Source organism: Rathayibacter sp. PhB127 (assembly GCF_003751665.1).
Taxonomy (GTDB): Bacteria; Actinomycetota; Actinomycetes; order Actinomycetales; family Microbacteriaceae; genus Rathayibacter; species Rathayibacter festucae.
This window is the reverse complement of the sequence record NZ_RKHW01000003.1, coordinates 78,043-135,713: the sequence shown is the minus strand read 5'-3', so window position 1 is coordinate 135,713 and position 57,671 is coordinate 78,043. Positions and strand designations below refer to the sequence as shown.

The window sequence follows — 57,671 nt, the reverse complement described above, 5'->3', positions numbered from 1 at the left end:
CGTGGCCAGCGGACTGGTGAAGGTCGACGGCGTGCTGATCGACGACACCGTCGCCCGGACCGTCACCCTCGCGGCCTCGGGGACCACGAACGTCGTGATCACCTCCTCCGCGCAGGACCACACGACGCTCGCGACCTACCGGCTCGCGATCGTCCGGGCCGCTCCCGCCGCCGTGATCGACCTGACGGTCTCGGCCACGACGCGCTGCGTCGCCGGCAAGGTCGTCCTGACGACGACGGCCCGTAACGACTCGAAGGCCGCGGCGTCGATCTCGATCGCCACGCCGTACGCCACGAAGTCCTACCCGGGCATCGCGGCGGGCAAGAGCGCGACGCAGGCCGACACCACCCGCGCCGCCTCGATCCCGGCCGGCACCGCGACCGTCACCGCGACGGCCACGATCGACGGCAAAGCGGTGACGACGACGAAGGCGGCCCCCTACTCCGCCCGCACCTGCGGCTGACCCCGCCCACCGACAGCGGCCGCCCGGGGACCCTCCTGGGCGGCCGCTCCGTTTCCCCTCTCTCCGCGAGATGCCACTTGTGCGCACTTTCTGCGGCGTGTCGCGCTCGTAAGTGGCATCTCGCGGAGGGGATCAGGGGGTGGGGGCGCCGGGCGTTATCTATTCGTTACACATCTCGACCAAACCGGCACCACACTGCGAACGGGCAGGTCAAGGGCGGAGCATGACTCCCATGGAACAGACAGGGAAGAACCCGCGCGTGCCGAGGCTCCGGTTCATCGCGCTCGCGGCCGTGGCCGGCATCGTCGTCGCGGGCGTGCTGCTCGCGATCGCCGAGCTCGTCGCGCTCGTGGTCGCGAAGAACGCCAGCCCGGTGCTCGCCCTCGGCGCGTTCGTGGTCGACATCGTGCCGCGCCCGCTCAAGGAGTTCGCGATCGAGACGTTCGGAGCGAACGACAAGATCTTCCTGCTCGCGAGCATCGGCGTCGCCGTGCTGGTCGCCGCCGCCCTCGCTGGCGTGCTGCAGCTGATCCGCCCGCCGCTCGGCCAGATCCTGCTCGTGATCGCCGGCGGCCTCTCGATCGCCGCGATCGTCACCCGCACCGGCGCGACCCCGCTCTCCGCGGTGCCCACCCTGGTCGGCCTCGTCGTCGCGATGATCGTGATGCACCTGACCGTCTCGCGCCTGCGCCGCTGGCGCGCCGCGTCCGCCGCCGAGAAGACCGGAGCGGCCCCCGCCGCCCGCCCGGTCGGCATCGAGCGCCGCGGCTTCTTCCGCGTCACCCTGATCGCCGCGGTCGGTGCCGCCGTGATCGGCGCCGGTGCGCGGGCCGTCAACGCCGCCACCTCGTCGCTCGCCAGCGTGCGCGACGCCCTGCGCCTGCCCAGCCCGCGCAGCACCGTCACGGTGCCCGCCGGCGCCGACCTCGGGATCGACGGCCTGACCCCGCTCTACACGCCCAACGCCGACTTCTACCGCGTCGACACCGCGCTGACCGTGCCCTCGATCGACCCCTCCACCTGGTCGCTGAAGATCTCCGGGATGGTCGACCAGGAGGTCACGCTGTCGCTGCAGGACATCTTCGACATGGGCCTGGACGAGTACGGCATCACGATGACCTGCGTCTCGTACCAGGTCGGCGGCGACCTCGTCGGCAACGCCAAGTGGCTCGGCGTCCCGCTCCGCGACGTGCTGAAGAAGGCCGGCGTGCAGAGCGGCGCCGACATGCTGCTCTCCACCAGCGTCGACGGCTACACCGCCAGCACCCCGCTCTCCGCGGTCACCGACGAGAACCTCGACGCGATCCTCGCCGTCGGGATGAACGGCGAGGCGCTGCCCTTCGAGCACGGCTTCCCGGTTCGGATGGTCGTCCCCGGCCTCTACGGCTACGTCTCCGCCACCAAGTGGCTGACCGAGCTGAAGGTCACGACCTTCGCCGCCGACGAGGCCTACTGGACCCCGCGCGGCTACGACGCCGAGGCGCCGATCAAGATGTCCTCGCGCATCGACACCCCGCGCATCGACGCCGCGATCCCCGCCGGCGCGACCAAGATCGCCGGAGTGGCCTGGGCGCAGACCACCGGCATCGCCAAGGTCGAGGTCAGCATCGACGACGGCGACTGGCAGGAGGCCACGCTCTCGACCCCGGTCAACCTCGACACCTGGGTGCAGTGGTACGTCGACTGGGAGGCCGCGAGCGGCGCCCACTACGTCGCCGTCCGCGCGACCGACGCCAACGGCATGCTCCAGATCGAGGACCGCGCGGGCGTCGCCCCCAACGGCTCCTCCGGCTGGCAGCGCACCCTCGTCCGCGTCAGCTGACGCCGTCCGGCGACCCACGCGCCTGCGGGAGACGGATCTCGATACGCGCTCTCCGAGCGCTACTCGATCAGCATGGATCGCCGCATGCTGGTCGAGGAGGCGCGCAGCGGCGTATCGGGACCCGCCGGCTCAGGGGCGGAAGCCGGCCGCGTGGTGCTCGGGGGCGAGGTGCGGGCCGGTGCCGAGCATGCGCTCGCGGAAGGTGGCGCCGGTGGGCTCGGGGTCGAGGCGGCCGCGGCGCCGCAGCTCGGGCTGGACGAGCTCGATGAAGTCGCGCATCGACGCGAGGCCGAAGACGGCCTCGAGCATGATGCCGTCGAGGTCGGTCTCGTCCATCATCCGCTCGAGCTCGTCGGCGACCTCGACGGGGTCGCCGGTGATCGCGAAGCCGCGGGTGCCCTTGCCCTTCAGCTCGTCGAGGATCTCGCGCACGGTCGGCGCGGTGCCGTCCGGGCGGGTGAGGAAGCGCTCGATGTTGCTGGTGCCCATCTGGCCGGCCTGGTCGTCGAGGACCAGCTGCTCGGCGAGGGTGCGGTCGAGGTCGTAGGCCAGCAGATCCACGCCCGTGTTGCCGGCGTAGTAGTGCGCGGCCAGCTCGTCCGTCTGCAGGGCGTCGAACTCGGCGCGCAGCTGCGCCGCCTCCGCCGAGGTCGGCGCGACGACGATCGTCACGCCGACCATCACCTTGATCGACGCGGGATCGCGGCCGTTCTCGGCGGTCCGGCGACGGATGTCCACGATGTCCGCCGCGACCTTGCCGTAGGTCGAGCCCTGCACGAACACGCACTCGGCGTTCTTCGCGGCGAAGGCGCGGCCCACCGGCGAGGTCCCGGCCTGGAAGAGCAGCGGCGAGCGCTGCGGTGACGGCGGCAGCGTGTGGTAGCCGTGCGAGCGGTAGAACTCGCCCTCGTAGGCGACCGGGCGGATCTTCTCGGGGTCGGCGAAGACGTTGCGCTCGTGGTCGAGCACGATGACGTCGTCGTCGTTGCCGCCCTCCCAGAACGAGAAGGCGACGTCGACGTACTCCTGCGCGGCGCGGTAGCGCTCGTCGTGCGGGACCATCGCGGACTGGCCGAGCATCGCGGCCATCGTGTTCTGCGAGGCGCCGGTGACGATGTTCCAGCCGATGCGCCCGCGGGTGACGTGGTCGAGGGTGGAGAACTTGCGCACCGCGTGCAGCGGATGGTCGGCGCCGGTGGTGCTGGTGACCACGAAGTTGAGGCGCTCGGTGCCGACCGCCAGTGCGGGGATGAGGTACGCGCCGTCGAGGGCGAAGGTCATGCCGGCCTCGACGAGGACGTCCGAGAGCTCGCCGCGGCGGGAGGAGTAGCCGAAGGAGCCGCCCGCGAAGAAGAGGAAGTCGAAGCCGGCGTCGTCGAGGAGGCGCGCCATCCGCTGCCAGTAGTCGATGTCGCGGAAGTCGCCGTCGCGGCTGCGCGGGTGCGACCAGCTGATGGTGCCGCCGACGTGCGGGGTGCCCGCTTCGAAGACCCCGAGGACGATCCGCTTCTGCATGCTCTCCCGCGTTCCGGCCGGCGTCCGCCGGCACTGCTCCGGGAACCCTAGCGAGCGCGCGTTTCGGGGCTGTTGCGGGGGAGTGCGTGCGGGGGCGGGTCTCGATACGCCCGCTGCGCGGGCTACTCGACCAGCATGGAGGGCCGCGGGCGGGCTGCTCGGCCAGCAGGTGCGCGCCTCATGTCGGTCGAGTAGCCGCGCAGCGGCGTATCGAGACCCGGCGTCCTCAGCAGGGCGGGTCTGCAGACTCCTGCTCTGATGCTGGTGGGTCTCGATACGCCCGCTGCGCGAGCTACTCGACCAGCATGGGAGGCGTGGGCTGCCGCCGACCCCGCACAACATCAGCTGAGACGGGGGTCCCTCCGCTGACAGGGGAGGCCCTGTGCTCTCAGCTGATGTTGTGCGCGGCGGGGTCTCGATACGCCCGCGGCGCGGGCTACTCGACCAGCATGGAGGGCCGCGGCCCGGGCTACTCGACCAGCATGGAGGGCCTCGGCGCGGGCTGCGCGACCAGCACAATGCGCGCGACCGGCAGAGGGCGCGCCAGCATGCTGGTCGAGTAGCCGCGCAGCGGCGTATCGAGACCCGGCCTCAGCCGCCGACGCCCGTCAGGCCGAAGCGGAACTCGAGGCGGCCGTCGAGCGGCCGGACCTCGTACTCGGGGTGCGGGCGCGCGCCCCAGGAGTCGTCGCCCGCGACGCCGCGGCGGCGCAGCGCCGGGCGCAGCACGGTGCGCTGCACCGGCGGCAGCTCGTTCGGGTGCTGCGCGTTCTCGATCTCGTACGGCGTCCACGGCAGGGCCGAGAACTCCATCCCGCCGGCGCAGTCGAGCCGCAGGCCGAAGCCTCCGTCGTCGGTCACCTCGGCCCAGCGCACTCCCGTGCGGCTGCCCGATTCCTGCGGCTTGAGGTACGGGGTCAGCTCCCGCGCGACGTCGCTCTCCCAGACGTCGAGGCGCGCGCCGAGCCGGCGGTCGGAGTAGCACTCGTCCGGTCCGTCGCCGTACCAGCGCAGCCGGTGCGCGTCGGCGCCGGTGGTCAGCTGCATCCCGAACTCGGGCAGATCCGGCAGTCCGTCCGGCACCGTCATCGCGACGGTCACCTCGATCCGCCCGTCGCCCGTCACGCGGTAGTCGACGTCGCAGAACGCCCGCGGCGTGGTCGGCAGCTCGTAGCGGAAGCCGACCGTCACCGCGTACTCGTCCATGGAGACCCGCGCCGTCCGCAGCGCCTCGCCCGCGGCCCGCGCATAGCGGCTCGCCAGCAGCCACTGCCCGTCCTCGAAGGGACCGCCCCAGCCGCGCTCGTTCGACGTCGGCGCGTGCCAGAAGGACGGCGTCGGGATCGACGTGAGCAGCTCGCGCCCGCCCTCGGGCCCGCCGCCCCAGCGGTACGACATCAGCCCGCCGTGCAGCCGGGAGAAGAGGACGCTGAAGTGCTCGCCGACGACGCCCACGTTGTGGGTGCCGTCGATGAGCTCGGGCCGCGTCGCGTGCTCCGGCCGCGAGAACCCCGCGACCTCGAGCACGTGCTGCCCGCGGGCGACGACGTGTCCCGCCGGCGCCCACCGCGTGTCCTCGCGCAGCCGCAGCTCGACGTCGAGCGTGTACTCGCCCGGCAGCTCGGGCAGCGGCACCGGCTGCGGGTACGTCGAGGACCCACCCGCGGCGATATCGGTCGCGAGCTCCCGCTCCGCCAGCACGCGTCCCTCCCGCCGCAGCACGACGACCGCTGCGTACGCGGAGGAGGAGGTGGCCAGCAGCCGGTTCCCGATCACGATCTCCGCCGTCGAGACCTCGACGCGGAACGGCTGGTACAGGTGCGCGACCTCCTGCAGCTTCGGCGTCGGCGTGCGGTCGGCGAAGAGGATCCCGTTGCCGCTGAAGTCGCCGTCGTGCGGCGACTCCCCGCTGTCCCCGCCGTAGCCGAGGAACGGCACCCCGTGCCGGTCGGCCATCGCGACGGCCTGGTCCGCGAAGTCCCAGATGAAGCCGCCCTGGAAGAGCGGCTCCCGCTCGGCCAGATCGAGGTAGCGGTCCACGGCGCCGAAGGAGTTGCCCATCGCGTGCGCGTACTCGCAGAGCAGGAACGGCTTGTCGCGGTGCTCCGCGAGGTACTGCTCGATCTCAGCCGCCGGCGTGTACATCTGGCTGACCACGTCGGTCGTCTCCGGGTAGCGCGAGTCCCAGTGCACCCCCTCGTAGTGCACCGGACGGTCGTCGACCGCGCGGAACCACTCGGCGAGATCGCGGAGGACGGTGCCGCCGAACGACTCGTTGCCGAGCGACCACATCACCACGCTCGGGTGGTTCTTGTCGCGCTCGAGCAGGCTCCGCGCCCGGTCGTGCAGCGCGGGCGCCCACCGGCCGTCGTCGCCGGGCACCGACTCGGCGAGCGGCGCGTCGAGGTAGCGGACGCGGTCCCACAGCCCGTGCGTCTCGAGGTTCATCTCGTCGATCACGAGGAAGCCGTACTCGTCGGCGAGGTCGTAGAAGTAGGAGTTGTTCGGGTAGTGGCTGGTACGGATCGCGTTCACGCCCACCCGCTTGAGGATCCGGAGGTCCTCCTCCGTCTGCGCCCGGTCGACGACCCGCCCCTGCAGGCCGAACTCGTGCCGGTTGACCCCGCGGAAGACGACCCGCCGGCCGTTGAGGCTGAGCACGCCGTCCTCGATCGCGAAGCGGCGGAGCCCGACGGTCTGCGGCACCACCTCCGTGAGCGCGCCGTCCGCGTCCCGCACGCGCACCGTCAGGCGGTGCAGGTGCGGGTCCTCGGGGCTCCACAGCCGCGGCTCCGCGAGCCGGAGACGGTGCACGCCGTCCGGATCGAGCCGCAGCGGGCCCACGCCGTCGAGCTCGACCGTCGCCGATCCCGCCCCGTCGAGCCGCAGCTCGACCGCGATCCCGGCACCGTCGTCGTCGACCGTCGTCCGCACGCGGAGGTCCTCGACGTGCGCGCGCGGGCGGCGCAGCAGCACGACGTCGCGGAAGATCCCGGAGAACCGGAAGAAGTCCTGGTCCTCGAGCCAGGAGCCGGCGCTCCATTTGACGACCTGCGCGGCGAGCAGGTTCTCGCCGGGCAGCAGCGCCTCGGTGAGGTCGAACTCGCCGGGCGAGAAGCTGTCGGCCGAGAAGCCGAGGTAGACGCCGTTCAGCCAGAGGGCGATCGTGCTCTCGGCGCCGCGCACGTCGAGCGCGATCCGCTCGCCGGGCGCGAGCGGCGCGTCCAGCTCGAAGGTCGTCCGGTAGGAGGCCGTCGGGTTGAACCGCTCCGGGGCCTGCCCGGGCAGGATGCTCTCGCGCCCGTCCCAGGGGTACTGCGTGTTCACGTACTGCGGGCGGTCGTGGCCGTGCAGCTGGATGTGCGCGGGCACGGGGATCAGCTCCCAGTCGCCCGCGTCGAACTCCGGCCGCTCGAAGCCCGCCGGCGCGTCGGCCGGCCGGGGCGCGCAGTGGATCCGCCACAGCCCGTTCAGCGACTGCTCGAACGAGCTGACGCCCGTCGCGGCCTCGTCCGAGGAGCGGAACCAGCGGTGATCGGAGTGCGCCGGCCGCCGGTTCTCGGCGAAGAAGCCGGGGTCGGAGAGCCGGGCGAGGTCGAACCCGGTGGCGGGCGCCGCCTCGCCCGGGAGCTCCGCGAGGCTCACTTGATCGCCCCGGTGATGCCCTCGGCGAAGGAGCGCTGCAGGACCATGAAGACGATGACGGTGGGCACCGAGGCGAGGAAGACGGCCAGCATCAGCACGCCGTAGTCGACGACGTAGCCCGCGCTGAGGTTCGAGATCAGCATCGGCATGGTCTGGAAGTCGTTGTTCACCAGGATGACCTTGGGCCAGAGGAAGTTGTTCCAGGCGGTCATGAAGGTGATGACCGCGGCCGCGGCATAGGTCGAGCGCATCGACGGCAGGTAGATCCGGGCGAAGATCCCGAGCTCGCTGACCCCGTCGATCCGCGCGGCCTCGATGATCTCGTAGGGGAACGAGCGCGAGGCCTGCCGGAACAGCAGGATCAGGAACGGGGTCGAGATCGCCGGGATGATGACCGCGCCGAGGGAGTTGATCATCCCGACCTCGGCGAAGACCTGGAAGAGCGGGATCATCGTCGCCGCGAACGGGATCATGATCGCGATCAGCAGGACCGCCATCAGGAGGTCCTTGGCCCGCGAGTGGAAGACCTCGAAGCCGTAGCCGGCGATCGAGCAGACGATCAGCGCGAGCACCGTGGTGCCCACCGCGACGGTCGCCGAGTTCCACATCGCCGAGCCGACGTCCTGCAGATCGAGCAGTCCGGCGAAGTTGTCGAAGAGCGCCAGGCCCGGGATCATCCGCGAGTCGAGGACGTCCTGGCTGGTGTTCGTCGCCGAGACGGCCATGAAGTAGAGCGGGAAGATCGAGAAGAGCGCGAAGACCGAGAGGAAGAGGTACTTCGGCAGGCCGCGCAGCCGCGAGGAGAGCGGCGCGCTGCGGACGGGGACGGACTCGCTCGGAGTGACGGACTCGACGTCCTCGATCGCGGGCAGGGTGCTGACGCGCTCAATCACGCTTGTCACCGACTTTCAGCTGAACGAACGCGAGGACCGCGACGAGGATGAGGATCACGTAGGAGAGGGCGGAGGCGTAGCCGAAGTTCGGGTTCTTCAGGAACGAGACCTCGTAGAGGTAGTGCGACATCGACATGGTCGTGTAGGCCGGGCCGCCTCTGGTCAGCGCCCACGACTCGTCGAAGAGCTGCAGCGTCCCGTTGGTCGACATGATCGCGGTGAGCAGGATGATCGGCTTCAGCTGCGGGATCGTGACATGCCAGAAGGTCTGCAGCGCGTTCGCGCCGTCCATCCGCGCGGCCTCGATGCTCGAGTAGTCGACGTTCTGCAGCGCCGCCAGATAGAAGACCATGTTGTAGCCGGTCCAGCGCCAGAGCAGTCCGAGGATGATGACGAAGCGCCCGGTGTCCGGATTGCCGAGCCAGTTGATCGGCGAGTCCATCAGGCCGATGCCCATCAGCACGTCGTTGACGAAGCCGTCGTTGGCGAAGATCGTGCGGAAGACCAGCGAGTAGGCGACGAGGGAGACGGCGCACGGCAGGAAGATCGCGGTGCGCCAGAAGGTCTTGAACTTCAGGTTCCTGGTGTTGAGCAGGTTGGCCAGCACCAGCGCCATGATCAGCATCACCGGCACCTGGATGATCAGGTAGATGAAGGTGTTCTGCAGCGTCAGCCGGAAGATCTCGTCCTGCAGCAGGCGCTCGTAGTTCAGCCAGAACGGCTGCGCGTAGCTGAGGTTCGCCCCGCGGCCGGTCTGCAGCGAGAGCAGGAAGGCCTGGATCATCGGCAGGAAGCTCACCAGGAAGATGAGCACCGCCGCCGGCAGGAGGAAGGCCCAGCCGGTGAGGCTGCGACGGCGCTCCCCGGTCATGCGGATCGGGCGGCTGCGGAGATCGCGCTGCGGCCGGGGTGGGACGCGCAGGCGCGGGCGCGGAGGGGCGGAGGTCGACACGGGCGGGCTCGCATTCTCGGAAGGAGAGGGACGGGGAGGGACGGGCCGGGGAGGAGGAGTCCTCCCCGGCCCGGGGTGCGAGCCGGCTCGCGGTGACGTCGGGTCTCGGTGACGTCGGGTCTCGGCGACGCCGGCTCGCGGCGAGCCCTAGCTCATGGCGAACTCGACGTTCTTCTGCGCCTCCTCCAGCGCCGAGGCGGGGTCCGCACCGCCGATGATCTGCGTGATCGCGGCGCTCACGGCGTCGCGGCCCTCGTAGTAGTAGGCGCCGGTGTTGTTGCTCGGCACCTCGGCGCCGAACTCGGCGACCTCGGCGAAGATCGGCTGGCCGGCGAAGAACTCGTTCGGCTGCTCGTAGGCGGTCGAGGAGCCGGCGGGCAGCCAGTTCGCGACGGCGCCGGACTTCGGCAGGATCGTGTCGTAGAGCTCGGTCGAGCCGGCGAAGGTCGAGGCGAGGAAGTCGGCCGCGAGGTCGACGTCGGCGTTCGCGCTGATCGCCCAGGACGATCCGCCGCTGGCCGTGTAGTTGGTCGCGCCGGAGATGCCGTCGAGCGAGGGGACGTTCGTGATCGCCCAGTCACCGGCCTGGTCCTCGGCGGTCTGGATGGAGCCGACGATCCAGATGCCCTGGATGGTGCCGCCGACGGAGCCGTTCACGAAGGTGCCGAGGTACTCGTCCCACGAGTTGACCTCGACGAAGACGCCCGAGTCGACGAGCTGCTTGTAGACGTCGATCGCGGCGAGCAGTGCGTCGTTGTCGGTGATGGTGGGGTTGCCCTCGTCGTCGAAGAGGCTGGCTCCGGCGCTCTGCAGCATCATCATGATCATGTCCGAGGAGCCGGCCTGGCCCGAGAGCAGCGGCGATCCGGTCTTCGCCAGGACGTCCTTGCCCTTGGTGAGGAACTCCTCCCAGGTGATGTCGGTGAAGTCGTCGATCGTGTAGCCGGCCGCCTCGAGGACGTCCGTGCGCAGCGCGGTGACGGCGGTGCCCGAGTCGAACGGCACGCCGTAGTGCACGTCGTCGAGGGTCGAGTAGGCGGCGACGGCCTCGGGGAACTCCGCGAAGTCGACGGCGTCGGCGGGCAGCTCGCTGAAGATCTCGGGGTAGTTGACGAGGTTCTTCTGGAACGCGTTGTTCTGCATCAGGAAGACGTCGGGCAGCTCCTCGTACTGCTGCGACTGGGCGAGGGTGGTCAGCTTGGGCTGCAGGTCGTCCCAGGGGGTCTCGATGATGTCGAGCTTGAAGTCGGGGTGGTCCTTCTGGTAGATCTTCTCGGCCTCCTCGAGGGCCGCGATGTTGAACACCGGGTCCCAGGCCCAGACGCTGAGCGTCTCGTCGCCGTCGCCTCCGCCGGCGGCGTTCCCGCCACCGCCGCCGCCGGCCGCGCAGGCGCTCAGCGCGAGGACGAGGGGCAGGGAGACGGCCACGACGGTCGTGAACTTCTTGGAGCTTCTTCGCACGGATTCGTTCCTTCTGTGTGGGTGGGGGTGCTGCTGCTGGATGCAGTGGTGCTGCGGGAGAGAAGACAGTGGTGCTGCGGGAAGAAAAAGCGGAGGGGTGCCCGGGCTCAGCCGAGCGGCTGCCAGGGCCCGTACGGGTCGCCCGGGGCCTGGTTGCGGGTCCACCACTTCGCGCGGTAGCGCTGGCCCTGGTGGACGACGACGTCGCCGGTGTCGAAGATGCGCGAGGCGGTCCAGACCGCGGTGCCGTCGGGTGCGGTCGCGAGCTGCTGCCACGGGCCGTTCGGGTCGCCGGGGGTCTGGTTGCTGGTCCACCACGACGCCCGCCAGAGCGAGCCCTGGAAGAGGACCGTGTCGCCCTTCTGGTAGACGGACCCCGCCGACCAGGAGGCCGCGGCCTGGCGGCGGAGGGCCAGCGCGTCGACCGTCAGTCCGGCGCCGCCGGGGCCGCTCGCCAGGATCGAGACCGTCGCGGTGCCGGCCGGCAGCGAGAACTCCGCCGAGCGCACGTCGGCCCAGCCGCTCGTGGTGGGGATCTCGGTGCGGTGCTCGACGCCGTCCGCGCCGGTGACCACGATCCGCGCGGAGTCGAGTCCGCCCGGCCGGTCCGCGCGGAGCGACAGGGTGTAGACGCCCGCGGGGACCTCGTCCTGCTGCTGCACGCCGCCGGAGAAGGCCTGCGCCGCGCCGAGCCGGAGGGCGAAGCGCGAGCCGTCGGCGCCGGGCGAGGGGTTCGAGACGAAGGCGGTGGTGGTGGAGGCGGGGTCGGTGGTCTGCGTCCAGCCGGTGACGGTGGTCACCGCGATCCGGTCGGCGGCGAAGTCGGGGTTGAGGATCCAGTTGTTGCCGGCGCCGGCCTGCCACTCGCCGGAGCGGGCGTTCAGGTCCCACTCGCTCAGCGACTCGAAGCGCACGTCCGCGCCGGTCCCGCTGAGCGGCAGCCACTGGTTGTAGCCGAGGCCGTTCCAGGCGAAGTCGGCCCAGCGGTCGCCGGCGTAGATCACGGTGTCCTGCTCGGTGCCCTGCACCGTCAGGAAGAAGCCGCTCTGGGTGACGTGGCTGTAGTCCTTCTCGGTGCCGGGGAGCACGTACATGCTCGAGTACGTCCCCTGGATCCGGCCCTCGAGCGAGCGCACGAGGTAGGTCTGCGAGGTGTTCCAGCCGTGCAGGTCCGAGCTCGCGACGTAGTACTGGCCGTCGAGCTTGAACATCGCGTTGCCCTCGCGGCCGGCGCCGCGGTAGACCTCGACGGCCGTCTCGACCGAGAGCGAGTCGGTGTCGCTGATCCGGCCCACGTAGGTCCGGCTGCGGCCGTCGCGGTAGGAGAAGACGAGGTAGTCCGCGCCGTCGTCGTCGGTGAAGACGGTCTGGTCGCCGGTGCCCTGCTCCCAGCCGGGCTTGCTCGGGTTCCGGTAGACGCCGGGGATGTGGGTCTGCAGGTTCGCGTACTCGAAGTCGGCGACGGGCGAGTCCCCGCTGAGGAAGAGGACTCCGGCGTTCGTGACGCGGGCCGGGTCGGGGCTCTCGAACTGGGTGAGCAGGACGTACTTCCCGGTCTGCTCGTTGTAGGCGACGCCCAGTCGGCCGATCCAGACCGCGTCGGCGAGCGTGTCCATGTCCGAGAAGTAGGTGCCCGTGACGTCCTTCGAGGCGGGGATGTGCAGCGCGGTGTCCCTCGTGGCGACGTCGTTCTCGAACGTCCAGTTCACGAGGTCCTCGGAGGAGTACGCGGTGACCGCGACGAAGTCGCCCTCGCCGGCCCGGGTGTAGGTGCGGGTCGGGGAGTCGTAGTAGAGCTGCGAGCCGGTGTACTCCACGCCGTACCAGTAGTAGCGGTCGCCGAAGCGGAAGATCCCGCCGCCCTGGGAGAAGATCGGATCGCCCGCGGTGTCGAGCCAGAAGCGGTTGTTCTCGATCGTCTCGAGCGTGCCGTCGGCGAGCGGGACGAGGGCGGCGGCGGTGGTCTGCAGGCCGTTCTTCGCGGCGACGACGGCCGCGGCGCTCGCTCCGGCGTCGTCGAGGACCTCGCCCGCGGTGACGGTCGCCGCGGCGAAGGGCGCCCAGGACGCGGCGGTGTAGGCGGAGGGGACCCGGGTGCGGTACTCGTCGAGGCGCTCGCGCAGCCCGGAGATCCGGACGAGGCCGGTCTCGGCCGTCTCGAGGGCGCTGCGGGCGGAGAGCAGGGCGGCGTCGGTCGAGGCGGCGTCGTCGCGGGCGGCGGTCGCGGTCGCGACGGCGGCCGAGAAGGGGGCCCAGGAAGCCGCGGTGAAGTCCGGAGCGGCGAGGGCGCTCAGCCGGTCGAGCGCGGCGGCGAGGCGGGCGCGCTCGTCGACGAGCACGGTGCTGGTGAACTCGGCGGACGCGTGGTTGATGAAGCCGACCGTGACGACGCGGAGGACGTGGTCGCCGGGGGCGAGCCCGGTGAAGGACGCGATCGGGACCGTCGTGGTCGATCGGGCGCCGCGGTAGTCGGCCGAGCCGATCTTCACGCCGTCGACGAAGACGTCGGCGGTGCCGTTGGTGGTGGCCTTCCGGCCCGAGAGGGCGACCGTCTCGCCGGTGAAGGCGATCTCGAAGGCCGCGCCGCCGGTCGCCCAGGTGTGCGTGCTGTTCTTCGACCAGGCGCCCTCGTAGAAGGTGGCGTTCGGCGTGCCGCGCACGGTCGTGGTCTCGGTGAAGGCGACCGTCGTCGTGCGGATCTCGGCGGCCTCGGCGGTCTGCCCGGCGAGGGGCGACTGGCCGGCGAGCACGAGCAGCCCGGCGAGCAGAGCAGCGATCAGGGCGGGGAGCCGCCTCGTCGTCGTACGCGTCATGTCGTGCCTCCGTCGTCGCAGGTCCACCGTGGTACAGCGCTGTACCACGAACGCGAATCTAGCCTGGAGGATCCTGTGAGGGCAAGGAGACTTTTCTCTGATCAGCGTGTCGTGCCGCGGGCGACGACCTGCGACCGGGCGAAGAGCGTGGTCGCGGGAGCCTCCACCCGGTCGATCCGCGCGACCAGCCGCTCGAGCGCCGTGCGGGCGATCCACTCGATCCGCGAGTCCATCGAGGTGAGCGGCGGGGAGAGGAACGCCGACTCCTCGATGTCGTCGAAGCCGATCACCTGCACCTCGTCCGGGATGCGCAGTCCGCCCTCGCGCAGGGCCGAGATCGCGCCGGTCGCGAGGACGTCGTTGAAGCAGACCAGGCCGTCGAACGGCACCCCCGCCTCGACGAGCGCGCGGGCGACCCGGAAGCCGGAGCCGATCGTCCAGTCGTAGCCCGTGACGCCGACCAGGCGCGGATCGAGCGCGCGACCCGCGGCGGCGAGCTCCTCGACGACCCCGCGCAGGCGCTGCTCGGCGTTCCCCTCGCGGGCCGCGCCGATGCGGCCGGCGTCGAAGGGCGAGTGCGCGCCGACGACGGCCAGCGCGGTGCTGCCGCGCGCGAGGAGGTGCGCCGTGGCCGCGCGGGCGTCGGCGACGTCGTCGGTCGTCACCCGGTCCACCAGCTCGTAGGTGTCGCGGGTCCCCAGGCAGACCAGGGGGTACTCGACGGCGAGCGCCGAGCGGTCGAGGGTCTCGTGCTCGGACAGCGAGAGCAGCAGCCCGTCGGTGAGCTGCGAGTTGAAGCGCTGCAGCAGCCGGCGCGAGCCGTCCCCGCCGTCGTCGGGGTAGGTCGTGACGGAGACCGCGAGGTCCATGTCGCGGGCGGTCTCGATGACCGCCTCCGCCAGCTCGGCGAGGTAGGCGGCCTTCAGGGTCGGCACGGCGAGCGTCACCGCGTCGGTCCGTCCGCGGGTCAGATTGCGGGCCGCGACGTTCACCGTGTAGCCGAGCTCCGCGACCGCGGCCCGGACGCGCTCCCGCGTGCCGTCCGTCATCCGGCCCGTGCCGTTGACCGCGTTCGACGCCGTCTTCAGCGAGACCCCGGCGCGCTCGGCGACCGACTCGAGCGTCGCCTTCCGGCGCGGTGGGGCCATGTCGTCGCGCCTTCCGTCGTCCCGGGCGGTCCGCCTGCGCCCTCCCCATGGATACACCACGGCTCGGATCCCGTCCTGCGCGAGGGCCGAGGTCAACCCTCCCCGGCGCACGGAGCGCGCTGGAGGAGAGCGGCGGATACTGGAGGGGCACCCGATAGCAGACAGATGTCGGACTGCGCGGAGCGCGGCCCGGCGAAGGAGGAATCGTGAAGGCACTGCGCTACACCACCGTCGGACAGGCCCCCGAGGTCGTCGAGATCGAGAAGCCCGTGCCCGGGCCGGGCGAGATCCTGCTGAAGGTGACCGCCGCCGGCGTCTGCCACTCCGACGACTACGTGATGAGCCTCCCCGAGGAGGACTACCTCGCCCAGCACTACCCGCTGCCGCTGACCCTCGGACACGAGGGCGCCGGCGTGATCGAGGAGTTCGGCCCCGGCGTCGAGACCGGCCTGCAGATCGGCGAGGCCGTCGCCGTCTACGGACCGTGGGGCTGCGGCCACTGCCTCAACTGCTCGCGCGGCGCGGAGAACTACTGCACCAACGCCGAGGCGGAGGGCATCCGCCCGCCCGGCCTCGGCAACCAGGGCTCGATGGCGGAGTACATGATCGTCGACGACGTCCGCCACCTGATCCCGATCGGCGACCTCGACCCGGTGAAGAACGTCTCGCTCACCGACGCCGGGCTCACGCCGTACCACGCGATCAAGCGCAGCCTCCCGAAGCTCGGCGCGGGCACCTACGCCGTCGTCATCGGCTCGGGCGGACTCGGCCACGTCGGCATCCAGATCCTCAAGGCGCTCTCCGGCGCGACGGTGATCGTGCTCGACGTCAGCGAGGAGAAGCTCGAGCTGGCGAAGCACGTCGGAGCGGACGTCACGCTGATCAGCGACTCCTCCGCAGCCGAGAAGATCCGCGAGATCACCGGCGGGCTGGGCGCGGACGCCGTGTTCGACTTCGTCGGCGCCGGCCCGACCATCGCGACGGCCACCGCGGTCGCCGCCGTCGAGTCGGACGTCACCATCGTCGGCATCGGCGGCGGCCAGGCGACCGTCGGCTTCGGCACGATCGCCTACGACGCGGCCCTGCGGATCCCCTACTGGGGCTCCCGCAGCGAGCTGATCGAGGTCTTCGAGCTCGCCAAGGCGGGCCGCATCGACGTCGAGGTCCAGCAGTACGCCCTCGCCGACGCGCCCCAGGCCTACGCCGACCTGCACGACGGCACCGTCCGCGGCCGCGCGGTCATCGTCCCGTAGGTCCGCCTCGCGGAGCGGTGGATCTCGATACGCCCGCTGCGCGGCCTACTCGACCAGCATGGAGGGGCCGCCCCTGCGAGGCCCGCGGTCAGCACCAACCATGCCGGTCGAGTAGCCCGCAGGGCGTATCGAGACCCGCCCACCCGTCTAGCCTTCGAGGATGCGCTCCCGGCTCCTGCACGCCCGCGAATCGTTCTGGTTCCTGCCCACCCTGTTCGGCGTCCTCGCGATCGCCCTGGCGTTCGGGCTGATCGAGCTCGACCGGCTGCTCATCCGCGCGGGCATCCAGGACCTCCCCCTCGTCGAGGACCTCTCCGCCACCGGCGGCCGGGCGATCCTCTCCGCGATCGGCGGCACGATGCTCGGGGTCGCCGCGACCTCGTTCTCGATCACGATCTCCGTCCTCGCCACCACCTCCTCCGCCTACGGGCCCCGGCTGGTCCGCAACTTCATGGCCGACCGCGGCAACCAGGTCGTCCTCGCGGTGCTGACCTCGACGTTCCTCTACTCGCTGATCGTGCTCCGCTCGGTGCACACCGAGGAGGACGCCACCCTCGCCTTCGTGCCCGTCGTCGCGGTCGGCTTCGCCGTGGTGCTGGCCGTCGGCGACGTCGCGGTGCTGGTCTACTTCATCCACCACATCGCGCTGTCGGTGCAGGTGACCACGCTGCAGAAGCGCGTGCTCGGCGAGCTCGAGGACGTCATCGCGGAGCTGTCGGGCGACGAGGACGAGCCGGACCGGCGCGAGGAGCCGTTCCCCGCCGGCGGTGTCGTGCTGACGGCACCCCGCTCCGGCTACGTCGAGCAGCTCGAGTTCGAGCGCCTCGTCGCGCTCGGCGCCCGCCACGACGCGGTGCTGCGGATGCTCGCCTCACCCGGCGACCACGTCCTGGCCGGCGACCCCGTGCTCGAGCTCGTCGGCGGGAGCGACCTCGAGGAGGCGGCGCTCGCCGCGGTGGTGATCGCCGACGCGCGCACCCCGCACCAGGACCTCCGCTACGCCGTGCAGCAGGTCGTCGAGATCGGCGTCCGCGGCCTGGCGACCGGCACCAACGACCCGTACACCGCGGTCAGCGCGCTCGACGCCCTGACCGGCGCGCTCGTCGAGCTCTGCCGGGGCGACGGCCCGCGCACCCGCTTCCGCGACGCCGACGGCGTCGCCCGGCTGTGGTGCACCTGGCCGACCGCCGCGGACCTCCTGGCCGAGGTCTACCTCGCCCTGCGCGCCTACGCGCTGGACCAGCCGCTCGTCGTCCGCGCCGGCGTCCGCCTGGCGCAGCGCCTCGAGCCCGTCGCCCGCGGCACCGCGCGCACCGAGCTGCACCGCCAGCTGGAGGCCTTCGCCGGCGCCTACGACGCCGCCGACCGCGACGCGCTCGAGGCCCCGGTGGTGCGCCGCGACCTGGCCGAGTTAGGCGTGCGCCTGTCCGCCGTGGAGTCCGCGCGCAGCTGAGGTCCAGCTGCGCCGCACGATCCGTGCCGTTCTGCCGCGTCGGTGTCAGAGGTTGGGCGCGAGCGCGGCCGGGGTGCGACCCTGTCCGGGCTCGACCCCCGAACCCCGCTCGCCACCCCTGAGGAGCACCCGTGTCCCGTCCTCGCCCCCGGCCTCTCCGCTCCCGCCGTCGCCACCGCGGCCCCGCGGCCGCCGCCTCCGTCCTGATGACCGTCGCGCTGCTCGGCGCGGCGGCGACCACCGCTCAGGCCGCTGATCCCGTCCCGTCATCCTCGGTGCCGACCCAGGCGGCCGAGCGCCCCGCCGTCGAGACGAGTGTGACCGGAGCGTTCGTCGTCGAGCCGGGCCGGCCGATCGTGGTCGGCACCCCGGTCACGTTCACCTACCGCTGGACGAACACCGGCGATGTCCCGTTGAAGGGCCTCCGGGAGGAGCTCGCCGTCGGTGCGACGTACGAATGGATCGAGAATCGCACTGTCGAACCGGAGGACCTCGTCCTCGGGGTCGTCCGGACGGCCGGCGACGAGGGCAACCTGAGGACCCCCGCGGGCGCGACCGTCCCGTACTCCATCGCCGAGTACTTCCTCCGGATCCCCGGCGCCGGTCCACAGCCGTCCGTCGCGGTCGAGCACCCCGGGATCACGATCACCGTCACCGGACGCTTCGACCTGAGGCCGGGGGAGACGGTCTCGGTCGAGACCCCGTTGCACATCTTCCGCCACGTCGTGAACACGGGTGATGTCCCACTCGTCATCGAGGGGATGCTGCTCCAGCCCGGCCACTCGGTCGACCTCCCCCTGATCGCGGACGCCAGTCCGGAGCAGTTGAAGCAGGGCTTCGTGCAGGTCGAGGGGAGCCTCGGGCGGGTGCCCACGCCGACCGGTTTCTACACCACTCCGTCCTACTCCGTCCGGATCCCGATTCCGGGTGCGACGCCGACGGTGGACCCCGGGCCTCCTGCTCCCGCGCCGACCGCCGCCCCGTCGCCGACGACCGTCCCCACGCCGACGTCCGCTCCGTCGGCGGGACCCGTGGTCGAGCATCCCGGGATGACGATCACCGTCACCGGCAAGTTCCTCATCAAGCCGGGCGAGACGGTGCAGGTCGGCGTTCCGGTGCAGTACACGCTGCATGTCGCGAACACCGGCGACGTCCCGCTCACCCTGGCCGGCACCCGGATCGAGCCGGGGCGGTCGACGGACGTCGTCCAGAACAGGACGGTCACGCAGCAGGATCTCGACAGGGGATACGCGGAGACCGCGGGGAGCTTCGGCCGGATCCCCACTCCCACCGGCTCGTACGCGAGTCCCGACTACTCCTATCGTCTGCCGATCCCCGCCGTGACGCCGACCCCTGCGCCGACTCCGACTGCCACGCCCACGTCCACGCCGACGCCGACGCCCACGCCGACACCGACCCCCGCGGTCGAGCACCCCACGGTGCCCGGGCTCGCCGGCCGCGTCGCCGGCTCGCCGGCCCTCGCTCCGGGGGAGAAGCCGAGGATCGGCACGAGAGTGACGTGGACCGTGACGGTCACCAACACCGGCGACGTCGAGCTGCAGGACGTGCGGCTGCGCGGCGGGAAGGAGCGGGTCTTCCTCGCGCCGGGCGAGACCCGGACCCTCACCCGGTCCACGACGCTGTCCGCGCACGATCTCGAGACGAGGCGCGTCTCGAGCATCACCCAAATGTCGGGCCGTACTCCGGAGGGAGCGCTCGTCCACCTGGAGGTCCGGGGAGCCCGCCTGATCCGCCTCCCGTAGACGGGCACGCAGCGGACTCACGAGGCCGGCAGCACACCGGTCGAGCCGCACCCCGTGCTGGTCGAGTGCCGCGCAGCGTCGTCTCGAGCGGCGAAGTCGCTTCGCGTCTCGGTGGTGAGGGAAAGGACGCGCGGCGTCCCTTTCATGCTGGTCGAGTAGCCCCGCAGGGGCGTATCGAGACCCACCACCGTCAGCAGGGCGGTTCTGCAGACTCGCGTTCCGACGGTGGTGGATCTCGATACGCCCGCTCCGCGGGCTACTCGATCAGCATGGTTCTCCCATCCGTATGAAGTGATCTTTTACGAGGAGACCGCGCGTCAGCGCAGCGGCGCCGTCGACGAGCGCAGCACCAGGCGGGCGGTGACCGCGGTCCGCTCCTGGCGCTCGCCGGTGCGGATGCGCGCGGCCAGCATCTGCAGGGCCTTCTCGCCCAGCACCTGGTGGTCGAGGTGCATCGTCGTCAGCGGCGGCGAGTAGTACGCGGAGTCCGGCATGTCGTCGACGCCGACGATCGAGTAGTCGCCGGGCGCCGTCCGGCCGCGCTCCGCCATCGCGCGGAGGAAGCCGAGCGCGATCTGGTCGTTGGCGGCCGAGACCGCGGTGAAGGACTGCGGATCGACGGCCCGGCCCTGCGCGGCTCCCGACTCGGCGTCCCACTCCGCACAGCGCAGCACCTCGAGCGGGGCGACCCCCGCCTCCGTCAGCGCCGCCAGGTAGCCGCGCTCGCGGTCGACGGCCTCGTTGCGGTCGCCCGGGCCCGCGAGGTGCAGGATCCGCCGGTGCCCGAGCTCGAGCAGGTGCCGGGTGCCGAGGTAGCCGGCGCCGTAGGAGTCGGCGTAGGTCGAGTCGCCCGCGGGGCCGCCGCGCTCGGAGCGCGTCACGACCGGCACCGAGGCGGCGATGTACTCGACCAGCTCGTCGAGTCCGCCGTAGGGCGTGCCGACGATGATCCCGTCGACCTGGAAGGAGAGCAGCTTGTCGACCGCGTGCCGCATCTCCTCGCGGGCGCCGGGGGCGTCCGGCCCGACCTCGAGCAGGGCCGTGATCAGCGAGAGCCCTTCGGCGCGCGCCGCCCGGCTCACTCCGGTCAGCAGCTCGGAGTGCCCGTAGTTCAGCGGCCCCATCGCGAGGAAGCCGACGGTGTCGGTGCGCTGGACCCGGAGGTTCCGCGCGACGCGGTTGTGCCGGTAGCCGAGCTCGGCGATGGCCGCCTCGATCCGCACCCGGGTCGCCGGAGCGACGTAGCCGCCGGTGAAGAAGCGGGAGACGGTCTGCGCCGAGACCTCCGCATGCCGCCCGACGTCGGCCATGCTCGGCCGTGCGCGGGGCGGGGACGTGCTCGACATCGAGGCTCCCTCCCTGGCGGCGACCCGCTCACTCTACTGAGCCGGTTCCGAGCCGATCGCCGTTACCCGATCGTGACCCATCAACCGGTTGCGCGCATTGTCGCCCGAATGTGTTATCGATAACGTATCCCTCATCCACCGCCGCTGGAGCTCCAGTCCCGGCCCCGATCGGCGGATCCGACGTCGATGTCGCGCTGCTGCGATGTCGAGCAGCGAAAGGACGCGAAGATGCGTGCTCTGACCCGATCCCGTGCTCTGACCCGATCCGTCGCCCTCGCCACGGGCGCCCTCCTCCTCGCAGGCCTGGCCGGCTGCTCCGCGAGCGGCGGCGACTCCGGCGGGAAGACCGAGATCACCTGGTTCAAGCTCACCGAGTCGGCCGACTCCGCGAACGCGACGATCAACCAGATCGTCAGCGACTTCGAGGAGGCGAACCCCGACATCACCGTCAAGGTCGAGCAGCGGGCGGTGGACGCGCACAAGGACGCGCTGCGCACCACGCTCGGCACGAGCGGCGCCCCCGACCTCTTCTTCTCCTGGGCGGGCCCCGGTCTCGGCGGCGAGTTCATCGACGCCGGCGCGAGCCTGGACCTGAAGGAGTACTACGACGAGTACGGCTGGGCCGACCGCTTCTCCGACACCACGATGTCCACCGTCACCCAGTACGGCGGCTACGACGGCGTGCCGTACACCCAGCGCACCGAGGCGGTCTTCTACAACAAGGACCTCTTCGAGCAGGCCGGCATCGACGCCGCGCCCACCAGCTACGACGAGATGGTCGACGACGCCGGGAAGCTGAAGGACGCGGGCATCACCCCGTTCGAGTTCGGCGGCACCGTCAACTGGCACGTGATGCGCCTGCTCGACAGCCTGCTCGAGACCGAGTGCGGCGCCGACGGCTATCAGGCCCTCGTCACCGGCGAGGCGAGCTGGGCCGACGAGTCCTGCGTCACCGACACCTTCACCGAGTTCGCCACCTGGACGTCGGACTACGTCAACGACGGCTTCATCTCGATCAACAACGACGAGTCGAGCTCGCTCTTCTTCGCCGGCAAGGCGGCCATGGCGATCGAGGGCGACTGGTTCAACCAGCAGATCCGCGACGCCGGCATGTCCGAGGACTCGGTCGGCATCTTCGCCTTCCCCACGGGCACCGACCGCATCTACGGCTTCAACGAGAACAACTACATCTCCGCGAACTCGGAGCACGCCGACGAGGCCGCGAAGTTCCTCGACTACCTGACCTCGCCCGAGGCGCAGGCCACGTTCATCGCCACCTTCGGCAGCCGCTCGGTCAACGTCGACGTCACCCCCGAGGACCAGAGCGCCTTCGACGCCCTCTGGAACCCGATCACCGAGGCGGCGACCGGCGTCTACATGAACAACGACCAGAACCTCTCGCAGTCGCAGACCACGGAGTACTGGCGCATCCAGAACCTGGTCGCGACCGGCGACCTGGACCCGGCCGACGCCGGCGCCGAGTTCCAGAAGTTCATCGACCAGCAGTGACGCCCGAGGCGGAGGGGGCCGCGCGTCCCCTCCGCCCCGCGTCCCGCGCCCGAGCACCCCGCGTCCGAGACGTCCGAGAGGTCCGCCATGACGACATCCACCCCCGCCCGCCCCCGGCAGTCCGCGCCGGAGCAGCCGCGGAGGAAGCATCCGCGCCGCCGCGCCCTCGCCCGCTTCGGCGGCACCGGCTTCGTCGCGGCCCTGCCGTTCCTCGCGCCGGCGCTCGCCGCCTACCTCGTCTTCGTGGTCGGCCCCTCGCTCGAGTCGGTGCGGCTCAGCTTCTTCGAGTGGTCCGGCTTCCAGGGCGCCCCGCAGGTCTTCGTCGGACTGCAGAACTACGTCCGCATCTTCACCCAGGACCCGGTGTTCTGGACCGCGTTCTCGAACACCCTGATCTGGGTGGTGCTGTCGCTCTTCATCCCGGTCGGCCTCGGGCTGGTGATGGCGCTGGCGCTGAACCGCCCGCTGTTCGGCCGCAACGCCTTCCGCTCGCTCTTCTACATCCCGGGCGTGCTCGCGCCGATCGCCATCGCGAACATGTGGCGCTGGATGTACAACCCCAACTACGGCGTGGGCGTGAACCTCGCTCAGCTGTTCGACCTGCCGTGGCTGGCCGAGGTGCAGTGGCTCGGGGACAAGAACCTCGCGCTCTACTCGATCTTCGCGGCCTTCGTCTGGCAGATCGCGGGCACGAACATGGTGCTCTTCCTCGCGGGTCTGCAGAGCGTCTCGCCCGATCATGTCGAGGCGGCCCGGCTCGACGGCGCGAACGCCTGGCAGGTGTTCCGCAACGTGACGATCCCGGCGCTGCGGCCGACCACGGTCATCGTCGTCGTCCTCACGATCATCAACTCGATCAAGGTGTTCGACCTGATCGTCGGCATGACCGGCGGCGGCCCGGCGCAGCAGACGCAGGTGCTCGCGCTGTGGTCGTTCCAGCAGTCCTTCAACAACCACGAGTACGGCCAGGGCAACGCGATCGCCACGGTCCTGCTCGTGATCACCCTCGTCATCGTCGTCCCGTACATGGTGTGGACGGCTCGTCAGGAGAAGAACTCATGAGCGTCACGAGCATCCCGACCAGCGCGCCCGGCCTCGTCGCGCCGGCCAAGCGCACGCGCCGCCCGGTCGGCGGCCGCGACTACATCCGGATCGGCCTCTGGATCGCGCTGGTCTTCGCCGTCCTGATCTGGGCCGTCCCGCTGATCTTCATGGTCTTCACCTCGCTGAAGAGCGAGGCCGACATCTTCAGCACCCCGGCCTTCGTGCCGCCGTGGTCGCCCGACTTCGGCAACTACGTCGAGGCGCTCGACCGCGGCAACCTGCTCACCGCGGGCGGAAACAGCCTGATCATCGCGCTGTTCAAGGTGCCGATCGGCCTGTTCGTCTCGGCGGCCGCGGCCTTCGCCCTGGCGCGGATGCGGTTCCGCCGGCAGCGCCTGCTGATGGGCGTGATCGCGCTCGGCGCGATGGTCCCGATCCAGGTCGCGATCGCCCCGCTCTTCCAGGTGATCAACGGGCTGGGGCTGCTGAGCAGCAATTTCGGGATCATCCTGCCGTACATCGCGTTCGGCCTGCCGTACCAGACCTTCATCCTCTACGGCTTCTTCCGCCAGATCCCGGAGGAGATCGACGAGAGCGCGCGGATCGACGGCGCCGGCAACTGGCGGCTGTTCCTGACGATCATCCTGCCGCTGGCCCGCCCGGCCCTCGCCGCGCTGTTCATCCTCGACTTCGTCTCCACCTGGAACGAGTACTCCATCGCGCTCGCGCTGCTGCAGAGCCAGGACTCCTGGACGATCCCGCTCGCGCTGCAGGGCTTCCAGTCGCAGTTCACCAGCTCGTACGGGCCGCTGAACGCCTTCACCATCATGTCCGTGTTCCCCGTGCTGATCGTCTACCTGATGTTCCAGCGCTACTTCGTCGAGGGCGCCTTCGCCGGCGCCGTGAAGGGCTGACCGTGCCGCACACCACCGACACCGCCGAGCGGTTCTCGCGCGAGACGCGCCTGTTCGAGGTCCTCCGGGACCCTCGCGGGCACGCGATCGTCGAGCGCCGCCTCCCCGGGCTGGTGCACTCCTCGATCCTGCACACCCTGCACGGGTATCCGATCGGGCTCGTCGTCGACACCGAGGAGTCGCTCGACGCGGCCGAGCGCGAGGCGCTGCTCGCCGAGGTCGCCGCGATCCCGACCGAGGAGCCGGCCCCGGTCCGCGAGCAGGAGCGGTACGTCGAGCCCTCCGGCGACTACGAGACCGCGGACGTCCCGCTCGCGTCGGCCGTCGTCTCCGCGCCGGCCACCGCCTCCGTCTTCGGGCGTTTCGAGATCGAGCTGCGCGGGCCCGCGCACGGCAATCCGTACGTCGACGTCGCGCTGTCGGCGATCGTCGACGGACCCGACGGCTCGGTGCGCGTGCCCGGCTTCTACGACGGCGACGGCGTGTACCGGCTGCGCTGGATGCCGGAGGCACCCGGCGAGTACGCCTGGACCACCTCGAGCAGCGCCCGCTCGCTCGACGGCGTCACCGGCTCCGTCTCGGTGACCGCGGCGGTGGCGGGGCAGCACGGCCCGGTGCGGGTGGCCGACATCTTCCACTTCGCGCACGCCGACGGCACCCGGCACCGCCCGCTGGGCACCACCTCCTACGCCTGGACGCACCAGGGCGACGCGCTGGAGGAGCGGACGCTCGCCGCGCTCGCAACCGCCCCCTTCACCAAGATGCGGATGTGCGTCTTCCCGAAGTCGTACCTCTTCAACGAGAACGAGCCGGTGCTCTATCCGTTCGAGGGCTCGCCCGAGGCGGGGTTCGACTGGCAGCGCTTCGATCCGGAGTTCTGGGCGCACCTCGAGCGGCGGATCGAGCAGCTCGGCGAGCTCGGCATCGAGGCCGACCTCATCCTCTTCCACGCCTACGACCGCTGGGGCTTCTCGACGATGGACGCCGTCGCCGACGACCGCTACGTGCGCTACGCCGTGGCGCGGCTCGCCTCGTTCGCGAACGTCTGGTGGTCGCTCGCGAACGAGTACGACCTGCTGTTCGAGAAGACCGAGGAGGACTGGGAGCGCTTCGCCCGGATCGTGGGGGAGGACGACCCGTCGCGGCACCTGCTCTCGATCCACAACTGCCGCGAGTTCTACGACCACTCCCGCCCGTGGATCACGCACGCCAGCATCCAGCGGCAGGACGTCTACAAGACGGCCGAGATGACGACCGAGTGGCGGCGCTGGGGCAAGCCGGTCGTGATCGACGAGTGCGCCTACGAGGGCGACATCGACCAGGGCTGGGGCAACATCACCGGCGAGGAGCTGGTGCGGCGGTTCTGGGAGGGCGCGCTGCGCGGCGGCTACGTCGGCCACGGCGAGACCTACGTGCACCCGGACGACGTGCTCTGGTGGTCGAAGGGCGGCGAGCTGCGGGGGACGAGCCCGGCGCGGATCGCGTTCCTGGAGTCGGTGCTGGCAGAGGGGCCCGCTCGCGGCCTCGAGCCGATCCCGCTCGACTGGGACGTGCCGCGCGCCGGCGTCGAGGGCGAGTACTACCTCTACTACTTCGGCTTCGACCGGCCGACCTACCGCCGCTTCCTGCTCGAGCCCGACGTCTCGTACACGGTCGATGTCCTCGACACCTGGGCGATGACGATCGAGCGCCTGCCCGGCACCTACTCGGGCCGCTTCCGCATCGACCTGCCGGGCCGCGAGTACATCGCCGTGCGCCTGCAGCGCGCCCCTGCCTGCTGATCGAACCATGTTGATCGAGTAGCCCGCGAAGCGGGCGTATCGAGATCCACCGTGCTCACGACGGTGGGTCTCGATACGCCCCTGCGGGGCTGCTCGACCAGCATGGTGCGCGGACCTGCCGTACTCCTGCCGGCCCTTCCCCTGCTGATCGAGCAGCCCGCGGAGGCCCCACGGAGCAGGCGCCGCAGGCGGCCCATCAGCACGCTCGCCGCACGATCTCCGCCGATCCGATCGGTGCGCGTCAGAAAGGAGACACCCGGCCGCTCCCTCTGCAACGCTGTCGGCGCTCCGCCCCGAGCCCGAACCGCGTCCCTCTAGGAGCATCCATGTCCTCTCGTCCCCGCGTCGCGCGCACCGGCGGCCGTTCCTCCACGACCGGCCTCGCGGCCGCCGGCCTCGCTCTGATCCTCGTCACGGCCGGCACCGCCTCGACCGCCGCCCACGCCGCGGAACCCGCCATCCCCGCGCCGCCGGCGGTCACGTCCACCCCGGCGGCCGAGCATCCCGAGCTGACCGTCACGGTCCGCGCCGAGCTCGTCCTGGAGCCGGACCGGCCGGTGACCGTCGGCACGCCGATCCGGATCACCTCCGTCCTCGCGAACACCGGGGATGTCCCGCTCACGGTCTCGCTCGCCGAGTTCGGCAGGCAGGACGCCCGGATCAAGCCCGAGGGCGAGTACCGGCTCGTCAGCGAGCATCGGACAGTCACCGCGGACGACCTCGAGGCGGGCTGGATCCGCGATTCCGGCGAGTTCACGGCGACCACTCCCTCCGGCGCGACGCTCACCTCGCCGCCGGTCGACTGCAAGCTCCTGCTGCGCGCCCCAGCCGACGAGCGCCACGAGCTGTAGCGGACCGGCGCGGGAGGGGCTCCGCGGGCGGTCACTTTATCGAGGAGTCGAATCAATTCGACTAGGCTCGACGGCATGACCGAGAACACAGGTACGACCGAGACCCCGGGGGAGCTGCGCGTCGGCGTCGTCGGCCTCGGCTTCGCCGGCACCACCCACCTCGACGCCTTCCAGGCCCTCCCCGGTGCGCGGGTCGTCGCGCTCGCCGGCCAGGAGGAGGAGCGCCTGCGCGAGCTCGGCGCCACCCGCGGCGTCCCCGACCTCTACGCCGACTGGGAGGAGCTCGTCGCCCGCGACGACCTCGACGTCGTCTCGATCGGCGTGCCCAACCACCTGCACCACCCGATCGCCGTCGCCGCGCTCGCCTCCGGCAAGCACGTCTTCTGCGAGAAGCCGCTGGCCACCACCGCCGAGCTCGCCGCCGAGATGGTCGACGCGGCCCGCGCGAACGACCGCGTCCTCGAGATCGCCTACAACCACCGCCGCCGCGCCGACGTCGCCTACCTGCGCACCTACCTCGACGACGCGCCGCTCGGCGAGATCTACCACGCCCGCGCGAGCTGGCAGCGGCGCACCGGCATCCCGGGCATCGGCTCCTGGTTCACCAGCAAGGAGCTCGCCGGCGGCGGACCGCTGATCGACCTCGGCTCGCACGTGCTCGACATCGCGCTGCACCTGCTCGGCGAGCCGCGGGTGACCAGCGTCTCCGCCGTCGCGTACGGCGAGATCGGCCGCTCCGGCCGCGGCGGGCGCCCGCACGGCGTCGCCGCCACCGGCACGCACGCCTTCGAGGTCGAGGACTTCTCCAGCGCGCTTCTCCGCCTCGACAACGGCCGCAGCCTGCAGCTCGACGCCTCCTGGGCCAGCTACTCGAAGGTGCACGAGGACATCGAGGTCGAGCTGCTCGGCTCGGCCGGCGGCGCCCGCCTGCACGTCGCCGACTACGCGACGGAGGGGACGCTCACGTTCTACTCCGAAGTCGCCGGCGCCCCCACGGTCTCGCGCCCCGACGTGCCGGTGCCCGCCGGTCACCACCGCTCGGTGATCGCGGAGTTCCTGGCCGCCATCGCCTCGGGCGCCGACGCACCCGCGGGCGGCCCGCGCTACGCCGGCCACTACGGCGACTACGCCCTGCACCGCAGCCGGGTGGTCGACGCGATCTACCGCTCCGCCGCCGAGAAGAAGGAGGTGGCGGTCGCATGAGCGCTCCCCTCGAGGTCCTGGTCTGGAACGAGTTCCGCCACGAGACGCGCGGCGACGAGACCGTCATGCGGCACTACCCCGACGGCATCCACCGGGTGATCGCCGACGGCCTGACGGAGTCGCTCGGCGACGCCGTCTCGGTGCGCACCGCGACGCTCCCCGAGCCCGAGCACGGGCTGACCGAGGAGGCGCTGGCGAAGACCGACGTGCTGCTCTGGTGGGCGCACATCGCGCACCCGGAGGTGTCGGACGAGGTCGTGCAGCGGGTGCTGCGGCACGTGCAGGAGGGGATGGGCATCCTGATCCTGCACTCCGGGCACTACTCGAAGATCTTCCAGGCGCTGATGGGCACCACCTGCTCGCTGAAGTGGCGGAACGACCACGACCGCGAGCTGGTCTGGACCATCGCGCCGACGCATCCGATCGCGGAGGGCGTGCCGAGCCCGATCGTCATCCCCGAGCAGGAGATGTACGGCGAGTACTTCGACATCCCGGTGCCCGAGGAGACGGTCTTCCTCTCGACCTTCTCGGGCGGCGAGGTCTTCCGCTCCGGAGTGACGTACACCCGGGGCCTCGGCAAGGTGTTCTACTTCTCGCCCGGCGACCAGGACTACCCCGTCTACCACCACCCCGACATCAAGCGGGTGCTCGCCAACGCCGTGCAGTGGGCGCGCCCCAAGCGCGAGCGCACCCCGCTGACGGCCGACCACCACCCCCGAGGCTGGTTCGAGTCCTGACCCCTCCCGCGAGATGCCACTTGTGCACGCCTTTCACGGCGTGTCGCGTGCACAAGTGGCATCTCGCGGAGGAGCGGCTACTCGGTCGGCGAGGTAGTCCGGCGGGCGTGCCAGGCGCGCAGGGCCGCGACGCCGAGGGCGGCGACGACCAGGGCCGTCGCGGGCGTGCGGAGTGAGACGGCCGGGAGCATCAGCGCGCTGGTGAAGACGGCCTGCGCGTAGTCGAGCATCTCGAGCGGTTGGCGGGCCAGCACCCGCGAGCCGGCGGCGGCGGAGACGGCGGTGACCAGCACCGGCCCGACCCAGAGCACGGCGAGGCTCACGATCCACGCGATCACCCGGCCGGCGGAGAGCACCCCGCACCAGGCGAGGGCGAGACCGGCCAGGATCCCCGGCAGCCACTGCACCGCGTTCAGCAGCGCGACTCCGGCGGCCGAGCCGTCGCGGCTGAGCGGCGCCACCACTCCGGTCAGCCACCCGCCGGCGGCCACCGCGGCGAACGCGATCGCGACGGCCGCCCCCGCCCGCGGCGCCCGGGCGATCACGAGCAGGAGCAGTGCGCCGACCGCGATCGCACCGACGGTGCCGCCGACGATCGCCGCGAGGTAGAGGTCGGAGTCGCGGTCCTCCCGCAGCCCGGCGGACACGGTCAGCGCCGACTGCACCAGCGCGACGACCTGCACGCCGACCGCTCCGAGCGCCGCGCCGAGCGGGCCGATGCCGCGGCGCCGGCCGATGCGGGCCGCGAGTCCCGCGAGGGCCGACCCGACCACGATCACCGAGACGATCAGCGTCAGGAAGTACTGGCTGAACGGCAGCAGCGCGAGCGGCATCTCCTCCGGGAGCACGTCGGTCGCCCACAGGTTCTGCAGCGGCAGCCGCAGCCCGGTGAGCAGCCACGGCAGCAGTCCGAGCACGCCGGCCGCGACGCCGGCCCCGAGACTCGGGAGCAGGCGCGGGCGAGGGTGGACGGGCGCTGCGGAGGAGGTCACCCGACCATCCTCGCGCGAGTGCTGTCCCGCGGGGGCCCGCTCGTGCGACTGTGAGGAGTCCCCGCTCCTCCCCGCATCCGCGCCCCACACGAGAGGAGGGCCGCCGTGGCCCTCGACCAGACCGTCCGCTCCTCCGCGGCCGAGCTCGACCGCCTCGACCCGCTCGCCGGCTACCGCTCCCGCTTCGTCGGCGCGGACGACCCGGCGCTGCCCGCGTACGTCGACGGCAACTCGCTCGGCCGCCCGCTGAAGGTCCTGACCGAGCGCTACGCCGCGTTCGTCGAGCAGGAGTGGGGGACCCGCCTCATCCGCGGCTGGGACGACAGCTGGTTCCAGCTCCCGCTGACGCTCGGCGACCGCCTCGGCGCATCGGTGCTCGGCGCCGCTCCCGGCCAGGTCGTCGTCGGCGACTCGACCACGGTCTCGCTCTACAAGCTGATCCGCACCGCGCTGACCGCGAGGCCCGGCCGCTCCGAGATCGTCATCGACCGCGGCAACTTCCCGACCGACCGCTTCGTGGTCGAGGGGATCGCCGCCGAGACCGGCGCGACGATCCGCTGGATCGAGACCGAGTCCGGCAGCGGGGTCACGCCCGACGACGTCCGCGCGGTCGTCGGCGCCGACACGGCCGTCGTCGTGCTGAGCCAGGTCGCCTACCGCTCCGGCTACGCCGCCGACGTCCCGGCGATCACCGACATCGTGCACGAGCACGGCGCGCTGGTGCTCTGGGACGTCTGCCACTCCGTCGGCGTGCTGCCGATCGAGCTCGACGCCTGGGGCGTGGACCTCGCGACGGGCTGCACCTACAAGTACCTCAACGGCGGCCCGGGCGCCCCCGCGTTCCTCTACGTCCGCCGCGAGCTGATCGCCGGCGCTCGGCAGCCGATCCAGGGCTGGATGGGCGTCAAGGACTCGTTCCGGATGGGCGAGGACTACGACCCCGCCGACGGCATCCGCCGCTTCCTCAGCGGGACGCCGCCGATCGTCGGGATGCTCGCGATGCAGGCGATGCTCGATCTGATCGAGGAGGCGGGCCTGCCCGCGATCCACGCCAAGTCGATCGCGCTGACCGCCTTCGCCGTCGAGTTGTTCGACGAGCACCTCGCCCCGCTCGGCGTCGAGCTGTCGACCACCCGCGAGCCCGCGCGCCGTGGCGGCCACATCACCGTCGACCACCCGGACTTCGCCGCGATGGTCCCTGTGCTCTGGGAGCGCGGGATCATCCCGGACTTCCGGACGCCCAGCGGTATCCGCCTCGGGCTCTCGCCGCTCTCCACCTCCTTCGCGGAGGTCGAGACCGTGGTGCTGGCGGTGCGCGACCTGCTCCTCGAGGGGGCGCGCGAGTCCCGAGAGGTCCACGGCGGCGCGTGAGCGGGGTCTTCGACCTCGCGGCGCGCGAGGCCGATCAGGTGCTCCGATACGGCGAGGCGCCGGAGCAGATCGCGGAGCTCTACCGCGGCTCGGGGCGGGGCCTCGTGCTGTTCGTGCACGGAGGATTCTGGCGGGCGCGCTGGGACCGGAGCCACGCGCGTCCCCTGGCCGCCGCGCTCGCCGATGCCGGCTGGTCGGTGCTGCTGCTCGAGTACCGGCGCGTCGGCGACGCGGGCGGCGGATGGCCGGGAACCTTCGACGACGTCCTCGCGGCCGTCGAGGCGCTCCCTCCTCTGGTCCCCGTCGCGGAGCGGTCGCGAACGGTGCTGGTCGGCCACTCGGCCGGCGGGCATCTGGCGCTGTGGTCGCAGGCCGCGCGTCCGTCGCCGCACGTCGACGCCGTCGTCTCGCTGGCAGGAGTGACCGACCTGCGTGCCGCCGCGGACGAGCGACTGGGCGACGGCGCCGTGGCGGAGCTGCTCGGCCCGGACGGCCCGCTCGACGACCTCGACCCGGCGCGGCTCCCCGCCCCGCCGATGCCGACCGTGCTCCTGCACGGCGACCTCGACGACGAGGTCCCGATCGCGTACAGCCGCCGCTACTGCGCCGAGCACCCCTCCGCGCGCTTCGTCGAGCTCCCGGACGCCGACCACTACGCCCCGATCGACCCGCGCACCCCGGCGTTCGCGACCCTCCTGGCCGTCCTCTCGACCGTGCCCGTGCACAAGTAAGGCTGGATCCCCCGAATCGATCTGTTCTCCCGCCGATCGGGCTTCCCGGCCTTCGTTGTGCACCCGTTCGCGGGTCGAGGCTCGGCCGTCGAGTCGACCTCATGCTGGTCGAGTAGCCCCGCAGGGGCGTATCGAGACCCGCCCAGCTTCAGCAGGGCGGCCTGCAGACTCGTCCTGCTGGGCGGGTGGATCTCGATACGCCCGCCTTGCGGGCTACTCGATCAGCATGAAGACCGCGAAGGTGGATGGCGCGGCCGCTGCGCGTCGTCATGCTGGTCGAGTAGCCCCGCAGGGGCGTATCGAGACCCGCCCACCCTCGGCGCGGCGGGGTCTGCGGACTCGTCCTGCTGGCGGTGGTGGATCTCGATACGCCGCGCTCCGCGGGCTGCTCGATCAGCAGGGGCGGCTCCGCGCGGAGGCGGTGAGCGATCCGCGAGGCGGCGGGTTCCGCCGCTACAGCGCGGGCGGGTAGAGGAAGAGGGGGACCTGCGCCGTGGGGAAGGTGCGGGTGACGTAGCTGTGGCGGCCGCCGTAGTTGTACTCCTCGAGGAGGACGGTGCCGTCGTCGTTGACCTGCTGCACGTAGGAGACGTGGTTGTAGGTCCACCAGGCGACGCAGCCGACGATCGGGACGGAGCTCGTGGCCCAGCCCTTGGCGGCCCAGTTGTCCGGCCACTCCCAGGCGCTGCCGCCCATCGGCGTGATGGTGCCCCAGGTGTACTTCCACGGCGCGGCGGTGGCGCCGGCGTCGCGGTTGAGGCGCCAGGCCACGAAGTCGACGCACTCGCGGTAGTAGTAGCCGAGAGGGGAGAGCCCGCCGCCGTTGTCGTCGATGGTCTCGTAGGGCCACGGGTAGTCGTCGCCGACGGCGCGGGTCTGCACGGTGCTGAAGCCGCCGCCGTTCGCGTTCTGCAGCACGGCCGCCTGGCGGCTGGCCTCGTCGAGCTGCGCCTGCGTCGGCGCGGCGAACGCGTCGCGGACGGCGGTCTGCCCGGCCGCCTCCGACGAGACGGTGAGGTTCTGCAGGCCGGCGCGGTTCGCGGCGGTGCCGGCCGCGGTGGCCGCGGTGCTGCGGGCGCCGTACGCGGGGAGCGCGGCGGTGGCGAAGAGGCCGCCGACGATCGAGAACGTGGCGAAGCCGAGGGTGCGCCGGCTGAGCCCGCCGGAGCGAGCGGGCTGCGGGGCGGCGGGAGTCCGCGGGGCGACCGGAGTGCGCGGGGCGGCTGTGGCGCGAGGAGTCGCGACGGGCGCGGAGGCGACGGGCGCGGAGGCGACGGGCCCCGCAGCGACGGCCGCGGCAGCGACCGGCACAGCGGCACCGGCCGCCCGTGCTGCGGCGGCGGCCTCAGCGGCGCGGGCCTCGCGGCGGGTGCGGTGCACCGGCGCGGAGGGAGAGGTGTCGTGACACTCCTGCGGATCCAGAATGTCAGTGGTCGACACGCGTGCGCTCTCCTCGGGTGGGCGGACTGGGGTGGTGCAGGGGGGCCTGCGGGGTGGTGCGGGGCGCCGGCAGGGCCCGGCGACTCGTCACTCTAGCCCGCCACCGCGCGGTAACGGAATGATCACGACGGAACTCGTCGCGCAGCGTCTCCTCCCGCTCCGGCCCCGGTGGGAGGATGGAACGACCAGGGAAGGAGCCGTCCATGACCGAATCCACTCCCTCCGGACCCGTGCTCGTCGGCGTCGTCGACGGGCAGCGTCCCGAGGTCGTCCGCACCGCCGCGCAGCTCGCCTCCGGGCTCGGCGCGCCGCTGCTGCTGCTCACCGTGGTCGCCGATCCGTACCTCGTCGGCGAGTACGTCGACCCGATGACCGGCGGCATCCCGGTCGGCCTCGTGCCCCGCTCCGGCGGCACCGGCGCCGGCCCCACCGAGCCGCCCGGACTCCGCGAGGAGATCGGCGCGGCCCTCGCCGGGACGGACGTCGACTGGACGCTGCGCACCGTCCAGGGCGAGCCGGCGCTGGTCCTCACCGACGTCGCCGAGGAGGTCGACGCCCGGATGATCGTGGTCGGCACCCGCGACGCCGGAGTGCTCGCGAGCATCGCCGAGTTCCTCAGCGGCAGCGTCGCGGTGCACCTCGCGCACCGCCAGCGCCGCCCCGTCCTCGTCGTGCCCCGCGCCGACGAGGGCACCCGCCGCCGCGTCCCGTGGGACACGGGGGAGTGACGCCGCCGCAGGCTCCGTCGCAGGATCCCGGGCCGCCCGCTGAGGGACCGCGCTCGCCCTGCCGCCGCTCGGCACCGTCCCGGTGGCGACGATCACGGTCGACCTCGTCGGCGGCCTCCTGCTCGGGCTGCTGCTCGCCTGCCTAGGCCGCCGCGGATGCTGCTCGAGCGGCGCTGGGCCGCCGGTCTCGCCCCCGGCCTCGGGATGTGGGCGGCGGCGCTCGCCGCGGCGGCCGGCGGACCGGCTCTGACGGCGGCTCTGCTCGCGCGCTGAGACCGAATGTCTCGTCGACCGGCCCGAGAGGTGCTCCGACGATGGAGCCGAGCCCCCCTTTTGCGGGGTTCAACCGCCCCTGAGCACGATCTTCGCCGATCGCGTGTCCGGCACCGGGTCAAGATATGCGGTGTGACATTCGGGGGAGGTCTGAGGGAGCTGCGGCTCGCCGTCGTCGACGATCAGCCGCTCTACCGCCAGATGCTCGCCTCGCTGCTGCGCGCGGTGCCGGGCGTCCGGAGCGTCGTCGAGGCCTCCTCCGCCGCGGAGGCGCGCGAGCGGTTGCGACCCGCCGAGCTCGACGTCGCGATCATCGACATCGAGCTGGGCGACGGCGACGGCATCGAGCTCGGCCGCGAGCTGCGCGCCGGCGACCCCGAGCTCGCCGTCGTGCTGCTCTCGGCGGTCGACTCGATGCACCGCTTCCTCCGCCTCGGCCGCGACGAGGTGCGCGGCTGGAGCTACCTCTCGAAGAGCTCGTCGCTCTCGTCGCCCGCGCTGATGACCGCGATCCGGGCGACCCTCGACGGCCGGACCGTGCTCGACCCCGCCCTGGTCGCCGCGCGCACCGCCCGCCGGAGATCGCCCGTCGACGCGCTCAGCCGCCGGCAGTACGAGGTGCTCGGCGCCCTCGCCTCGGGCCTCACCAACGCCGCGATCGCGGAGCGGCTCGGCATCGCGGTGCGCTCGGTCGACAACCACGTGAACGCCCTCTACGGAGCGCTGAGCCTGCGCTCCGACGGCTCGCGCAACCCCCGCGTGGAGGCGACCCTGCTGTTCCTGGAGCACACCCGGTGACCCTCCCCGACGACTCCCGGCCGCGCCGCGCGGACGACGCCGAGGACAACCGGATCCTGCGCGGGACCGTCGCGATCCTCGGCGGCGTGCTGGCCGTCCTCGCGGCGCTGCAGGCGGTCTTCGCGCTGGGCATGCTGTCGCAGACCGTGCGGGGGGTCGAGAGCGGGCCGGTCGTCGACGTCGTCGTGCGCGTGGTCGTCAACACCGCGTCGATCGGCCTCGCGGTCGCACTCGTCGCTCTGCTGCGTCCCGAGCGCCGCGCGCGCACCGGGCGGCTGCTGGTCTCGACGGGGATCGCTGCGGCCGTCGCCGTCGTCCGGGTCGGGCTGCAGCTCATCGTCGGGGTCTACCTGCCGACCGCGCTCGATGCCCTCGTGGTCGAGCTCGTGGTGGGCGCGGTGGTCGTCGGCCTGATCGTCTCGTTCGGGTTCCTGCTCGTCGATGCGACCCGACGGGTGCGCGAGAAGGAGCGGGAGCGCGCCCGCGTGCTCCTGCAGGCCGTCGACGCGGTGCAGGCGCTCCAGCAGGAGGAGCTGCGCGTGCGCCGCGAGGTCGCGCAGGGCCTGCACGGCCGGCTGCAGAACACGCTCGTGGTGCTGGCCGCGGAGCTGCGCGGGCTGGCCGCGACTCCTCCCTCCGCCGCGACCGCCGAGCGCCTGAGCGGGATCGCGAGCCGGCTCGACGAGCTGCGGGAGCAGGAGGTCCGGGCGGTCAGCGGGGCGCTCTACCCGGTCGACATCGAGCACGGGCTGGTCGCCGCCGCCCGCGATCTGCTCTCGCGCCTGCCGCCGGAGATCGCCGTCGACCTGGACGTCCACGACGACTACCCGGGTCTCGAGGAGCGCGGTGTCCCGATCGAGCAGCGGGTGCTGCTGGTGCGGCTGATCGAGGAGGCGCTGACCAACGCGCTCAAGCACGGCGGCGCGCGGGCCGTGCGGCTGCAGCTCGACGTGGCGCGCGGGGAGCGGGAGCACGCCGTGGTGATCGGTCTCGACGACGACGGCGGCGGGCTCGCGGCCCCGCCGGTGCTCTCCGGGCTCGAGCGCCTCTCGCGCCAGTTCGCGGTCTACGGAGGCTCGATCGAGCTGGCCCCGTCGGCCGCCCTCGGCGGTGCGCGGCTCGCCGGCCGGCTGCCGCTGCGGCTGTCCTGAGACGACGAGCTGTCCTGACCTGACGAGCCGTCCTGGCACGACGAGCCGTCCTGACACGACGAGGGGGAGGCGATTCCGTCCGCCTCCCCCTCGCTCCGCGCCGTCTCTGCGGCGCTCAGCCCGCCGTCAGCTCTGCGGCGGCGTGTAGTACTGGAGGTCGTTGCCCTCGGAGTCCTTGAAGGGGAGGATGCGACCCCACTCGTGGTCGCTGATCTCGCCCTCGATCGACGCTCCGCGGGCCTTCAGCCGCTCCAGCTCGTCCTCGATGCTGCCGTCGGGCTGGAACGAGATGACCGCTCCGCCGCTCTCCGCGACCGAGGCCGACTCGCGGGCGTTCAGCCCGATCATCAGTCCGCCCGCGTCGAGCTCCGACCAGTCGCTCGAGGTGCTCTTCACGTCGAGGCCGAGGGTGTCGCGGTAGAACGCGACCGCCCGCTCCATGTCCTCGACCGGCACCCACACCGTCGCCACTCCTGCTGCCGCCATGATCCGGTCTCCTTCGATCGATGTTCCCGTCCGCTCACGGTAGGGCGGGGCCCGAGGCGCGGAGGGGCGTCCTCACCGTTCGTCCAGCCGGCGGCCCGGTGACTGGCGGCCGGCGACGCGGGGATGCACAGCAACGCGGGCGGCCAAGGGGTTGCTTCCGCCGGATCGGGCGCGACTCGTCGCCGATCGCGACGTCGCGCTCGTACTGCCGTTCCGGCTCCATGCTGGTCGAGTAGCCCCGCAGGGGCGTATCGAGACCCACCTCCCTGCGAACGTCGGCCTCCTCCCCGCCCTGCGCCCGAACCTGACGCGCTCCCTCCGCTCGATACGCTGAGGGAGACCGCGGTCGATCGCGTCGGTGCCCGCCGCGCCGCTCGCCTCTCGCCGCTCGAAGGGACTCCCGTGACGACGCCCGCTCCGACTCCGCCCCGATCGACCGAGCCCGGCGCGGACCGCACCGATCGCCTGCGCGTCGTGGCCGCCACGCCGATCAGCGAGGAGCTGATCGCGCGGGTGATGGAGTTGGAGCCGCGGATCGACTTCGTCGCGGATCAGTCGCTGCTGCCGCCGATGCGCCACCCGGGGGACCACCCCGGCGACCCTGCGTTCCAGCGGACCGCCGAGCAGCAGGCGGCGTTCGAGGAACTGGTCGACTCGGCCGAGGTGCTCTACGGGATCCCCGACGAGACGCCGTCGGAGCTGGCCCGCACGGTCGCCGCGAACCCGGGGCTGCGCTGGGTGCAGACGATGCCCGCGGGCGGCGGCGCGCAGGTGAAGAAGGCCGGCCTGAGCGAGGAGCAGCTGGCGCGGGTCGCGTTCTCCACCTCCGCGGGCGTGCACTCCGATCCGCTGGCCGAGTTCTCCCTGTTCGGGCTGCTGGCCGGCGCGAAGTCGCTGCCGAAGCTGCAGGCACTGCAGGGCCGGCGCGAGTGGGGCTCGCGCTGGACGATGGGGCTGCTCTCGGAGCAGACGATCCTGATCGTCGGGCTGGGCACCATCGGCCGGGCCACCGCGCAGAAGCTGTCGGCGCTGGGCGCCCGGGTGATCGGCACCAGCCGGCACGCCGACTCCGTGGAGCACGTCGACGAGATCGTCCAGCCGTCGGCGATCGCCGACGTCGCGGGGCGGATCGACGGCGTCGTCGTCACCCTCCCCGGCACCGAGCAGACCGAGAAGCTCGTCGGCGCGGACTTCTTCGCCGCGCTGCGCCCCGGAGCGACGCTGGTCAGCGTCGGCCGCGGCACCGTGATCGACGAGGACGCGCTGCTCGCCGCACTCGAGGACGGCCGGGTCGGCTTCGCCGCGCTCGACGTCGTCGCGGAGGAGCCGCTCGCGCAGGACAGCCCGCTCTGGAGCCACCCGAGCGTGCTGCTCAGCCCGCACACCGCCGCGCTGAACGCGGCCGAGGACCGCCTGATCGCCGAGCTCTTCGCCCGCAACGCCACCCGCTACCTCGACGGCGAGGAGCTGATCAACCGGGTCGACACCGTCGAGTTCTACTGACGCGGAGGGCCCGGGGGCGTCGCGGGACCCCTCCGAGACCCCTCCACAGCCGCCGATCCGGCGCGAAAGCCCGCTCAGAGGCCGGATCTGCGCTCGCGCGCGCCTCCGACGGCCTACCGTTGCACTATGGCGTCCACCGATACACCCGAACCCGCCCCCCAGGCCGACGGCGCGACCGCGCCTGCCGCCGACAGCACCGCCCCGGCCGCGCCGGCAGACGAGACCGCCCCCTCGCTGGTCTTCTCGGACCTGGGTCTCAGCGACCCCGTCCTCAAGGCCCTCAAGGAGGTCGGCTACGAGACGCCCTCGGCGATCCAGGCCGCGACGATCCCCTCCCTCCTGTCCGGCCGCGACGTCCTCGGCGTCGCGCAGACCGGCACCGGCAAGACCGCGGCGTTCGCGCTGCCGATCCTCTCCCGCCTCGACGTCTCGCAGAAGACCCCGCAGGCGCTCGTCCTCGCGCCGACCCGCGAGCTCGCGCTCCAGGTCTGCGAGGCGTTCGAGCGCTACGCGTCCGGCCTGCGCGGCGTGCACGTGCTCCCCGTCTACGGCGGCCAGGGCTACGGCACCCAGCTGTCCGCGCTGCGCCGCGGCGTCCACGTCGTCGTCGGCACCCCCGGCCGCATCATGGACCACCTCGAGAAGGGCACCCTCGACCTCACGCACCTGAAGTACCTGGTGCTCGACGAGGCCGACGAGATGCTCAAGATGGGCTTCGCCGAGGACGTCGAGACGATCCTCGCCGACACCCCGGTGGAGAAGCAGATCGCGCTGTTCTCGGCGACCATGCCGTCGCAGATCCGCCGCATCTCGCAGAAGTACCTGAAGGACCCGGAGGAGATCACGGTCAAGGCCAAGACCACGACCTCCGCGAACACCACCCAGCGCTACCTGATGGTGTCCTACCCGCAGAAGGTCGATGCGCTGACCCGCATCCTCGAGGTCGAGAACTTCGAGGGCATGATCGTCTTCGTCCGCACCAAGAGCGAGACCGAGACGCTCGCCGAGAAGCTGCGCGCCCGCGGCTACACGGCCGCCGCGATCAGCGGCGACGTCGCGCAGGCCCAGCGCGAGCGCACCGTCGAGCAGCTGAAGTCGGGCAAGCTCGACATCCTCGTCGCGACCGACGTCGCGGCCCGCGGTCTCGACGTCGACCGGATCAGCCACGTCGTCAACTACGACATCCCGATCGACACCGAGTCCTACGTGCACCGCATCGGCCGCACCGGCCGGGCCGGCCGCAGCGGCGCCGCGATCAGCTTCGTGACCCCGCGCGAGCGCCGCCTCCTCTCCGCCATCGAGAAGGCGACCCGCCAGCCGCTGACCGAGATGCGCCTGCCGAGCGTCGAGGACGTCAACGTCACCCGCCTCTCCCGCTTCGACGACGCCATCACCACGGCGCTCGCCGACCGCGAGCGGCTCGACCGGTTCCGCGACATCATCGGCCACTACGTCGAGCACCACGACGTCGTCGAGTCGGACGTCGCCGCCGCGCTGGCGATCGTCGCCCAGGGCGACGAGCCGCTGCTGCTCTCGCCGGACGACCCCCGCTTCCGCCGCGAGGACAGCCGGGGCGACCGCCCCGAGCGCTCCGACCGGTCCTCGTACGACAACGACCGCGAGCGTCCCGAGCGCCGCCAGCGCTCGTCGAACAGCAACCTCGCGTCCTACCGGATCGAGGTGGGCCGCCGTCAGCGCGTCGAGCCCCGCCAGATCGTCGGCGCTCTCGCGAACGAGGGCGGGCTCAACCGCGGCGACTTCGGGCACATCGACATCCGCCCGGACTTCTCGATCGTGGAGCTGCCGGCCGACCTGCCCCAGGACGTGCTGGACCGCCTCGCCGGCACCCGCATCAGCGGCCAGCTGATCGAGCTCAAGCCCGACCGCCGCCCCAGCCGCGCCGGCGCCGACCGCGGCGCCCGCCCCTCGGGCCCGTCCCGCTCCTCGGAGCGTCCGGAGCGCAAGCCCCGCTACTGAGCCCTGCCCCCTCCCCTCCGCGAGATGCCACTTGTGCACGCCTTTCACGGCGTGTCGCGTACACAAGTGGCATCTCGCGGAGGTGGTTAAGGCGTCAGAGGATGTCGGCGTCGGCCAGTGCCTCGGGGCGGAGCAGCTTCCGTGCGCCGAGGATCTCGACGCCGATGAGGTGCCCGGCGGCGTCGAAGTCGAGGATGATCTCGCCGAACCCGTGCGGGTCGGCGATGTCGCACACCTGCTCGACGGACTCCCCGGCCTCGGGCTCACGCCCGACGGGTAGGTAGGCGGCGTTCGCTTGCGGGTCGTATCGGATCCTCATGACACCCACCGTGCTGACTCCTTCCGCGAGATGCCACTTGGGTACGCGTTTCGCGGCGTGTCGTGTACGCAAGTGGCATCTCGCGGAGAGGGAGGGGACGCGCGGGTCAGCGGCGGAGGACTCGGCGGGCGAGGACGTTGCCGAGCAGCTGGACGAGCTGGACGATCACGATGATGACGAGCACGGCCGCCCAGGTGACGACGGGCTCGAACTGGCGGTAGCCGTACTGGATCGCGAAGGTGCCGAGGCCGCCGGCGCCGATGTAGCCGGCGACGGCCGACATGTCGATGATCGCGACGAAGACGAAGGTGTAGCCGAGGATCAGCGGTCCGAGCGCCTCGGGCAGCAGGACCGTGCGGACGATCCGGAAGCGGCTCGCGCCGACCGAGCGGGCGGCCTCGATCACGCCGGGCTGCACGGTCAGCAGGTTCTGCTCGACGATCCGGCCGATGCCGAAGGCCGCGGCGAGCGAGAGGGTGAAGACGATCGCGTCGGTGCCGATGCCGGAGCCGACCACCAGGCGCGCGAGCGGTTGGGCTGCGGCGATGAAGATGATGAACGGGATCGGCCGGAAGACATTGACGATCACGTTCAGGAGGCCGAAGACGAAGCGGTTGGCGTAGAGCGCGCCGCCGCGGGTGACGGCGAGGCCGAGCCCGATCAGGAGCCCACCGAGCCCGCCGAAGAGCAGGCTGAAGGCCACGATGTAGAGGGTCTCGCCGGTCGCCTCGGCGAGCTGGGGCAGCAGGGGGATGAGCTCGTTCATCGGGGCACCTCCGTGAGGGCGACGCGGGCGCCGAGGCGGGCCAGCAGGGGGTCGATCACGGCGTCGGACGCGTCGAGGGCGACGGTGAGGTGGCCGAAGGCGCGGCCGCGGACGTCGGTGATGCCGCCGTAGACGAGCTCGAGCGGCACGCCGGCCTGCGCGATCTCGGCGAAGACCTCGCCCTGCGAGGCGGAGCCGTCGGAGAAGGACAGCGTGACGAGACGGCCGGAGTGGCGCGCGCGCAGCACCGCCGCCTCCTCCCGCGAGGGCACCGTGCGCACGACCGTGGAGACGAAGCGGCGGGTGACCGCCTCCCGCGGGGCCGAGAAGACGTCGAAGACGGGGCCGCGCTCGACGATGCGCCCCGCCTCCATCACGGCGACCTTCGTGGCCAGCTGCTGGACGACGTCCATCTCGTGCGTGATGACGACGATGGTGACGCCGAGCTCCTCGTTGATCCGGCGCAGGAGCGCGAGCACCTCGCCGGTGGTGTCCGGGTCGAGGGCGCTGGTGGCCTCGTCGGCGAGGAGGATGCGGGGCGAGGCGGCGAGGGCGCGGGCGATGCCGACCCGCTGCTTCTGGCCGCCGGAGAGCTGCTCCGGGTGGCTGCGGGCCTTGTCCGAGAGGCCGACGAAGCGGAGCATCTCGTCGACGCGGGCGCGCAGCTCGGCGCGTGGCGTGCCGGCGACCTGCAGCGGATAGGCGACGTTCTGCTCGACGGTCTTGGAGCCGAAGAGGTTGAACTGCTGGAAGATCATGCCGATCCCGAGGCGCAGCCGGCGCAGCTCCCGCTCGGGCAGGCCGACGATCTCGCGGCCGTCGATCTCGATGCTGCCACCGGTCGCGGGCTCGAGGGCGTTGATCAGGCGGGCGAGCGTGCTCTTGCCGGCTCCGGAGTAGCCGATCACGCCGTAGACGTCGCCGGCCTCGATGTCGAGGCTGACGCCGTCCACGGCGGTCAGGGCGGACGCGCCGCGCGCGAGCGGCGGGTAGACCTTGCTCACGTCGGCGAGGCGGATGAGCGGCACGGCGCTCCCTTCACTGCTGGGGTCGGGCACTGCCGGGGTCGGGCACTGCCGAGGTCGGGCACTGCCGCGACGGGCGTTGCCCCGCCGCGGGGTCGCGGCGGGGGAGGGCGGGTCAGCCCTGGGCGGCGGCGTCGGCCTCGACGGTCGCGAGGGTCGACTGCAGCTCGGCGGCGGGGGTCGTCGCGAAGACGGCCGTGCCGCCCGACTGCTCGGAGACGCCGTCGAGCACGTCCTGCGAGGTCTGGTAGACGTCGACGAGCTTGAGGTAGGTCTCGTTCTCGGCGTCGTCCGCGCGGGCGGCGAACACGTTGACGTAGGGCACCGCGGTCGGGTCGCTCGGGTCGTCCTGCGCGAGGGCGTCGGTGGCCTCGAGGCCCGCGCCCGCGAGGTAGTCGTTGTTGACGACCGCGGCGGCGACGTCCGGGAGCGAGGTCGGCACGAGCGCCGCGTCGAGCGCGGTGACGGTGACCTTCGAGGCGTCGGTGTCGATGTCGTCGAGGCCGGAGAAGGCGGTGCCGCCGTCCGTCAGCTCGATCAGGCCGGCCGACTGGAGGACGAGGAGCGCGCGGGCCTGGTTGGTCACGTCGTTCGGGACGGCGACGCTATCGCCCTCGGGGATGTCCTCGACGCTGTCGTACTGGGTGGAGTAGAGGCCGAGCGGGTAGATCGCGGTCGCGCCGATCGGCACGAGGTCGGCGTCGGCGGAGGTGTTGTACTGCGCCAGGTAGACGAGGTGCTGGAACTGGTTGAGGTCGATCTCGCCCTCGGTCAGCGCGGGGTTGAGCTGGTTGTAGTCGGTGAAGTCGACGATCTCGACGTCGATGCCGGCGTCCTCGGCGGCCTGCTCGTAGGTCGCCCAGTAGGGGTCGCCCGCGCCGACCACGCCGATGCGGACGGTGTCGTCGCTCGCGCCGGCGGCGGACGAGCAGCCGGCGAGGAGGAGGGCGGAGGCGGCGATCGCGGTGGTCGCGAGGAGAGTGCGGCGCAGGGACATGCGGTGGATCCTTCCGTGGAGAGGATCCGGGCGGCGTCCACGGGCGGTGCTGGTCACCGCCGGCGCTGCGGCCGGCCTCCGGTCGCTCGACGCCGCGACTGCGCGGATCCCGGAGACCACCGTACGCAGGGCGCCACCGGGCGCGCGAAACACGCCCGTAACACGGGGACTTCCGCGGGGGAGGGAGAGCGGGGGAGGAGGGTCAGCCCGCGAGGGCCTGGTCGCCCGACTCCGCCGCGAGGGCCTCGTGCTTGGCGAGGCGGGCGGCGATCGCGTCGCGCTCGGCGCGGAGCGAGGCGATGGTCGGCTGGTCCAGGCGCGGGTCGGCCAGGTCCGCGAACGGGCTCGAGGTGCCGGTGCGGGCCGAGACGAGCGCCGAGTAGGCCTTCGTCGCGGAGCGGAGCTCGGACGCGGCGCGCGCGACCTTGCTCGGCTTCGCCGACTTGTCGCCGACGAGGGCGGCGTGCTTGTCGAGGGCTGCTACCAGGGCGCGATGCGCCGCGTCAATCTTCTTGCTCATCCAGGAAGTATGGCGCAGGATCGCCTCACGAGGCGAAGCCCCCGGGGCGCCCCCTTCGACCCCGTCCGCGAGATGCCACTTGTGCGCGGATTCCACGGCGTGTCGTGCTCACAACTGGCATCTCGCGGAGGGCGACGGGGCGCGCGGGCGTCAGGGCGTCGGGGTCAGGGTCCAGGCGCCGTCGGTGCGGATCGCGACGACGCCGGGCAGGGTGGCGTCGACGACGCGGGCGAAGGCGGTGGTGTCGCCGAAGGTCTGCCGGGTGCCGGCGGTGCCGAGGACGCGGCCGGAGAGCGAGTCCTCGCTGCTCGCCGGGCCGTAGGAGACGTCGAGGCTGTCGACGTCGTCGGAGAACGCGAGCACCGCGGATCCGCTGCCCGACTGCTCGCCGGAGACCTCGGGCAGGTCGTTCCAGCTCTGCAGCGTGAGCGTCCAGTGGCCGGCGGTCTGCACGAGGAGCGACTGGTCGACGGGGTCGGTCGCGACGGTCTCGAGGAGCCACGATGACTGCGTCCCCGCCGCGGCCTCGCCCACCGGAGTGCTGCGCCCGGGCGCCGACACGGTGACGGTCCCGGAGCAGGCCGAGCAGTCGAGCGCGACGACCACCGCGAAGTCGCCCTGCCGCTGAAAGGAGACGTCGACGGTCCCCGCGGCGGAGACGCTCGCCGAGGTGCCGTCCGCCACGCCACCGGCACCGACCGCTGCCGGCCCGGACGACGCCTCGACGCAGCCGCCCAGCAGCAGCGCGACGACCGCGACGGCCGCCGCGGAACTCCCTCGTCGGCGCATCGCCCCAGCCTGGCACTGCGTGCTGCCGGTCGGCGTCAGACCGGGCCGGTGCCGCGCTGCACGGGGGTGGACTCGGAGCGGTTCGCGGCGCTGGTCGAGACGGCGGCGAGGACGCGCTGGACCTCGAGGGCGTCGGCGAAGGTCGGGGTGGCGGGGGTGCCGGCGGCGATCGCCTCGACGAGGTCGACGACCTGGTGGCTGAAGAGGTGCTCGTAGCCGATGCCGTGGCCGGCGGGCCACCAGGCCGACATGTACGGGTGCGAGGGCTCGGTGACCTGGATGGTGCGGAAGCCCTGGGCGTCCTCGGGGTCGCGGGCGTCGTAGTACTCGAGCTCGTTCATCCGCTCGAAGTCGAAGGCGAGGCTGCCGGTCTCGCCGTTGATCTCGATCCGGTTGGCGTTCTTGCGGCCGGTGGCGACGCGGGTCGCCTCGAAGACGCCGAGGGCGCCGCCCTCGAAGGCGGCGGTGAAGGCGGCGGCGTCGTCCACCGTGACCGGGCCGCGCTCGGCGCCCTCCTCCGCGCGGCCGCCGAGGCCCGACTGCGTCGCGAGCACGGGGCGCTCGGTGGTGAAGGTGCGCAGGACCGCCGAGACGGAGGCGATCGGGGTGCCGGTCAGCCACTGCGCGCTGTCGATGATGTGCGCGCCGATGTCGCCGAGCGCGCCCGAGCCGGCCTTCGCGGCGTCGAGGCGCCAGGTCAGCGGGGCCTCGGAGTCGCTGAGCCAGTCCTGCAGGTACTGGGCGCGGACGTGCCGGATCGGGCCGAGCCGGCCCTCGTCGATGAAGCGCTTGGCCAGGGCGAGCGCGGGGGTGCGGCGGTAGCTGAAGCCGCACATCGCGACGCGGCCCGAGGCGGTGGCCGCGGCGACCATCCGCTCGGCCTCCTCGACGGAGTTGGCCAGCGGCTTCTCGCAGAGCACGTGCTTGCCGGCCTCGAGGGCGGCGATCGCGATCTCGGCGTGGGTGTCGCCGGGGGTGCAGATGTCGACGAGGTCGATGTCGTCGCGCGCGATCACCGCGCGCCAGTCGGTCGAGGACTCGCTCCAGCCCAGGGTCTCGGCGCGCTCGGCGGTCCGCTGCGGGTCGGTGCCCACCAGCACGGCCAGCTCGGGGCGCAGCGGCAGCGGGAAGAAGCGGGGGGCGGTGCGCCAGGCGTGCGAGTGGGTGCGGCCCATGAAGGCGGTCCCCACCATCGCGACGCGCAGTGCTCGGTCGTTCGACATCGTCGTCCTTTCGTCGGCGGGTCGACCCTCCCATGCCCGCGCTCGGCTCCGCCAGCTCTTTCTGCTGAGCGGGAGGGCGGCGACGGAGCGCTCGGAGGCCGAAGGTCACGATCCGGTTGCGGCCCGGGCGGGATTCATAGGGTGAGAGAGCGCTCCATGACAAGACTCCGTGTCCAGACGCGCCGTGCACTGCGCCGTCAGATGTCGCCTAAACCCGCGGATCCCAGGGCTGGCGCGGGTGACGGAAGCGTTTCGACGCGCTGGACGACCGCCCGGATCTCCTTCGAAACGGCTCAGAACTTTTGGTTGACCCGCGACTTAAGTCGCTGTAGCTTCGTCCGCATGGTCAACGCAGACCCCGGCGACACCGCCGCCCAGCCTCTTTCCCGCACCCAGGACACCGCGTCAGAACTGCTTCTGCAGATGCGCGGCATCGTCAAGATCTTCCCCGGAGCACGAGCCCTCGACGGCGTCGACCTCGACGTCCGCCCGGGCGAGGTGCACTGCCTCCTCGGCCAGAACGGGGCCGGCAAGTCGACGCTCATCAAGACGCTCGCCGGCGCCCACCAGCCCACCGAGGGCGAGATCCTCGTCGACGGGAGGGTCGTCACGATCCCGTCGCCGACGGCCGCCCTCGCGCTCGGCATCGCCACGATGTACCAGGAGCTGGACGTCGTCGACGGCCTCTCCGTCGCCGAGAACATCTACCTCGGCCACGAGCTCTCCCGCGGCGGCTTCACCGCCCGCTCCAAGGCCGCGCGGATCACCCGCGAGCTGATGCAGCGCCTCGGCCACCCCGAGATCGCCCCGCACCGCGAGGTCGGCAGTCTCTCCGCCGCCGGCAAGCAGATCGTGCAGATGGCGCGGGCCCTCTCGCACGACGCGCGGGTCATCATCATGGACGAGCCCTCCGCGGTGCTCGACTCCGAGGAGGTGGAGAACCTCTTCCACGTGGTCCGCCAGCTCACCGCCGACGGCGTCGCCATCGTCTACATCTCGCACCGCCTCGAGGAGATCCGCGCCATCGGCGATCGGATCACCGTCATCAAGGACGGCGCGACGGTCGCGAAGAACCTCGCCGTCGCCGACACCCCGACCTCGAAGCTGATCACGCTGATGACCGGCCGCGCCGTGGAGTACGTCTTCCCGGACCGCACCGAGCTCCCGACCGAGGCCGAGACGCTGCTGAAGGTGGAGAACCTGGGGCTGCGCGGCTCGTTCGCCGACGTCTCGCTCGAGATCCGCGCCGGCGAGGTCGTCGGCCTCGCGGGGCTCGTCGGCTCCGGCCGCTCCGAGATCCTGGAGACCATCTACGGGGCGCGCCGCGCCAGCACCGGCACGGTCAGCGTGGCGGGCAAGCGGCTGCGGGCCGGCTCGGTCACCTCTGCGGTCGACGCCGGCATCGGCCTCTGCCCGGAGGAGCGCAAGAGCCAGGGCCTGCTCCTGGACGAGCCGGTCTACCGCAACATCACCCTCTCGACCTTCGACCGCTTCGCCAAGCGCGGCTTCCTCGACGAGCGCTCCGAGCGCGCGGCGGCGGCCGAGCAGGCGGTGGCGCTCGACCTCCGCCCGCACGGCGTCGACCGCGACGCCCGCACGCTCTCCGGCGGCAACCAGCAGAAGGCGCTCCTCGCCCGCTGGCTGGTGCGCGGCTGCCGCGTGCTGCTCCTCGACGAGCCGACCCGCGGGGTCGACGTCGGAGCGCGGGCCGAGATCTACACCCTGATCCGGGACCTCGCGACCAACGGCGCCGCCGTGCTCGTGGTCTCCAGCGAGATCGGCGAGGTCCTCGGGCTCTCGGACCGAGTGCTCGTGATCTCCGACGGCGCCGTGGTCCACGAGGGCCCCGCAGATTCGATCGACGAGCACCGCGTGCTCGATCTCGTCATGGAAGGAAGTGCAGCGTGAGCGGACAGCTCGACACCGCGTCACCGTCGATCGGCGGTCCGCAGGAGGACGCCGGCCGTCACGCCTCGGCCGCGACCGGGGGGCCGAGCGGCGGGAGCCCGTCGAAGGACGCCCGCTCCGGGCTCGCCGGGATGATGGGCGGCTCGCTCGGCCGCAACATCGGCCTGGTGCTCGCGCTGGTCATCCTCTGCGTCGTCGGGTTCGCCACCGCGGGGGAGCGCTTCGCCAGCGTCGACAACGTGCTGACGATCCTCCGCCTGGCCGCCGTGATCGGCGTGCTCAGCATCGGCATGACCTTCGTCATCACCTCGGGCGGCATCGACCTCTCGGTCGGCTCGGTGATGGGGCTTGCGACGGTCTGGGCCAGCACCGTGTCGACGCAGTACTACGCGGCGAACACCTCCTGGCTGGTCATCGTGCTGACCGCGGTGCTGGTGGGCCTGGTCTGCGGACTGATCAACGGGGCGCTGATCGCCTACGGCCGCGTGGTCGCCTTCATGGCGACGCTGGCGATGCTCGTCGCGGCCCGCGGCTTCGCGGAGCTGATCTCCAACCGGCAGACGCAGATCGTCACCGTCGACCCGTTCCTCGACTTCTTCCGCGCCGACGTGCTCGGCATCCCGGTCCTCGTGCTGATCTTCGCGCTGGTCGCGGTGGCCGGCTGGATCCTGCTCAACCGCACCACCTTCGGCCGCCGCACCGTCGCGGTCGGCGGCAACCCGGAGGCGGCCCGCCTCGCCGGCATCAAGGTCCGCCGGCACACCATGTACGTCTACGGCCTCGCCGGACTGACCGCGGGCATCGCCGCGGTGATGATGCTCGCCCGCACCACGGCCGGCTCCTCGACCAACGGCACGCTCTACGAGCTCGACGCCATCGCGGCGGTCGTGGTCGGCGGCACCCTGCTCGCCGGCGGCCGCGGCACGATCGTCGGCACCGTGTTCGGCGTCCTGATCTTCACGACCCTCACCAACGTCTTCACGCAGAACAACATGTCGACCTCGGCCCAGGCCGTGGCGAAGGGCGCGATCATCGTCGCCGCCGTCCTGCTGCAGCAGCGCTTCGCCGCCCGCGGCAAGTCCTGACCCGACGGGCCGCCGGCCCCACCTCTTCTCGGGGCGCTCGCCCCGCTTCCCAGCACCGACAGCATCCACCTCGACCACTCCGGTCACCCTCCGCAGGCACCGCTGTGCCCTGCGGCCCCTCATGGATCCATCGAAGGAGATCACTTCCATGTCCGTTCGCCACCCCTCCGGCTCCCGCCTGGACCGCACCACCCGACTGGGCCGCACCACTCGACTGGGCCGCACCGCCCGCCTGGGCACCGCCGGCTTCGCCTTCGGCGCCGTCGCGCTGATGCTCACCGGCTGCATCTCCAACGCCCCCGTCGAGACCGGGAACGCCTCCGGCGGCGGCACCGCCGCCGCGGTCGCCGCCTCGGACAACGACGCCTCGGGCGACAACGTGGTGATCGGCTTCACCGCTCCCGCCGCCGACCACGGCTGGATGGGCGCCGTCAGCCGCGCGGCCATCGCCGAGGCCGAGAAGTACGACGACGTGGAGCTGCGCACCGCGGAGGGCACCAACGACGTCAACCTGCAGATCAGCCAGGTCGAGACCTTCATCAACGACGGCGTCGACGCGATCGTGCTGCTGCCGATCGACGGCGCGGCGCTGACCGAGGTCGCGACCGAGGCGATGGAGGCGGGCATCACCGTCATCAACGTCGACCGCGAGTTCTCCAGCCCGTTCGCCGCCCGCTCGACGGTGCTCGGCGACAACTACGGCATGGGCGTCAGCGCCGGCACCTACCTCTGCGAGCAGCTCGGCGACAACCCGGACGCGGTCGTCGCCGAGATCGCCGGCATCGACTCGCTGCCGCTGACCCAGGACCGCAGCCAGGGCTTCGCCGACGCGCTCTCGGGCTGCGGGCTCGACGTGGACAACCGCGTCGCCGCCGACTTCACCGTCCAGGGCGGCGAGCAGGCCGCGGCCAACCTCCTCCAGGCGGCGCCGCAGATCGACGCGATCTGGAACCACGACGACGACCAGGGCGTCGGCGTCCTCGCGGCGATCGACACCGCGGGCCGCGACGAGTTCATCCTCGTCGGCGGCGCCGGCTCGGCGAACGTGATGCGCTCGATCGAGGCCGACGACTCCGTGGTCAAGGCCACGGTCGTCTACCCCTCGACCCAGGCCGCGGACGGCATCAAGCTCGCCCGCCTGATCGAGCAGAACAAGTCGATGAGCGACACCACCTCGCTCGGCGTCCCGCGCCAGATCCAGCTCTTCGCGCCGGTCGTCACCAAGGACAACGTCGCCGAGTACCTGCCCTCGGCCTTCGAGTCCTGATCCGCTGACCCGCTCGGACCACTGATCCGCTCGGACCACTGATCCGACCGGCCCACTGACCCGCCGGCGCGGGGGAGACCCCGCGCCGGCCCGGACCAGCCGGAACCGCCCCTCTATTAAGAGGAGCGACCGGCGCCACGACAGCATCCCGCGAGAGGAGGCGACGACGAAGACATCGGCCCACGGGCCGACCAGGGGAGACCGGATCCGCACGTCGTGCGGACAGAGACGGATCCGGCCTCTGCGATGAACACCTCGTTGAAGGAATCACATCACGCATGAATGGTAAGCGATCCACGAAGAGAAGCATCAGGTCTCTCTTCGCCCTCGGCATCGCCGGAATGGTGACGGTCTCCGGACTCACCGCTCTCGGCCTGCCCGCCTCGGCCCACGACGGAGTGGACCACGGCTCGGAGCCGGGCGCGGAGTCCGCGCTCGACTGGAGCAACTACGAGAAGGTGCTGCTGACGAAGAACGTCGGCGAACCGATCGACCTCGCCGTCCTCCCGGACAAGTCGGTCCTCCACACGGCACGGAACGGCGAGATCCGCCACACCGATCCGAAGACCGGCACCACGCGCGTCGTGGCCACGATCCCCGTCTACCAGAACTCGGAGGACGGACTCCAGGGCGTCGGCGTCGACCCCGACTTCGCCGAGAACCAGTGGGTCTACCTGGTCTACGCGCCCCAGAGCGGCACGCCGACCGGTGCGGCCCCGAACATGCTCCCCGCGGGTGAGGACGAGAGCTACTGGGACCAGTGGAAGGGCGTCAACCGCCTCTCCCGGTTCAAGTGGACCGGCTCCGGTCTCGACCTGGGCAGCGAGCAGAAGATCATCGAGGTCGAGGCGCAGCGCGGGCAGTGCTGCCACGTGGGCGCCGACTTCGACTGGGACGCCGACGGCAACCTGTACCTCTCGACCGGTGACAACACGCCGGCGAGCGCTCCGGGGGCCGCGGGCTTCGCGCCGAACAACGACGCGCCCGGCATGAACCCCGGCTTCGACTCGCGTCGCGGTGCGGGCAACACGAACGACCTGCGCGGCAAGATCCTCCGGATCACGGTCCAGGAGGACGGCTCGTACACGATCCCCGAGGGCAACCTCTTCCCGGTGGGCACCGAGAAGACCCGTCCCGAGATCTTCGTGATGGGCGTGCGCAATCCGTTCAAGATCGACGTCGACGCCGAGACGAACACCCTCTCCTGGGGCGACTACGGGCCCGACGCGACGAAGGCCGCAGCGGCCGACGGCGTGCGCGGCCCGATGGGTCTCGTCGAGTGGAACGCGACCGGTCTCGATCAGCCGCAGAACTCCGGCTGGCCCTACGTGCACGGCCCGAACCTGCCCTACAACGAGTGGAACTTCGAGACGGCGACGCCCCGCGGCTTCTTCGACCCGCAGAACCTCAAGAACAACTCGCGCTGGAACACCGGCCTCGTGGACATCCCGGCGGCCACGCCGGCGACCGTCTACTACGGCGACAACCCCGGCGACCAGCCGTTCGACGAGCTCGTGAACTTCGGCACCGGCACCGGCCAGGGCCCGATGGGCGGCCCGGTCTACCACTTCGACGAGGAGAACACCTCGACGTCGAAGTTCCCGGCCTACTGGAACGAGAAGACCTTCTTCGGCGAGTTCTCGCAGGACTACATCGCGGCGTTCACGCTCGATGAGGACCGCGCGGTCACGCACATCGAGGACTTCCTGCCCAACGCGGCGCTCACCCAGGCCGCGCAGCCGATCCACGACAACCCCATGGACATGGAGTTCGGCCCCGACGGGTCGATGTACGTGCTCGAGTACGGCGACGGCTTCTTCCGCGCCAACCCCGACGCCGGCCTGTACCGGATCGACTACGCCGAGGGCAACAAGGCCCCCCAGGCGCGCTTCACCGCGACGCCGCTGTCCGCCTCCGAGACGCCGCTCGAGGTGACGTTCGACGCCACGGGATCCTCCGACCCCGAGGGCGACGCGCTCACCTACGACTGGGACTTCGACGGCAACGGCACCTTCGACGCCACGGGCGTCACCGCGAAGAACACCTACACCGAGCTCGGCCAGTTCACGGCCCGCCTGCGCGTCACCGACGCCAAGGGCAAGTTCAGCCTCACCTCCCGGGTGATCTCGGTGGGCAACCAGGCGCCGCAGATCGAGATCACGACGCCCGGCAACGGCTCGTTCTTCGAGTGGGGCGACGCGATCCCCTACCGGGTGACCGGCCGTGACGCGGAGGACGGCGACCAGATCGTCGGCAGCCGCGTGGGCTGGACCTACGGTCTCGGCCACGACGAGCACGCCCACCCCGAGGTCACCGGCACCGGTGCCACGGGAGCGTTCCCGACGTCCGCCGACTCGCCCGAGCACGGCCCCGGCGCGCTGCTCTACGGCACCGTCGTCGTGACCTACACGGACGCCGGCTACAACGGACTGCCCCCGGCCGCGGCCGAGGCGACGCTGCGGCTGAATCCGAAGACGCAGGAGGCGGAGCACGCCGCCCGCGAGGGCGTCCTGCCCTACGCGGACACCACCGCCAGCGGCGGCAACGCGGTCAGCGGACTCGGTGCGGGATCCTTCCTGCGCTGGGACCCGGTGAACCTCGCGAACCTGACCGGCGCCGTGGTCCGCGCCACCGGTGAGGGCACCGTCGACCTCCGCTGGAACGCCGCCGACGCGGCGCCCTTCGGAACGGCGACCATCCCCGCCGGCGCCGGCTGGCAGGACGTCCTCGTGCCGTTCTCCGGCCAGCCCACCGGCACCGGCTCGCTCTACGTGACCTCGCCCTCCGGCCTGTCGCTCGACTCCCTCACCTTCCAGGGTGCGGGTGCCGGCGACAAGACGGCGCCGACCGTCAGCGCGACCCTCGACCCCGCAGCGCCCACCGGCGTCGGCGGCGTCTACAACCGCGCGGTGAACCTGAACCTGGCGGCGGCCGACAACGGCGCGCTCGCCAGCGTGCAGTACTCGGTCGACAACGGGACGACGTGGACCACGGTCCGCGCCGCGAACGGCGCCTACTCGGTGCCCTTCACCACCAACGGCGCCCGCACGGTCCAGTACCGCGCCACCGACACCGGAGGCAACGTCTCCGCGGTCGGCACGGTCTCGTTCACGATCGACCTCGCCGCGGGGAACGCGCCGACCGTCGACTCGACCACGACCGTGGCGCTCGGCGCCCCGCGCGTCGTCTTCGGCGCCCCCGGATCGGCGACGGTCACCGTCTCCGGTCAGGGCGGCACCCCCGGCGGCGAGGTCGTCCTCTACGAGGGCGACACCGAGATCGGCCGCAGCGCCCTCGAGGGCGGGAAGGCGACCATCGCCCTGCCGCAGACCCTCGGGGCGGGAACGCACACCTTCCGCGCGGCCTACGGAGCGGACGGCACCTTCAAGGCCTCGGCCGGCACCGCCCGCCTGATCGTGTCGAAGGCCGACTCCGTGCTCACCGCGACCGTCTCGCCGAACCCGGTCAAGCCGGGCGCCAGCGCGCAGGTCTCGGTCGAGTCGACGACGTCCACCGGCGTCGCCGGGACCGGCCAGGTCACCGTGATGGTGAAGAGGAACCTCTCCACCGTCGCGATGCTCACCGGCACCCTCGACGAGAACGGGAAGGTCGTCCTGACCCTGCCGAAGCTCGCGGCGGGCAGCTACAAGCTGACCGTCACCCACACCGCCACGGCGAACACCAACGCCGCGTCCAGCCTGCTGAACCTCACCGTCCAGCAGTAGCCGCGGCGGGACCTGCCGGCTCGCGCCGAGAGCCCGGGCCGGCCGGTCCCCCCTGATCCATCTGCATGTTCCGTTTCGAAGGAGAGACAATGCACCACCACCACGGATCCATCACGGCGAAGCCGATGAGCCGACGCGCGCTGATGACGGCGCTCGCCGCCTCCACGGTCGCCGTCGGAGTCGGGGCCGGCGCGCTGGCGCCCGGCGCCCTCGCCGCTCCCGCCCCCTCGTCCGGCGCCAACCGGCTCGTCCCGATCAACCGGATCGGGATCCAGCTCTACAGCGTCCGCGACAAGGTCTCGTCGATCGGCTTCCGGGCCGTCTTCGAGGAGCTGGGCCGCATCGGCTACAGCGAGATCGAGTTCGCCGGCTACACCCAGGGCAACGTCGGCGCGATCACCCCCCAGGAGATCCGCCAGCTGCTCGACGACAACGGCCTGCGGGCCGTCGGCTCGCACGTCGGCACCAACCTGCTCCGCTCGGAGCTGGGGAAGCAGATCGAGATCGCGCAGATCCTCGGCACCCCGCACCTCGGCACCGGCAACGCGCCGACCAACGTCAACACCGTCGCGGGCTACCGCGCCGCTGCCGACGAGTGGAACGCCTGGGGCCAGCAGGTCTCGGCCGCGGGCATGAAGCTCTACCAGCACAACCACGCGGGCGAGTTCGCCTTCGGCTCGGACGACCCGAACACGCGCCTCTACGACGTGTTCTACGACAACACCGACCCGAAGCACGTGTTCCTCGAGATGGACGTCTACTGGGCCTACGTGGGGAAGAAGCTCTACCCGGGCTTCGAGCCGCTCGACTACATCAAGCGCAACCCGCGCCGCTACCCGATCCTGCACCTCAAGGACGGCAAGACGAACAACGCCAACACCAACGGCTACGACATCATCGAGTTCGGCGCGGGAAACCTGCCGTACCAGGCGTTCCTGTCGGAGCTGCGCGACCGCGGCCAGCGCTACGGCGTCTGGGAGCAGGACACCGCGCCCACCCAGGCCGTCGCGCCCAACCCGGTGAACTCGCTCGGCAACGCCGCGCGCAGCTACGACGCCATCGAGGCTCTCCGTGGCTGAGTCCTCGCGCCGCGCCGGCGCCTCCCTTCCCCGCACCACCACGCGCACCGGCGCACCGAGGAGAACCCCCATGAAGTGGAAGACGACCACGGCGGTCCTCGCGGCCGCCTCCCTCGCGATGGTCGCCGCGCCGTCCGCCTTCGCGGCGACGACGGAGTGCACGACCGAGCTCGGCAACACGACGATCGCGGGCGACCTCACCGTCGCCGCCGGCGAGACCTGCGTACTGGGCAACGTCGTCGTGCAGGGCTCGATCACCGTCGGCGACGACGCCTGGCTCGACGCCACCTCGGCGACGATCGAGGGCGACGTCATCGGCACGGACGCGTACGGCATCTCGATCGACGGCACCAGCGTCGGCGGCGACGTCGTGTCGTTCTCCGAGGGCTCGCGCGCCGGCTTCCTCTACCTCCGCGACCTCACCGTCGCGGGCATGGTCGAGGCGGGCGGCATCGACTTCGAGCTCAGCGACGTCTCGGTTGACGGCTCGGTCAGCACCGATGCGGCGAACTACGTCGACGTGGCGCGCACCAGCGTCGGCGGCGACGCGACCTTCGCCGGCAGCGACTTCGGCGTGAGTGTCGGCGGCGCGATCGTCGGCGGCTCGCTGACGGTCAGCGGATCCTCGCGCGGTGTGCTCCTCGGCGCGAACGAGGACGGCTCCGCGGCCGCGCTCGGCAACACCGTCGGCGGGAACCTCGTGCTCTCGGGCAACTCCGGCAACGTCCAGCTCGCGGGCTCGACGGTCGGCGGGCGGATCACACTCGCGGAGAACGCTCCGGCGGTCAACTTCGGCGCGGGCAACACCGCCGCCGGAGTGGACGGGGACTTCACCGGCACGGCCGCCGGCGCTGCGGCGCAGGGCGACCAGGCCGTCGCGGTCATCGTGCCGGACGCGCGCGAGGGCGAGCTGACCTGGAGCCTCGAGGGCACCAGCAACCTGGTGAACCTCGGTGTCGCCGAGGAGCAGGGCGACCACTTCGCCGCCTCGGGCGAGCTCGTGCCGGTCCGCGTGACCGACTCGCGCCTGTCCGGACCGGAGTGGTCGGTGACCGCTCAGATCAGCGACTTCCGCGCCGGCGACCAGACGGTCTCGGGCAAGTACCTCGGCTGGACCCCGAAGGTCCTCGAGAACGAGGGCGGTGCCGTCGCCGGCGCCCCCGTCGTCTCCGGGTTCGTCTCGGGCGAGGGCCTCGCCACCGCCCGCGTCCTCGGCTCCGCCGCGGCCGGGCACCCGACCGGATCCTCGGTCCTCGGCGCCGACCTCGACCTGCAGCTCCCGCTGTCGGTCGGAACCGGCACCTACACGGCGACGCTGACGCTCACCGCGCTCGGCTAGCCCCCCTCGGCCGGCCGCCGGAGCCCCGGCGGCCGGCCCCCCCTCCTTCCTCCTCCGCGAGATGCCACTTGTGCACGCCTGACACGGCGTGTCGCGTGCACAAGTGGCATCTCGCGGGGGGACCCACCCGCCTCGAAAGGCTGGACGATGATGTTCCGCTCCACACTCCGTTCGCTCGGTGTCCTGCTCGTCGTCGGGCTCGGGGCCGCTGTGCTGCCGGCGCAGGCCCTCGCGGAGACGGCGAGCTCGGCGGTGACCTGGGGGGTGCGGCCCGCCGACACCGAGCAGGGCAGCGACCGGCCGAACTACGCCTACGCGCTCGAGCCGGGCGGGCAGCTGAGCGACGCGCTGATCGTCTCCAACTACGACGACGAGGAGCAGACCTTCCGCGTCTACGGCTCCGACGGCTTCATCACCGAGGCGGGTCAGCTCGATCTGCTGCCGGCCGCCGAGCCGTCCACCCAGCTGGGCAGCTGGATCTCCTTCGAGGCCCCGGACGTCGTCGTCCCTGCGGGCGAGAGCGTGCAGATCCCGTTCCAGCTCGAGGTGCCGGCCGACGCCGTGCCGGGCGACTACGCCGCGGGGGTCGTCTCCTCGATCCTCGTCCAGGGCGAGACCGGGGTCTCGGTCGACCGCCGCCTCGGCTCGCGGATGTACCTCCGCGTCGGCGGCGACCTCGCCCCGCGCCTCTCGGTCGACGGCCTCGCCGTCTCGTACCAGGGCGAGTGGAACCCGTTCGCTCCCGGGACGACCACCATCGACTACACCGTCACCAACGCGGGCAACACCCGCCTCGCCCCGGGCGCCGAGCTCGCGGTCTCCGGTCTCCTCGGCCTCGGCAGCGTCGCCGCGACCGATCCGGAGCCGCTGCCCGAGCTGCTCCCGGGCAGCTCCACCAGCCGGAGCGTCACCGTCGCCGGGGTCTGGCCGCTGTTCGTCGCGACCGCCCGGATCGCGCTGACCGGCACCGTCGTCACCGCCGACTTCGCGGGGCAGGCCGCCGACCCGGCCGCCGTGCCCGAGGTCGCCGCCGTCTCCTCCGAGGCCTCGACCGCGGCCGTGCCGTGGAGCGCGCTGCTGCTGCTGGCGCTGCTGATCGGGCTGATCGTCCTGGCGGTCGTGCGCCGCCGCCGCCGCGCCGCGGGCGAGCAGCGCCGGATCGACGCCGCCGTCGCCGCCGCGGTGGCCGGCGCCGCGACGCCTCCGCGAGATGCCACTTTTGACGAGGAATCACGGCGTGTCGAGCTCACAAGTGGCATCTCGCGGGAGACGACCGACCCTTCCGCGACAGACCCGGCAGCGACCGACCCTTCAGCGACCGGCCGGGCGGGGGTGCGCTCCTGACCTCCGTCGTCGCCGGGGCGCCAGTCGCCGGCGAGGGCTCAGTGCTCGGCGAGGGCGCTGCGCTCGGCGAGGCGTCAGCGCTCGGCGAGGCTCTGCTCGCGGAGCTGCTCGAGGAAGGCGTCGACGTTGCTCGGGCCGAGGAGGTGCTGCCGCAGCATCAGGGCCGCGCCGCGGACGCCGCCGCTGCCGCCGAGCTCGGCGGTCACCACGTGCAGGCGCTGGGTCGCCAGCGGCAGGGAGCGCCGGTCGACGACCTCGCGCACCCCGGC

General features: G+C 72.0%; 45 protein-coding genes (2 of these 45 only partly in view). 26 read left to right on the top strand and 19 right to left on the bottom strand.

The window, feature by feature from the left end; all coding sequences use genetic code 11:
* Positions 1-463, top strand: partial view of a beta-L-arabinofuranosidase domain-containing protein gene (locus EDF22_RS15275; RefSeq protein WP_123705738.1) — the 3' end only. Its footprint begins 3,689 nt before the window's first position; 463 of the gene's 4,152 nt are visible here — the last part of the coding sequence; the start codon falls outside the window, past its left edge; its stop codon occupies positions 461-463.
* Positions 464-695: 232 nt separating this feature from the next.
* Positions 696-2,285 carry a molybdopterin-dependent oxidoreductase gene (locus EDF22_RS15270; RefSeq protein ID WP_123705737.1) on the top strand — a complete coding sequence of 530 codons (1,590 nt, stop codon included), beginning with the start codon at positions 696-698 and terminating at the stop codon, positions 2,283-2,285.
* A 129-nt stretch (positions 2,286-2,414) separates the two neighbouring features.
* On the opposite strand, the gene EDF22_RS15265 is transcribed toward EDF22_RS15270, so the two are convergent.
* From EDF22_RS15265 to EDF22_RS15235, 7 genes are all read right to left on the bottom strand, one after another.
* Complete coding sequence (locus EDF22_RS15265; RefSeq protein ID WP_185038969.1) at positions 2,415-3,800, bottom strand: NtaA/DmoA family FMN-dependent monooxygenase; 1,386 nt, start codon at positions 3,798-3,800, stop codon at positions 2,415-2,417.
* A 591-nt stretch (positions 3,801-4,391) separates the two neighbouring features.
* The gene (locus EDF22_RS15260) at positions 4,392-7,445 is read right to left on the bottom strand and encodes a glycoside hydrolase family 2 TIM barrel-domain containing protein (protein WP_123705735.1); all 3,054 of its coding nucleotides are present in this window, start codon (positions 7,443-7,445) and stop codon (positions 4,392-4,394) included.
* Positions 7,442-8,338, bottom strand: coding sequence for a carbohydrate ABC transporter permease (locus EDF22_RS15255; protein WP_243581115.1), 897 nt, complete (start codon positions 8,336-8,338; stop codon positions 7,442-7,444). The genes EDF22_RS15260 and EDF22_RS15255 overlap by 4 nt, the downstream gene beginning before the upstream one ends.
* Entirely contained in the window at positions 8,331-9,209 is an 879-nt protein-coding gene (locus tag EDF22_RS15250) for a carbohydrate ABC transporter permease (RefSeq protein WP_123446593.1), read from the bottom strand. Before EDF22_RS15250 ends, EDF22_RS15255 begins: the two co-directional genes overlap by 8 nt.
* Positions 9,210-9,437: 228 nt before the next feature.
* Entirely contained in the window at positions 9,438-10,751 is a 1,314-nt protein-coding gene (locus EDF22_RS15245) for an extracellular solute-binding protein (RefSeq protein WP_123705734.1), read from the bottom strand.
* Between the two features lie 107 nt (positions 10,752-10,858).
* Positions 10,859-13,564: a carbohydrate-binding protein gene (locus EDF22_RS15240; protein WP_123705733.1), complete on the bottom strand. Its 2,706-nt coding sequence runs from the start codon at positions 13,562-13,564 to the stop codon at positions 10,859-10,861.
* A 101-nt stretch (positions 13,565-13,665) separates the two neighbouring features.
* Positions 13,666-14,712 carry a LacI family DNA-binding transcriptional regulator gene (locus EDF22_RS15235; protein WP_123705732.1) on the bottom strand — a complete coding sequence of 349 codons (1,047 nt, stop codon included), beginning with the start codon at positions 14,710-14,712 and terminating at the stop codon, positions 13,666-13,668.
* 206 nt (positions 14,713-14,918) lie between these two features.
* On the opposite strand from EDF22_RS15235, the gene EDF22_RS15230 reads away from it, so the two are divergent.
* The 3 genes from EDF22_RS15230 (at position 14,919) to EDF22_RS20525 (ending at position 19,181) form a co-directional block, all read left to right on the top strand.
* A complete protein-coding gene (locus tag EDF22_RS15230; RefSeq protein WP_123705731.1) occupies positions 14,919-15,965 on the top strand; it encodes an NAD(P)-dependent alcohol dehydrogenase in 1,047 nt (348 codons plus the stop codon).
* A gap of 160 nt (positions 15,966-16,125) precedes the next feature.
* Positions 16,126-17,418: a DUF2254 domain-containing protein gene (locus tag EDF22_RS15225; RefSeq protein WP_123705730.1), complete on the top strand. Its 1,293-nt coding sequence runs from the start codon at positions 16,126-16,128 to the stop codon at positions 17,416-17,418.
* 131 nt (positions 17,419-17,549) lie between these two features.
* Entirely contained in the window at positions 17,550-19,181 is a 1,632-nt protein-coding gene (locus EDF22_RS20525) for a hypothetical protein (protein ID WP_148059210.1), read from the top strand.
* A gap of 317 nt (positions 19,182-19,498) precedes the next feature.
* Here the strand turns inward: EDF22_RS20525 and EDF22_RS15205 are convergent, their stop codons facing one another.
* Positions 19,499-20,527, bottom strand: a complete 1,029-nt coding sequence (locus tag EDF22_RS15205) for a LacI family DNA-binding transcriptional regulator (protein WP_123705726.1) — start codon at positions 20,525-20,527, stop codon at positions 19,499-19,501.
* A 228-nt stretch (positions 20,528-20,755) separates the two neighbouring features.
* Here EDF22_RS15205 and EDF22_RS15200 point away from each other — a divergent pair, with 228 nt between their 5' ends.
* From EDF22_RS15200 to EDF22_RS15170, 7 genes are all read left to right on the top strand, one after another.
* The gene (locus tag EDF22_RS15200; RefSeq protein ID WP_123705946.1) at positions 20,756-22,036 is read left to right on the top strand and encodes an ABC transporter substrate-binding protein; all 1,281 of its coding nucleotides are present in this window, start codon (positions 20,756-20,758) and stop codon (positions 22,034-22,036) included.
* 87 nt (positions 22,037-22,123) lie between these two features.
* Entirely contained in the window at positions 22,124-23,098 is a 975-nt protein-coding gene (locus EDF22_RS15195) for a carbohydrate ABC transporter permease (protein ID WP_123705725.1), read from the top strand.
* Positions 23,095-23,994 (top strand): carbohydrate ABC transporter permease, encoded by a 900-nt coding sequence (locus tag EDF22_RS15190; RefSeq protein WP_123705724.1) that lies wholly within the window; start codon positions 23,095-23,097, stop codon positions 23,992-23,994. Before EDF22_RS15195 ends, EDF22_RS15190 begins: the two co-directional genes overlap by 4 nt.
* A gap of 2 nt (positions 23,995-23,996) precedes the next feature.
* A complete protein-coding gene (locus EDF22_RS15185; protein WP_260303492.1) occupies positions 23,997-25,775 on the top strand; it encodes a DUF5605 domain-containing protein in 1,779 nt (592 codons plus the stop codon).
* A 326-nt stretch (positions 25,776-26,101) separates the two neighbouring features.
* A complete protein-coding gene (locus tag EDF22_RS15180; RefSeq protein WP_123705723.1) occupies positions 26,102-26,626 on the top strand; it encodes a hypothetical protein in 525 nt (174 codons plus the stop codon).
* 75 nt (positions 26,627-26,701) lie between these two features.
* Positions 26,702-27,829 (top strand): Gfo/Idh/MocA family protein, encoded by a 1,128-nt coding sequence (locus EDF22_RS15175; protein WP_123705722.1) that lies wholly within the window; start codon positions 26,702-26,704, stop codon positions 27,827-27,829.
* Entirely contained in the window at positions 27,826-28,566 is a 741-nt protein-coding gene (locus EDF22_RS15170; RefSeq protein WP_123705721.1) for a ThuA domain-containing protein, read from the top strand. Before EDF22_RS15175 ends, EDF22_RS15170 begins: the two co-directional genes overlap by 4 nt.
* A gap of 77 nt (positions 28,567-28,643) precedes the next feature.
* On the opposite strand, the gene EDF22_RS15165 is transcribed toward EDF22_RS15170, so the two are convergent.
* Positions 28,644-29,558 (bottom strand): hypothetical protein, encoded by a 915-nt coding sequence (locus tag EDF22_RS15165; RefSeq protein ID WP_123705720.1) that lies wholly within the window; start codon positions 29,556-29,558, stop codon positions 28,644-28,646.
* Positions 29,559-29,663: 105 nt separating this feature from the next.
* Here EDF22_RS15165 and EDF22_RS15160 point away from each other — a divergent pair, with 105 nt between their 5' ends.
* Both EDF22_RS15160 and EDF22_RS15155 read left to right on the top strand, forming a co-directional pair.
* A complete protein-coding gene (locus EDF22_RS15160) occupies positions 29,664-30,929 on the top strand; it encodes a kynureninase (RefSeq protein WP_123705719.1) in 1,266 nt (421 codons plus the stop codon).
* Positions 30,926-31,660: a S9 family peptidase gene (locus EDF22_RS15155; protein ID WP_123705718.1), complete on the top strand. Its 735-nt coding sequence runs from the start codon at positions 30,926-30,928 to the stop codon at positions 31,658-31,660. Before EDF22_RS15160 ends, EDF22_RS15155 begins: the two co-directional genes overlap by 4 nt.
* A gap of 453 nt (positions 31,661-32,113) precedes the next feature.
* On the opposite strand, the gene EDF22_RS15150 is transcribed toward EDF22_RS15155, so the two are convergent.
* Positions 32,114-33,100: a CHAP domain-containing protein gene (locus EDF22_RS15150; protein ID WP_148059209.1), complete on the bottom strand. Its 987-nt coding sequence runs from the start codon at positions 33,098-33,100 to the stop codon at positions 32,114-32,116.
* Positions 33,101-33,303: 203 nt separating this feature from the next.
* Here EDF22_RS15150 and EDF22_RS15145 point away from each other — a divergent pair, with 203 nt between their 5' ends.
* From EDF22_RS15145 to EDF22_RS15135, 3 genes are all read left to right on the top strand, one after another.
* On the top strand, positions 33,304-33,828 hold the full coding sequence (locus EDF22_RS15145; RefSeq protein WP_159423666.1) for a universal stress protein: 525 nt from the start codon (positions 33,304-33,306) through the stop codon (positions 33,826-33,828).
* A 405-nt stretch (positions 33,829-34,233) separates the two neighbouring features.
* The gene (locus EDF22_RS15140; RefSeq protein WP_260303491.1) at positions 34,234-34,899 is read left to right on the top strand and encodes a response regulator transcription factor; all 666 of its coding nucleotides are present in this window, start codon (positions 34,234-34,236) and stop codon (positions 34,897-34,899) included.
* Positions 34,896-36,050, top strand: a complete 1,155-nt coding sequence (locus EDF22_RS15135; RefSeq protein ID WP_123705715.1) for a sensor histidine kinase — start codon at positions 34,896-34,898, stop codon at positions 36,048-36,050. Before EDF22_RS15140 ends, EDF22_RS15135 begins: the two co-directional genes overlap by 4 nt.
* A 126-nt stretch (positions 36,051-36,176) precedes the next feature.
* On the opposite strand, the gene EDF22_RS15130 is transcribed toward EDF22_RS15135, so the two are convergent.
* Positions 36,177-36,536 carry a VOC family protein gene (locus tag EDF22_RS15130; RefSeq protein ID WP_123705714.1) on the bottom strand — a complete coding sequence of 120 codons (360 nt, stop codon included), beginning with the start codon at positions 36,534-36,536 and terminating at the stop codon, positions 36,177-36,179.
* Between the two features lie 402 nt (positions 36,537-36,938).
* Between EDF22_RS15130 and EDF22_RS15125 the strand changes: the two genes are divergently transcribed.
* Positions 36,939-38,039: a D-2-hydroxyacid dehydrogenase gene (locus EDF22_RS15125; RefSeq protein ID WP_260303490.1), complete on the top strand. Its 1,101-nt coding sequence runs from the start codon at positions 36,939-36,941 to the stop codon at positions 38,037-38,039.
* Between the two features lie 126 nt (positions 38,040-38,165).
* Positions 38,166-40,016 (top strand): DEAD/DEAH box helicase, encoded by a 1,851-nt coding sequence (locus tag EDF22_RS15120; protein ID WP_123705713.1) that lies wholly within the window; start codon positions 38,166-38,168, stop codon positions 40,014-40,016.
* A gap of 94 nt (positions 40,017-40,110) precedes the next feature.
* Here EDF22_RS15120 and EDF22_RS15115 read toward each other — a convergent pair whose 3' ends face one another.
* The 7 genes from EDF22_RS15115 to EDF22_RS15085 all read right to left on the bottom strand — a co-directional run bounded on the left by EDF22_RS15115 (position 40,111) and on the right by EDF22_RS15085 (position 45,655).
* A complete protein-coding gene (locus EDF22_RS15115; RefSeq protein ID WP_123705712.1) occupies positions 40,111-40,335 on the bottom strand; it encodes a DUF2283 domain-containing protein in 225 nt (74 codons plus the stop codon).
* Positions 40,336-40,441: 106 nt separating this feature from the next.
* Positions 40,442-41,101, bottom strand: a complete 660-nt coding sequence (locus EDF22_RS15110; RefSeq protein ID WP_123705711.1) for a methionine ABC transporter permease — start codon at positions 41,099-41,101, stop codon at positions 40,442-40,444.
* Positions 41,098-42,129, bottom strand: a complete 1,032-nt coding sequence (locus EDF22_RS15105; protein WP_123705710.1) for a methionine ABC transporter ATP-binding protein — start codon at positions 42,127-42,129, stop codon at positions 41,098-41,100. The genes EDF22_RS15110 and EDF22_RS15105 overlap by 4 nt, the downstream gene beginning before the upstream one ends.
* Before the next feature lie 112 nt (positions 42,130-42,241).
* Positions 42,242-43,123, bottom strand: a complete 882-nt coding sequence (locus EDF22_RS15100) for a MetQ/NlpA family ABC transporter substrate-binding protein (RefSeq protein WP_123705709.1) — start codon at positions 43,121-43,123, stop codon at positions 42,242-42,244.
* A gap of 202 nt (positions 43,124-43,325) precedes the next feature.
* A complete protein-coding gene (locus EDF22_RS15095; protein ID WP_123705708.1) occupies positions 43,326-43,643 on the bottom strand; it encodes a hypothetical protein in 318 nt (105 codons plus the stop codon).
* Between the two features lie 150 nt (positions 43,644-43,793).
* A complete protein-coding gene (locus EDF22_RS15090; protein ID WP_123705707.1) occupies positions 43,794-44,432 on the bottom strand; it encodes a hypothetical protein in 639 nt (212 codons plus the stop codon).
* Positions 44,433-44,467: 35 nt separating this feature from the next.
* Positions 44,468-45,655: a Gfo/Idh/MocA family protein gene (locus tag EDF22_RS15085; RefSeq protein ID WP_123705706.1), complete on the bottom strand. Its 1,188-nt coding sequence runs from the start codon at positions 45,653-45,655 to the stop codon at positions 44,468-44,470.
* A 423-nt stretch (positions 45,656-46,078) separates the two neighbouring features.
* Between EDF22_RS15085 and EDF22_RS15080 the strand changes: the two genes are divergently transcribed.
* The 7 genes from EDF22_RS15080 to EDF22_RS15050 all read left to right on the top strand — a co-directional run bounded on the left by EDF22_RS15080 (position 46,079) and on the right by EDF22_RS15050 (position 57,402).
* Positions 46,079-47,563: a sugar ABC transporter ATP-binding protein gene (locus EDF22_RS15080; protein ID WP_123705705.1), complete on the top strand. Its 1,485-nt coding sequence runs from the start codon at positions 46,079-46,081 to the stop codon at positions 47,561-47,563.
* A gap of 131 nt (positions 47,564-47,694) precedes the next feature.
* Positions 47,695-48,648, top strand: coding sequence for an ABC transporter permease (locus EDF22_RS15075; RefSeq protein WP_123705943.1), 954 nt, complete (start codon positions 47,695-47,697; stop codon positions 48,646-48,648).
* A 148-nt stretch (positions 48,649-48,796) separates the two neighbouring features.
* The gene (locus EDF22_RS15070) at positions 48,797-49,915 is read left to right on the top strand and encodes a substrate-binding domain-containing protein (RefSeq protein ID WP_397460170.1); all 1,119 of its coding nucleotides are present in this window, start codon (positions 48,797-48,799) and stop codon (positions 49,913-49,915) included.
* A 278-nt stretch (positions 49,916-50,193) separates the two neighbouring features.
* Positions 50,194-53,640: a PQQ-dependent sugar dehydrogenase gene (locus EDF22_RS15065; RefSeq protein ID WP_123705704.1), complete on the top strand. Its 3,447-nt coding sequence runs from the start codon at positions 50,194-50,196 to the stop codon at positions 53,638-53,640.
* An 89-nt stretch (positions 53,641-53,729) separates the two neighbouring features.
* On the top strand, positions 53,730-54,719 hold the full coding sequence (locus EDF22_RS15060) for a sugar phosphate isomerase/epimerase (RefSeq protein ID WP_260303488.1): 990 nt from the start codon (positions 53,730-53,732) through the stop codon (positions 54,717-54,719).
* Between the two features lie 70 nt (positions 54,720-54,789).
* Complete coding sequence (locus EDF22_RS15055) at positions 54,790-56,058, top strand: hypothetical protein (protein ID WP_123705703.1); 1,269 nt, start codon at positions 54,790-54,792, stop codon at positions 56,056-56,058.
* A gap of 150 nt (positions 56,059-56,208) precedes the next feature.
* On the top strand, positions 56,209-57,402 hold the full coding sequence (locus tag EDF22_RS15050; protein ID WP_148059208.1) for a hypothetical protein: 1,194 nt from the start codon (positions 56,209-56,211) through the stop codon (positions 57,400-57,402).
* A gap of 74 nt (positions 57,403-57,476) precedes the next feature.
* On the opposite strand, the gene EDF22_RS15045 is transcribed toward EDF22_RS15050, so the two are convergent.
* Positions 57,477-57,671, bottom strand: partial view of an ROK family protein gene (locus tag EDF22_RS15045; RefSeq protein WP_260303486.1) — the 3' end only. 1,023 nt of this gene lie beyond the right edge of the window; only the last 195 of its 1,218 coding nucleotides appear in the window; its start codon lies beyond the right edge, outside the window — the gene reads right to left on this strand; it ends in the stop codon at positions 57,477-57,479.

Bases quoted from the DNA above. Each gene is read 5' to 3' on its own strand.
- EDF22_RS15270 (WP_123705737.1), top strand. From the start codon at position 696: ATGGAACAGACAGGGAAGAACCCGCGCGTGCCGAGGCTCCGGTTCATC.
- EDF22_RS15265 (WP_185038969.1), bottom strand. From the start codon at position 3,800: ATGCAGAAGCGGATCGTCCTCGGGGTCTTCGAAGCGGGCACCCCGCAC.
- EDF22_RS15250 (WP_123446593.1), bottom strand. From the start codon at position 9,209: ATGACCGGGGAGCGCCGTCGCAGCCTCACCGGCTGGGCCTTCCTCCTG.
- EDF22_RS15240 (WP_123705733.1), bottom strand. From the start codon at position 13,564: ATGACGCGTACGACGACGAGGCGGCTCCCCGCCCTGATCGCTGCTCTG.
- EDF22_RS15235 (WP_123705732.1), bottom strand. From the start codon at position 14,712: ATGGCCCCACCGCGCCGGAAGGCGACGCTCGAGTCGGTCGCCGAGCGC.
- EDF22_RS15225 (WP_123705730.1), top strand. From the start codon at position 16,126: ATGCGCTCCCGGCTCCTGCACGCCCGCGAATCGTTCTGGTTCCTGCCC.
- EDF22_RS15205 (WP_123705726.1), bottom strand. From the start codon at position 20,527: ATGTCGAGCACGTCCCCGCCCCGCGCACGGCCGAGCATGGCCGACGTC.
- EDF22_RS15200 (WP_123705946.1), top strand. From the start codon at position 20,756: ATGCGTGCTCTGACCCGATCCCGTGCTCTGACCCGATCCGTCGCCCTC.
- EDF22_RS15195 (WP_123705725.1), top strand. From the start codon at position 22,124: ATGACGACATCCACCCCCGCCCGCCCCCGGCAGTCCGCGCCGGAGCAG.
- EDF22_RS15190 (WP_123705724.1), top strand. From the start codon at position 23,095: ATGAGCGTCACGAGCATCCCGACCAGCGCGCCCGGCCTCGTCGCGCCG.
- EDF22_RS15180 (WP_123705723.1), top strand. From the start codon at position 26,102: ATGTCCTCTCGTCCCCGCGTCGCGCGCACCGGCGGCCGTTCCTCCACG.
- EDF22_RS15175 (WP_123705722.1), top strand. From the start codon at position 26,702: ATGACCGAGAACACAGGTACGACCGAGACCCCGGGGGAGCTGCGCGTC.
- EDF22_RS15170 (WP_123705721.1), top strand. From the start codon at position 27,826: ATGAGCGCTCCCCTCGAGGTCCTGGTCTGGAACGAGTTCCGCCACGAG.
- EDF22_RS15145 (WP_159423666.1), top strand. From the start codon at position 33,304: ATGACCGAATCCACTCCCTCCGGACCCGTGCTCGTCGGCGTCGTCGAC.
- EDF22_RS15130 (WP_123705714.1), bottom strand. From the start codon at position 36,536: ATGGCGGCAGCAGGAGTGGCGACGGTGTGGGTGCCGGTCGAGGACATG.
- EDF22_RS15120 (WP_123705713.1), top strand. From the start codon at position 38,166: ATGGCGTCCACCGATACACCCGAACCCGCCCCCCAGGCCGACGGCGCG.
- EDF22_RS15115 (WP_123705712.1), bottom strand. From the start codon at position 40,335: ATGAGGATCCGATACGACCCGCAAGCGAACGCCGCCTACCTACCCGTC.
- EDF22_RS15110 (WP_123705711.1), bottom strand. From the start codon at position 41,101: ATGAACGAGCTCATCCCCCTGCTGCCCCAGCTCGCCGAGGCGACCGGC.
- EDF22_RS15100 (WP_123705709.1), bottom strand. From the start codon at position 43,123: ATGTCCCTGCGCCGCACTCTCCTCGCGACCACCGCGATCGCCGCCTCC.
- EDF22_RS15095 (WP_123705708.1), bottom strand. From the start codon at position 43,643: ATGAGCAAGAAGATTGACGCGGCGCATCGCGCCCTGGTAGCAGCCCTC.
- EDF22_RS15090 (WP_123705707.1), bottom strand. From the start codon at position 44,432: ATGCGCCGACGAGGGAGTTCCGCGGCGGCCGTCGCGGTCGTCGCGCTG.
- EDF22_RS15085 (WP_123705706.1), bottom strand. From the start codon at position 45,655: ATGTCGAACGACCGAGCACTGCGCGTCGCGATGGTGGGGACCGCCTTC.
- EDF22_RS15080 (WP_123705705.1), top strand. From the start codon at position 46,079: ATGCGCGGCATCGTCAAGATCTTCCCCGGAGCACGAGCCCTCGACGGC.
- EDF22_RS15075 (WP_123705943.1), top strand. From the start codon at position 47,695: ATGATGGGCGGCTCGCTCGGCCGCAACATCGGCCTGGTGCTCGCGCTG.
- EDF22_RS15070 (WP_397460170.1), top strand. From the start codon at position 48,797: ATGTCCGTTCGCCACCCCTCCGGCTCCCGCCTGGACCGCACCACCCGA.
- EDF22_RS15065 (WP_123705704.1), top strand. From the start codon at position 50,194: ATGAATGGTAAGCGATCCACGAAGAGAAGCATCAGGTCTCTCTTCGCC.
- EDF22_RS15060 (WP_260303488.1), top strand. From the start codon at position 53,730: ATGCACCACCACCACGGATCCATCACGGCGAAGCCGATGAGCCGACGC.
- EDF22_RS15055 (WP_123705703.1), top strand. From the start codon at position 54,790: ATGAAGTGGAAGACGACCACGGCGGTCCTCGCGGCCGCCTCCCTCGCG.
- EDF22_RS15050 (WP_148059208.1), top strand. From the start codon at position 56,209: ATGTTCCGCTCCACACTCCGTTCGCTCGGTGTCCTGCTCGTCGTCGGG.